The 56,266-nt window shown below is 40.3% G+C and carries 61 protein-coding genes, 1 pseudogene and 2 other annotated features; of the genes and pseudogenes, 52 read left to right on the top strand and 10 right to left on the bottom strand.

The genetic code is table 11. The features are described from left to right. Positions 1–11: 11 nt before the first annotated feature. Together HMPREF9180_RS08050 and HMPREF9180_RS08045 are read left to right on the top strand one after the other, a co-directional pair. Positions 12–740 (top strand): ABC transporter ATP-binding protein, encoded by a 729-nt coding sequence (locus HMPREF9180_RS08050; protein WP_025168739.1) that lies wholly within the window; start codon positions 12–14, stop codon positions 738–740. Continuing rightward, positions 733–2,250, top strand: a complete 1,518-nt coding sequence (locus HMPREF9180_RS08045) for an ABC transporter permease/substrate-binding protein (RefSeq protein ID WP_006146033.1) — start codon at positions 733–735, stop codon at positions 2,248–2,250. Before HMPREF9180_RS08050 ends, HMPREF9180_RS08045 begins: the two co-directional genes overlap by 8 nt. Positions 2,251–2,324: 74 nt before the next feature. On the opposite strand, the gene HMPREF9180_RS08040 is transcribed toward HMPREF9180_RS08045, so the two are convergent. Then, entirely contained in the window at positions 2,325–2,657 is a 333-nt protein-coding gene (locus tag HMPREF9180_RS08040) for a hypothetical protein (protein WP_006146032.1), read from the bottom strand. Positions 2,658–2,695: 38 nt separating this feature from the next. Beyond that, a complete protein-coding gene (locus HMPREF9180_RS08035; protein WP_029745414.1) occupies positions 2,696–3,232 on the bottom strand; it encodes a TetR/AcrR family transcriptional regulator C-terminal domain-containing protein in 537 nt (178 codons plus the stop codon). Positions 3,233–3,366: 134 nt separating this feature from the next. On the opposite strand from HMPREF9180_RS08035, the gene HMPREF9180_RS08030 reads away from it, so the two are divergent. The 3 genes from HMPREF9180_RS08030 to HMPREF9180_RS08020 all read left to right on the top strand — a co-directional run bounded on the left by HMPREF9180_RS08030 (position 3,367) and on the right by HMPREF9180_RS08020 (position 8,156). Then, positions 3,367–4,266, top strand: a complete 900-nt coding sequence (locus HMPREF9180_RS08030; RefSeq protein ID WP_025168738.1) for a cation diffusion facilitator family transporter — start codon at positions 3,367–3,369, stop codon at positions 4,264–4,266. Between the two features lie 96 nt (positions 4,267–4,362). Further along, positions 4,363–6,888 (top strand): ABC transporter ATP-binding protein/permease, encoded by a 2,526-nt coding sequence (locus HMPREF9180_RS08025; protein WP_006146029.1) that lies wholly within the window; start codon positions 4,363–4,365, stop codon positions 6,886–6,888. 230 nt (positions 6,889–7,118) lie between these two features. Further along, the gene (locus HMPREF9180_RS08020) at positions 7,119–8,156 is read left to right on the top strand and encodes a zinc-binding dehydrogenase (protein ID WP_006146028.1); all 1,038 of its coding nucleotides are present in this window, start codon (positions 7,119–7,121) and stop codon (positions 8,154–8,156) included. Between the two features lie 213 nt (positions 8,157–8,369). On the opposite strand, the gene HMPREF9180_RS08015 is transcribed toward HMPREF9180_RS08020, so the two are convergent. Beyond that, positions 8,370–9,371 carry a LacI family DNA-binding transcriptional regulator gene (locus HMPREF9180_RS08015; protein ID WP_006146027.1) on the bottom strand — a complete coding sequence of 334 codons (1,002 nt, stop codon included), beginning with the start codon at positions 9,369–9,371 and terminating at the stop codon, positions 8,370–8,372. A 168-nt stretch (positions 9,372–9,539) separates the two neighbouring features. Here HMPREF9180_RS08015 and HMPREF9180_RS08010 point away from each other — a divergent pair, with 168 nt between their 5' ends. From HMPREF9180_RS08010 to HMPREF9180_RS07980, 7 genes are all read left to right on the top strand, one after another. Continuing rightward, a complete protein-coding gene (locus HMPREF9180_RS08010) occupies positions 9,540–10,718 on the top strand; it encodes a galactokinase (RefSeq protein ID WP_006146026.1) in 1,179 nt (392 codons plus the stop codon). A 19-nt stretch (positions 10,719–10,737) separates the two neighbouring features. Continuing rightward, positions 10,738–12,219: a UDP-glucose--hexose-1-phosphate uridylyltransferase gene (locus HMPREF9180_RS08005; protein ID WP_006146025.1), complete on the top strand. Its 1,482-nt coding sequence runs from the start codon at positions 10,738–10,740 to the stop codon at positions 12,217–12,219. A 69-nt stretch (positions 12,220–12,288) separates the two neighbouring features. After that, positions 12,289–12,693, top strand: a complete 405-nt coding sequence (locus HMPREF9180_RS08000; RefSeq protein ID WP_006146024.1) for a PaaI family thioesterase — start codon at positions 12,289–12,291, stop codon at positions 12,691–12,693. A 123-nt stretch (positions 12,694–12,816) separates the two neighbouring features. Continuing rightward, a complete protein-coding gene (locus HMPREF9180_RS07995; RefSeq protein WP_006146023.1) occupies positions 12,817–13,671 on the top strand; it encodes a DNA adenine methylase in 855 nt (284 codons plus the stop codon). Between the two features lie 25 nt (positions 13,672–13,696). After that, positions 13,697–14,458 carry a DNA-methyltransferase gene (locus tag HMPREF9180_RS07990; RefSeq protein ID WP_025168737.1) on the top strand — a complete coding sequence of 254 codons (762 nt, stop codon included), beginning with the start codon at positions 13,697–13,699 and terminating at the stop codon, positions 14,456–14,458. 87 nt (positions 14,459–14,545) lie between these two features. Next, complete coding sequence (locus tag HMPREF9180_RS07985) at positions 14,546–15,079, top strand: hypothetical protein (protein WP_006146021.1); 534 nt, start codon at positions 14,546–14,548, stop codon at positions 15,077–15,079. 2 nt (positions 15,080–15,081) lie between these two features. Then, a complete protein-coding gene (locus tag HMPREF9180_RS07980) occupies positions 15,082–15,990 on the top strand; it encodes a type II restriction endonuclease (RefSeq protein ID WP_006146020.1) in 909 nt (302 codons plus the stop codon). A gap of 99 nt (positions 15,991–16,089) precedes the next feature. Here HMPREF9180_RS07980 and HMPREF9180_RS07975 read toward each other — a convergent pair whose 3' ends face one another. Continuing rightward, the gene (locus HMPREF9180_RS07975) at positions 16,090–16,476 is read right to left on the bottom strand and encodes a bleomycin resistance protein (protein ID WP_006146019.1); all 387 of its coding nucleotides are present in this window, start codon (positions 16,474–16,476) and stop codon (positions 16,090–16,092) included. Between the two features lie 11 nt (positions 16,477–16,487). After that, positions 16,488–17,315 (bottom strand): exodeoxyribonuclease III, encoded by an 828-nt coding sequence (locus HMPREF9180_RS07970; RefSeq protein ID WP_006146017.1) that lies wholly within the window; start codon positions 17,313–17,315, stop codon positions 16,488–16,490. 133 nt (positions 17,316–17,448) lie between these two features. On the opposite strand from HMPREF9180_RS07970, the gene HMPREF9180_RS07965 reads away from it, so the two are divergent. The 13 genes from HMPREF9180_RS07965 (at position 17,449) to trpA (ending at position 31,068) form a co-directional block, all read left to right on the top strand. After that, positions 17,449–17,904, top strand: coding sequence for a DUF3290 family protein (locus HMPREF9180_RS07965; protein ID WP_006146016.1), 456 nt, complete (start codon positions 17,449–17,451; stop codon positions 17,902–17,904). Further along, positions 17,901–18,536, top strand: a complete 636-nt coding sequence (locus tag HMPREF9180_RS07960) for a DUF421 domain-containing protein (protein WP_006146015.1) — start codon at positions 17,901–17,903, stop codon at positions 18,534–18,536. Before HMPREF9180_RS07965 ends, HMPREF9180_RS07960 begins: the two co-directional genes overlap by 4 nt. A 63-nt stretch (positions 18,537–18,599) precedes the next feature. Continuing rightward, positions 18,600–20,345: an ABC transporter ATP-binding protein gene (locus HMPREF9180_RS07955; protein ID WP_025168736.1), complete on the top strand. Its 1,746-nt coding sequence runs from the start codon at positions 18,600–18,602 to the stop codon at positions 20,343–20,345. Continuing rightward, the gene (locus tag HMPREF9180_RS07950) at positions 20,335–22,077 is read left to right on the top strand and encodes an ABC transporter ATP-binding protein (protein WP_006146013.1); all 1,743 of its coding nucleotides are present in this window, start codon (positions 20,335–20,337) and stop codon (positions 22,075–22,077) included. The genes HMPREF9180_RS07955 and HMPREF9180_RS07950 overlap by 11 nt, the downstream gene beginning before the upstream one ends. Positions 22,078–22,182: 105 nt before the next feature. Next, on the top strand, positions 22,183–22,875 hold the full coding sequence (locus HMPREF9180_RS07945; protein WP_006146012.1) for a sugar transferase: 693 nt from the start codon (positions 22,183–22,185) through the stop codon (positions 22,873–22,875). 40 nt (positions 22,876–22,915) lie between these two features. Beyond that, the gene (locus HMPREF9180_RS07940) at positions 22,916–24,142 is read left to right on the top strand and encodes a DegT/DnrJ/EryC1/StrS family aminotransferase (RefSeq protein ID WP_006146011.1); all 1,227 of its coding nucleotides are present in this window, start codon (positions 22,916–22,918) and stop codon (positions 24,140–24,142) included. Positions 24,143–24,185: 43 nt separating this feature from the next. Continuing rightward, positions 24,186–24,412 (top strand) — a binding site (T-box leader). 90 nt (positions 24,413–24,502) lie between these two features. Beyond that, positions 24,503–24,737, top strand: a binding site (T-box leader). A gap of 71 nt (positions 24,738–24,808) precedes the next feature. Next, positions 24,809–26,170 carry an anthranilate synthase component I gene (gene trpE / locus HMPREF9180_RS07935; RefSeq protein WP_006146010.1) on the top strand — a complete coding sequence of 454 codons (1,362 nt, stop codon included), beginning with the start codon at positions 24,809–24,811 and terminating at the stop codon, positions 26,168–26,170. Beyond that, entirely contained in the window at positions 26,167–26,733 is a 567-nt protein-coding gene (locus HMPREF9180_RS07930; RefSeq protein WP_000601917.1) for an aminodeoxychorismate/anthranilate synthase component II, read from the top strand. Before trpE ends, HMPREF9180_RS07930 begins: the two co-directional genes overlap by 4 nt. Before the next feature lie 10 nt (positions 26,734–26,743). Next, positions 26,744–27,748 carry an anthranilate phosphoribosyltransferase gene (gene trpD, locus HMPREF9180_RS07925; RefSeq protein ID WP_006146009.1) on the top strand — a complete coding sequence of 335 codons (1,005 nt, stop codon included), beginning with the start codon at positions 26,744–26,746 and terminating at the stop codon, positions 27,746–27,748. Next, positions 27,745–28,512: an indole-3-glycerol phosphate synthase TrpC gene (trpC, locus tag HMPREF9180_RS07920; RefSeq protein ID WP_006146008.1), complete on the top strand. Its 768-nt coding sequence runs from the start codon at positions 27,745–27,747 to the stop codon at positions 28,510–28,512. Before trpD ends, trpC begins: the two co-directional genes overlap by 4 nt. Further along, a complete protein-coding gene (locus tag HMPREF9180_RS07915; protein ID WP_006146007.1) occupies positions 28,499–29,098 on the top strand; it encodes a phosphoribosylanthranilate isomerase in 600 nt (199 codons plus the stop codon). Before trpC ends, HMPREF9180_RS07915 begins: the two co-directional genes overlap by 14 nt. Next, on the top strand, positions 29,076–30,299 hold the full coding sequence (gene trpB, locus HMPREF9180_RS07910; protein WP_006146006.1) for a tryptophan synthase subunit beta: 1,224 nt from the start codon (positions 29,076–29,078) through the stop codon (positions 30,297–30,299). The genes HMPREF9180_RS07915 and trpB overlap by 23 nt, the downstream gene beginning before the upstream one ends. Then, positions 30,292–31,068: a tryptophan synthase subunit alpha gene (gene trpA / locus HMPREF9180_RS07905; RefSeq protein WP_006146005.1), complete on the top strand. Its 777-nt coding sequence runs from the start codon at positions 30,292–30,294 to the stop codon at positions 31,066–31,068. Before trpB ends, trpA begins: the two co-directional genes overlap by 8 nt. An 85-nt stretch (positions 31,069–31,153) precedes the next feature. Here trpA and HMPREF9180_RS07900 read toward each other — a convergent pair whose 3' ends face one another. Continuing rightward, positions 31,154–32,332 (bottom strand): ROK family transcriptional regulator, encoded by a 1,179-nt coding sequence (locus HMPREF9180_RS07900; protein ID WP_006146004.1) that lies wholly within the window; start codon positions 32,330–32,332, stop codon positions 31,154–31,156. 263 nt (positions 32,333–32,595) lie between these two features. Between HMPREF9180_RS07900 and HMPREF9180_RS07895 the strand changes: the two genes are divergently transcribed. From HMPREF9180_RS07895 to HMPREF9180_RS07880, 4 genes are read left to right on the top strand one after another with little or no spacing between them, the layout of a single operon-like run. Continuing rightward, positions 32,596–33,492 carry a DUF7916 family protein gene (locus HMPREF9180_RS07895; protein WP_006146003.1) on the top strand — a complete coding sequence of 299 codons (897 nt, stop codon included), beginning with the start codon at positions 32,596–32,598 and terminating at the stop codon, positions 33,490–33,492. Between the two features lie 21 nt (positions 33,493–33,513). Further along, the gene (locus HMPREF9180_RS07890; protein WP_006146002.1) at positions 33,514–33,831 is read left to right on the top strand and encodes a PTS sugar transporter subunit IIB; all 318 of its coding nucleotides are present in this window, start codon (positions 33,514–33,516) and stop codon (positions 33,829–33,831) included. A gap of 16 nt (positions 33,832–33,847) precedes the next feature. Further along, positions 33,848–34,165, top strand: coding sequence for a PTS lactose/cellobiose transporter subunit IIA (locus HMPREF9180_RS07885; protein WP_006146001.1), 318 nt, complete (start codon positions 33,848–33,850; stop codon positions 34,163–34,165). 9 nt (positions 34,166–34,174) lie between these two features. Further along, a complete protein-coding gene (locus HMPREF9180_RS07880) occupies positions 34,175–35,530 on the top strand; it encodes a PTS sugar transporter subunit IIC (RefSeq protein ID WP_006146000.1) in 1,356 nt (451 codons plus the stop codon). A gap of 203 nt (positions 35,531–35,733) precedes the next feature. Here the strand turns inward: HMPREF9180_RS07880 and HMPREF9180_RS07875 are convergent, their stop codons facing one another. Continuing rightward, complete coding sequence (locus HMPREF9180_RS07875; protein WP_006145999.1) at positions 35,734–36,396, bottom strand: prepilin peptidase; 663 nt, start codon at positions 36,394–36,396, stop codon at positions 35,734–35,736. A gap of 70 nt (positions 36,397–36,466) precedes the next feature. Here HMPREF9180_RS07875 and HMPREF9180_RS10020 point away from each other — a divergent pair. The 8 genes and pseudogenes from HMPREF9180_RS10020 to HMPREF9180_RS07835 all read left to right on the top strand — a co-directional run bounded on the left by HMPREF9180_RS10020 (position 36,467) and on the right by HMPREF9180_RS07835 (position 40,376). Next, positions 36,467–36,921 (top strand): annotated as a pseudogene (locus HMPREF9180_RS10020) (GNAT family N-acetyltransferase). Positions 36,922–37,007: 86 nt separating this feature from the next. Beyond that, positions 37,008–37,757 carry a tRNA pseudouridine(38-40) synthase TruA gene (truA, locus tag HMPREF9180_RS07865; RefSeq protein WP_006145996.1) on the top strand — a complete coding sequence of 250 codons (750 nt, stop codon included), beginning with the start codon at positions 37,008–37,010 and terminating at the stop codon, positions 37,755–37,757. Beyond that, on the top strand, positions 37,747–38,520 hold the full coding sequence (locus tag HMPREF9180_RS07860) for a bifunctional hydroxymethylpyrimidine kinase/phosphomethylpyrimidine kinase (protein WP_006145995.1): 774 nt from the start codon (positions 37,747–37,749) through the stop codon (positions 38,518–38,520). The genes truA and HMPREF9180_RS07860 overlap by 11 nt, the downstream gene beginning before the upstream one ends. Further along, positions 38,498–38,965, top strand: a complete 468-nt coding sequence (locus tag HMPREF9180_RS10385; RefSeq protein ID WP_006145994.1) for an ECF transporter S component — start codon at positions 38,498–38,500, stop codon at positions 38,963–38,965. The genes HMPREF9180_RS07860 and HMPREF9180_RS10385 overlap by 23 nt, the downstream gene beginning before the upstream one ends. Before the next feature lie 51 nt (positions 38,966–39,016). Further along, complete coding sequence (locus HMPREF9180_RS10380) at positions 39,017–39,241, top strand: YqgQ family protein (protein ID WP_000646475.1); 225 nt, start codon at positions 39,017–39,019, stop codon at positions 39,239–39,241. A gap of 5 nt (positions 39,242–39,246) precedes the next feature. Beyond that, a complete protein-coding gene (locus HMPREF9180_RS07845; RefSeq protein WP_006145993.1) occupies positions 39,247–39,627 on the top strand; it encodes a rhodanese-like domain-containing protein in 381 nt (126 codons plus the stop codon). 92 nt (positions 39,628–39,719) lie between these two features. Beyond that, on the top strand, positions 39,720–39,947 hold the full coding sequence (locus HMPREF9180_RS07840; protein ID WP_006145992.1) for a hypothetical protein: 228 nt from the start codon (positions 39,720–39,722) through the stop codon (positions 39,945–39,947). Positions 39,948–40,142: 195 nt separating this feature from the next. Further along, positions 40,143–40,376, top strand: a complete 234-nt coding sequence (locus tag HMPREF9180_RS07835; protein ID WP_006145990.1) for a hypothetical protein — start codon at positions 40,143–40,145, stop codon at positions 40,374–40,376. 38 nt (positions 40,377–40,414) lie between these two features. Here the strand turns inward: HMPREF9180_RS07835 and HMPREF9180_RS07830 are convergent, their stop codons facing one another. Further along, positions 40,415–41,140 (bottom strand): 16S rRNA pseudouridine(516) synthase, encoded by a 726-nt coding sequence (locus HMPREF9180_RS07830; RefSeq protein WP_006145989.1) that lies wholly within the window; start codon positions 41,138–41,140, stop codon positions 40,415–40,417. A gap of 159 nt (positions 41,141–41,299) precedes the next feature. Between HMPREF9180_RS07830 and typA the strand changes: the two genes are divergently transcribed. Together typA and HMPREF9180_RS07820 are read left to right on the top strand one after the other, a co-directional pair. Next, positions 41,300–43,144, top strand: a complete 1,845-nt coding sequence (typA, locus tag HMPREF9180_RS07825; RefSeq protein ID WP_006145988.1) for a translational GTPase TypA — start codon at positions 41,300–41,302, stop codon at positions 43,142–43,144. 16 nt (positions 43,145–43,160) lie between these two features. Beyond that, positions 43,161–43,415: a DUF3165 family protein gene (locus HMPREF9180_RS07820; RefSeq protein ID WP_006145987.1), complete on the top strand. Its 255-nt coding sequence runs from the start codon at positions 43,161–43,163 to the stop codon at positions 43,413–43,415. A 57-nt stretch (positions 43,416–43,472) separates the two neighbouring features. Here the strand turns inward: HMPREF9180_RS07820 and HMPREF9180_RS07815 are convergent, their stop codons facing one another. Together HMPREF9180_RS07815 and sstT are read right to left on the bottom strand one after the other, a co-directional pair. Continuing rightward, entirely contained in the window at positions 43,473–44,441 is a 969-nt protein-coding gene (locus HMPREF9180_RS07815) for an aromatic acid exporter family protein (protein ID WP_006145986.1), read from the bottom strand. 60 nt (positions 44,442–44,501) lie between these two features. Further along, positions 44,502–45,704 (bottom strand): serine/threonine transporter SstT, encoded by a 1,203-nt coding sequence (sstT, locus tag HMPREF9180_RS07810; protein ID WP_006145985.1) that lies wholly within the window; start codon positions 45,702–45,704, stop codon positions 44,502–44,504. Positions 45,705–45,854: 150 nt separating this feature from the next. On the opposite strand from sstT, the gene HMPREF9180_RS07805 reads away from it, so the two are divergent. The 13 genes from HMPREF9180_RS07805 to gmk all read left to right on the top strand — a co-directional run bounded on the left by HMPREF9180_RS07805 (position 45,855) and on the right by gmk (position 56,245). After that, positions 45,855–46,421, top strand: a complete 567-nt coding sequence (locus HMPREF9180_RS07805) for a mechanosensitive ion channel family protein (protein ID WP_006145984.1) — start codon at positions 45,855–45,857, stop codon at positions 46,419–46,421. Positions 46,422–46,472: 51 nt separating this feature from the next. Then, positions 46,473–47,378: a magnesium transporter CorA family protein gene (locus HMPREF9180_RS07800; protein WP_006145983.1), complete on the top strand. Its 906-nt coding sequence runs from the start codon at positions 46,473–46,475 to the stop codon at positions 47,376–47,378. A gap of 16 nt (positions 47,379–47,394) precedes the next feature. Then, positions 47,395–47,922 (top strand): YqeG family HAD IIIA-type phosphatase, encoded by a 528-nt coding sequence (locus HMPREF9180_RS07795; protein WP_006145982.1) that lies wholly within the window; start codon positions 47,395–47,397, stop codon positions 47,920–47,922. A gap of 2 nt (positions 47,923–47,924) precedes the next feature. Further along, positions 47,925–49,031 (top strand): ribosome biogenesis GTPase YqeH, encoded by a 1,107-nt coding sequence (gene yqeH / locus HMPREF9180_RS07790; RefSeq protein WP_006145981.1) that lies wholly within the window; start codon positions 47,925–47,927, stop codon positions 49,029–49,031. 213 nt (positions 49,032–49,244) lie between these two features. After that, a complete protein-coding gene (gene yhbY / locus HMPREF9180_RS07785) occupies positions 49,245–49,556 on the top strand; it encodes a ribosome assembly RNA-binding protein YhbY (RefSeq protein WP_000060171.1) in 312 nt (103 codons plus the stop codon). A gap of 51 nt (positions 49,557–49,607) precedes the next feature. Continuing rightward, complete coding sequence (locus HMPREF9180_RS07780; protein WP_006145980.1) at positions 49,608–50,237, top strand: nicotinate-nucleotide adenylyltransferase; 630 nt, start codon at positions 49,608–49,610, stop codon at positions 50,235–50,237. Continuing rightward, positions 50,237–50,830: a bis(5'-nucleosyl)-tetraphosphatase (symmetrical) YqeK gene (gene yqeK / locus HMPREF9180_RS07775; protein ID WP_006145979.1), complete on the top strand. Its 594-nt coding sequence runs from the start codon at positions 50,237–50,239 to the stop codon at positions 50,828–50,830. The genes HMPREF9180_RS07780 and yqeK overlap by 1 nt, the downstream gene beginning before the upstream one ends. Beyond that, positions 50,831–51,331 (top strand): cysteine hydrolase family protein, encoded by a 501-nt coding sequence (locus HMPREF9180_RS07770; RefSeq protein WP_006145978.1) that lies wholly within the window; start codon positions 50,831–50,833, stop codon positions 51,329–51,331. Positions 51,332–51,343: 12 nt separating this feature from the next. Then, positions 51,344–51,697 carry a ribosome silencing factor gene (gene rsfS, locus HMPREF9180_RS07765; protein WP_006145977.1) on the top strand — a complete coding sequence of 118 codons (354 nt, stop codon included), beginning with the start codon at positions 51,344–51,346 and terminating at the stop codon, positions 51,695–51,697. A gap of 110 nt (positions 51,698–51,807) precedes the next feature. Further along, positions 51,808–52,548, top strand: a complete 741-nt coding sequence (locus tag HMPREF9180_RS07760) for a class I SAM-dependent DNA methyltransferase (RefSeq protein WP_025168734.1) — start codon at positions 51,808–51,810, stop codon at positions 52,546–52,548. A 9-nt stretch (positions 52,549–52,557) separates the two neighbouring features. Further along, positions 52,558–53,655, top strand: coding sequence for a nucleotidyltransferase (locus tag HMPREF9180_RS07755; protein ID WP_006145975.1), 1,098 nt, complete (start codon positions 52,558–52,560; stop codon positions 53,653–53,655). Between the two features lie 214 nt (positions 53,656–53,869). Further along, entirely contained in the window at positions 53,870–55,483 is a 1,614-nt protein-coding gene (locus tag HMPREF9180_RS07750; protein ID WP_006145974.1) for a ribonuclease Y, read from the top strand. 135 nt (positions 55,484–55,618) lie between these two features. Continuing rightward, positions 55,619–56,245 carry a guanylate kinase gene (gene gmk / locus HMPREF9180_RS07745; RefSeq protein WP_006145973.1) on the top strand — a complete coding sequence of 209 codons (627 nt, stop codon included), beginning with the start codon at positions 55,619–55,621 and terminating at the stop codon, positions 56,243–56,245. Positions 56,246–56,266 lie beyond the last annotated feature (21 nt).

Raw genomic sequence — 56,266 nt, 5'->3', positions numbered from 1 at the left:
TGAGGAAGAATATGATTGAATATAAACATGTAGCCTTGCGCTACACGGATAAGGATATTTTAAAAGATGTCAATCTCCATATTGAAGATGGAGAATTCATGGTGCTAGTGGGTCCTTCAGGATCAGGGAAAACCACCATGATCAAGATGATCAATCGGCTACTTGAGCCGACTGATGGCAATATCTACATGGATGGGAAACGAATCAAGGACTATGATGAACGCGAATTACGTCTGTCTACTGGTTATGTCCTTCAAGCTATTGCCTTATTTCCAAACTTGACCGTTGCCGAAAATATATCATTGATTCCTGAGATGAAGGGTTGGAGTAAGGAGCAAATCACTTCGAAAACGGAAGAACTCTTAGAAAAAGTAGGCCTTCCAGCCTCTGATTACGCCGATCGTAAACCCTACGAGCTGTCAGGTGGAGAACAACAACGTGTTGGCATTGTGCGAGCCATTATTGGAGAACCCAAAATCTTACTGATGGATGAGCCGTTTTCAGCTTTGGATGCCATTTCTCGCAAGCAGTTGCAGGATCTCACCAAAAACTTACACAAGGAGTTCGGTATGACCACCATCTTTGTAACACATGATACGGACGAGGCTATAAAATTAGGGGATCGCATTGCCGTTTTACAGGATGGAGAAATTCGCCAGGTTGCAGAACCTGAAACCATTTTACAAGCACCTGCGACAGACTTTGTAGCGAACTTGTTTGGAGGTGGCCGTCATGTCTAATTTCATTTCAACCTTTCAAGAGCGTTTTGGAGACTGGGTAACGGCCCTAGGACAGCACTTGCAATTATCTCTTTTAACCTTATTGGTAGCTATTTTTCTGACGATCCCACTTGCTGTTTATCTAAATAGTCACAAAAAAGCAGCGAACTGGGTGCTACAAGTGGCTGGTATCTTCCAGACCATTCCTTCCATGGCTCTTCTGGGACTTTTCATTCCATTGATGGGGATTGGAACTTTGCCAGCCCTTACAGCTCTTGTTATTTATGCTATTTTCCCGATTTTGGAGAATACAATCACAGCCTTGAATGGTATTGATCCAAGTCTTGAGGAAGCAGGGGTTGCTTTTGGTATGACCAAGTGGGAGCGACTCAAGAAGTTTGAAATTCCCCTTGCTATGCCTGTCATTGTATCGGGAGTTCGGACAGCGACTGTCATGATTATAGGGACAGCGACTCTAGCGGCTCTTGTTGGAGCTGGAGGATTGGGCTCCTTTATCCTTTTGGGAATTGATCGTCGGAATGCTAGTCTGATTTTAATCGGTGCAATCTCATCAGCCATTTTGGCCATTCTCTTTAATGCTGTTCTCAAATGGTTGGAAAAGGCAAAGTTGCGTACGATTGTTGCAGCCTTTGCTGTTATGTTCCTTGGTTTGGGAGCTAGTTATGCTCCAAGCATGATTCCTAATAAAGAGAAAGAAAATCTGGTTATAGCTGGGAAGTTGGGACCTGAACCAGAAATTCTTATGAATATGTATAAACTTCTCATCGAGCAAAATACCAATATGACGGTGACGGTTAAACCTAACTTTGGGAAGACTGACTTTCTTTATCAAGCTTTGAAAAAAGGTGACATTGATATTTATCCTGAGTTTTCAGGTACTATAACTGAAAGTTTATTGCAGCCCTCTCCAAAAGTTAGTCATGATCCAGAAAAGGTTTATGAAGTAGCGCGTGATGGTATCTTAAAACAGGATCAACTCGCCTTTCTTAAGCCTATGGCTTATCAAAATACTTATGCAATAGCTGTACCAAGAACGATTGCACAAGAATATGGCCTTAAAACGATTTCAGATTTGAAAAAGGTTGAGGGTCAGCTAAAAGCAGGATTTACACTCGAATTCAATGACCGTAAGGATGGAAACAAGGGCTTACAGTCTCTCTACGGACTCAATCTTAATGTAGCAACCATGGAACCAGCTCTTCGCTATCAAGCTATTCAGTCAGGAGATATTCAAATCACGGATGCCTATTCGACGGATGCGGAGATTGCTCGTTATGATCTAGTGGTCCTAGAAGATGACAAGCAACTCTTCCCTCCTTACCAAGGGGCGCCACTGATGAAAGAGGCTCTTCTTAAAAAACATCCAGAATTAGAAGGCATTCTTAATAAGTTGGCTGGGAAAATCACGGAGAGTCAGATGAGTCAGATGAACTACCAGGTTGGTGTGGAAGGCAAATCAGCTGAAGAAGTAGCACGTAAGTTTTTGGTGCAAGAAGGGATTATAAAGTAATAAATTCTCAAAGGATTATTGGATTAGTTGATACTCTTAACAGTAAATAAAAAAGGATCAGTCGATCCTTTTTATTATATCAAAGCTAATAAGAGGGTAAGCACTAGTGCAATTCCCGCTCGAATAACATGGTGGGCTGGATTGAAGTTTTCTTTGTGCTTGCCATTCCAATAGGCTCCGTAGCAAATCAAACCACAGCCGATTAGCCAAATGAATAAAGCAACAATCGGCAAAAGGAAGTAGAAAATTAGAGATATAGTCGCGAGGCTACCTCCAATGAACAGAAGCCGATTTCCCAGAGTGTTTTTGCCCTTTCTTAACTCTGAAAGGCTGATCAATAAATGAAGAAGGGCAAAGGCAAGGGCTAAGAAGGCTGTGAAGATACCAAGAAGAATGAGGAGGTTCATAAGATTTCCTTTCTGAAAAGTAAAATAATTGTTTATTGTTATTTGGATGTCATTTCCATAACGTCTAGATAAAAGCTGACAACTTCTTGCTCATTATAAGCTTTTCCTTCTCTCAGCCACCAGGTCAAGGTCTCGATGAAATTCGTAACGACAAAGTGTTGAAGATAGGATGACGGAATCTTGGGATGAACTGTTTGCAAGTATGGGACGACCATAGGGTAGACATGGTGTCTTAGTTCTTTTTGCAGTTGGCGGAGAAAGTAGTCATTTTTTGATAGGAGAAGACTGGTAACATGGTCTTGATTTTTCTTAAAATGCAAAAAGATATGTGCCAAATAATCCTCGGTTGAGAGGTGCTCTTCACGTTCAAAGAGGTGGTGGAAAAGGTACCGACAGAGTTCATCTAGGAGTAATTCCTTACTTTCATAATGACTGTAAAAGGTTGAACGACCAACGTCTGCTAAGTCGATAATTTCTTGAACGGTAATGGTTTCGTATCTTTTGGAATTTAGTAGCTGTAAGAATGCTTGATAGATAGCTTTTTTTGTCTTATTGATACGGCGATCTTTTTTCACTAGATGTACATTTGAAACAAAGTGTTCAGAATAATACAAACTGAACGAACTGCTTCTATCCTTTCTTTGAGTGGTGGGGGATAATAAGAATGAACAAGGTGTTCATAAGACTATTATACCAAAGGAGAGTAAAAATGAGTTCAAAACGTGCTGTTTGGCTGTCTTTTTTCTTAAATTTTAGTTATGCTATTGTCGAGTTTATCGCTGGTGGAGTATTTGGCTCTAGTGCTGTGCTGGCTGACTCTGTCCATGACTTAGGAGATGCGGTTGCAATTGGGGTATCAGCCGTTCTAGAAACAATCTCCAATCGTGAAGAGGATAGTCAGTATACCTTGGGTTACAAACGATTTAGTCTTCTAGGAGCTTTGATAACGGCTGTGATTTTGATGACAGGATCAGTTTTCGTCATTTTGGAAAATACAACAAAACTATTTAATCCCCAACCTGTCAATGATGAGGGTATCCTCTGGCTAGGAATCATTGCAGTTACTATAAATGTGCTAGCGAGCTTAGTGGTTCGTAAAGGAAAAACCAAGAACGAATCCATTCTCAGTCTCCATTTTTTGGAAGATACCTTGGGTTGGTTAGCCGTTATTCTGATGGCCATTATTCTCAGATTTACAGACTGGTATATCCTAGACCCGCTTTTATCACTCGCTATTTCTTTGTTTATTCTTTCAAAAGCCATCCCACGTTTTTGGTCTACGCTCAAGATTTTCTTAGATGCCGTGCCAGAAGGAGTAGATATTGAGCAAGTCAAGAGTGATTTGGAGCAATTGGACTATGTCGCTAGCGTTAATCAGCTCAATCTCTGGACCATGGATGGCTTGGAGAAAAATGCCATTATCCATGTTTGTCTCGAGCATGTCAAACATATGGAAGTTTGTAAAGAATCCATTCGGGATTTACTCAAAGATTGTGGCTTTCAAAATGTCACCATTGAAGTGGATGCAGATGTAGCAACCCACCAAGCCCATAAACGCAATATGGCAGAGTTAGAAACGAATAGAAACTATGGACATGATCATTCATAAGAAGTTGATTATCCATTTGTTGAATTGTAAATTTAACATATTTACTCCAGTATGAAATTGTGATAGACTACTTATATCACTGAAAGGATAGAGCCTATGTTACAGCTACAACACATTTCAAAAGTTTATCATACAGGAAATCAGGAGTTTCACGCGCTAAAGGACATCTCGATTCGCTTCCGTGAAAATGAGTTTGTCTCCATTCTCGGGCAATCGGGTTCAGGGAAAACCACCCTATTAAATATTATCGGTGGACTCGACCAATACACATCTGGTGATTTACTCATCCAAGGAAGATCAACCAAGCAATTTAAAGACCGCGATTGGGATAGCTACAGAAACCACACAATTGGGTTCGTCTTCCAGTCGTATAATCTCATCGGTCACCAAACGGCACTCTCAAACGTCGAGATTGCGATGACCCTCTCTGGTGTTTCCAAAGCGGAACGCAAGAAACGTGCCATCGAAGCGCTTGAACGCGTTGGATTGAAAGACCATTTATATAAGAAACCAAGTCAAATGTCTGGGGGACAAATGCAACGAATCGCGATTGCGCGTGCCCTTGTCAACAATCCAAAAGTCGTTTTAGCCGACGAACCGACTGGAGCGCTCGATTCTGAGACTTCTGTTCAAATCATGGAGTTATTAAAAGACATTGCCAAGGAACGTCTGGTTATCATGGTGACGCATAACCCAGAGCTGGCACAGGCCTACTCCACTCGTATCGTACAAGTATTAGATGGAAATATCTTAAGCGACTCGAATCCCTACGAACCAACAGAGGAAACCAAACAAGTTGATATCCGGTTCAAAAAAACGAAGATGAGCTATCTGACGGCCCTTGCCCTTTCCTTTAATAATCTATTGACGAAAAAAGGTCGTACTTTCCTGACTGCCTTTGCCGGTTCCATCGGGATTATCGGGATTGCACTTATCTTGGCACTTTCAAATGGTGTGAGTGGCTATGTAAAAAAGACACAGGAAGATACCCTTGTCTCTCTTCCGCTAACGATTAGCGAGAAGAATCAGAGCAATCTGCTAGCGACCTCTCCAGATCTAAGTGAGAAACCCTATAAAGACAATAACGAGCTTGGTATCAATACCGTTTTAACCAAATTATTGAAAAAACAAATCGGAAAAAATGACCTAGCCTCCTTCAAGTCTTATTTAGACGAACACGCTTCAGAGGTTCAAGCTCTTACCAAAGATATTCGCTACCGTTACAACTTGCAACCATATATTTATGCAACAGATACATCAAACGGTCCTAAAAGCATCCTCCCTTCAACCTTAGCGGATGAAGTAGACACAAGCAACCAAACAATCAAGGGGTACTTACAAAATATCGATTATTGGAGTGAGCTTTCTAGTGATTCAAATATGCTTGAAAGCCAATACGATGTGCTAGAAGGACGTTTCCCTCAAGATAAATCAGAAATCGTTTTGATTGTTGATGAAAATAACGAAATTAGTGATTTACTTCTCTATAGTTTACGTATCAAAGATCCTAGCGAATTAAATGATGCAAAAAAATTAGATGAACTAGGCTCTCAAATATATCAATATAGTGATTTCATCGGAAAAACATTCAAAGCCGTCGTAAATACAAATCGATTCGCAAAAGAGAACAACCGATGGATGAATAAAATCAATGATGCCTCTTATATGAAAACTCAAATCGAGAATGGTCTCGAACTTAAAATCGTCGGTGTTCTTCGTCAGAAAGAAGGTACCAGTTCTGGTGTGAACTCTCCTTCTGGCGGAGTGGCTTACACAAGCGCCCTTATCGATTATACTTCTGAGCAAATTCAAAACAGTGACATCGTAAAAGAGCAAGAAGCCAATCCAACAGTTAATGTATTTACCGGAAAAGCATTTACTAAAGATCCAAAACCGTTCAGTTCGGCTGATTTAACCCAAGAAGAAAAAATCCAATTGGCCCAAATGACGCCTGAACAACAAGCGCAATACATCCAACAATACAATGACAACTCGGCTGCCACTTACGAGGAAAACCTCGAAAAATTGGGTGTCATCGACAAATCCAAACCGGCTGCCATCGAGTTCTACACCTCTTCCTTCCAACAAAAACAAGAGTTGAAGGACTTCATTAACGCTTATAACACAGCGAAAAAAGACGCCGGCGAAGAAGACAAAGCTCTTGCCTACTCTGACGATATTCAAACTATCATGTCTTCGATTACGACAATGGTTGGCGTGATTACAACGGTACTCGTTGGTTTCGTAGCCATCTCACTCATCGTATCATCGATTATGATTGCGATTATCACCTACATCTCGGTTCTCGAACGTACAAAAGAAATCGGAATCCTACGTGCGATGGGGGCTTCGAAGAAAGACATCCGTCGTATCTTTACCGCCGAAACCGCCATCGAAGGATTTATCTCCGGGGTGCTCGGTATCGCCATTACACTCCTTGCGACGATTCCAATCAATGCCGTTGTTTCGAAAATGACCAACGTGGAAAACGTGGCGCAATTACCATGGGAAGCAGCGCTTATCCTCATCGGTATTTCGATTGTATTAACGATGTTAGCCGGTCTCATCCCTTCACGCATCGCCGCGAAGAAAGACCCAGTCGAATCGCTCCGTAGCGAATAACCACTAAACCTCAAAAGGTGGATAAAGGGGAACACTCCTATATTCACCTTTTCTATTGTCCAGAATCTAATCAAAATGGAATCTGAAAATTTCGATGAAGCGTAATTTTCAAAAAAGAATATACGATATTGCCGTTAACTAGTGCCTTATCGCTCTTAAGAAGTAGTTGATATGAGCGGAAGATTGTTAAAAAGTGTATACTTAAAGTAATAAAAATTCGAGGTGATTATATGAAAGCAGCAATCTATAAAAAAGCAGGTCAGGTTGGTCTTGGAGAGATTAAGCGTCCAAGCATTCAAGAGGCAGACGATGTCATTATCCGTGTCGTACGTGCTTGCGTTTGTGGTTCGGACCTATGGACTTATCGCAATCCAGATATTAAAGCGGGACATAAAAATAGTGGACACGAAGCGATTGGAATCGTTGAAGAAACTGGAGAAGCCATTACAACAGTCAAGCCTGGTGATTTTGTGATTGTACCTTTTACTCATGGTTGTGGGGAATGTGATGCCTGTCAAGCTGGATTTGATGGGTCCTGTGACAATCATATCGGAAATAACCTAGGAGGAAATTTTCAAGCTGAATATATCCGCTTCCACTATGCTAACTGGGCGCTTGTTAAAATTCCTGGGCAACCCTATGATTATACCGAAGGGATGCTGAAATCACTTTTAACACTTGCTGATGTCATGCCGACCGGTTACCATGCAGCACGTGTGGCTAATGTTCAGAAGGGCGACAAGGTTGTCGTTATTGGCGATGGGGCTGTTGGGCAATGTGCCGTCATTGCAGCTAAGATGCGTGGAGCTTCCCAAATTATCCTGATGAGTCGTCATGAAGACCGTCAACAAATGGCCTTGGAGTCAGGTGCGACAGCCGTTGTAGCTGAACGTGGTGAAGAAGGGATTGCCAAGGTGCGTGAAATTCTCGGAGGAGGAGCAGATGCAGCACTTGAGTGTGTTGGTACTGAGGCGGCTGTTGAGCAGGCTCTGGGTGTCCTTCATAATGGCGGTCGTTTGGGATTTGTTGGTGTGCCTCACTATAATAATCGTGCCCTTGGTTCAACATTTATGCAAAACATCTCTGTTGCAGGTGGAGCAGCTTCTGCGACAACATACGATAAGCAATTCTTGCTCAAAGCTGTTCTTGATGGTGATATCAATCCAGGTCGTGTCTTTACTTCAAGTTACAAACTGAAAGATATCGACCAAGCTTATAAAGACATGGACGAACGCAAGACTATCAAGTCTATGATTGTGATGGATTAATACTCTTCGAAAATCTCTTCAAACCACGTCAGCTTTACCTTTGATTATATATGTGACTGACTTCGTCAGTTTTATCTACAACCTCAAAGCAGTGCTTTGAGCAACCTGCGGCTAGCTTCCTAGTTTGCTCTTTGATTTTCATTAAGTATAAAAAGAAAACCTAATAGGATTTGAGAATCTCCATTAGGATTTTTTTATGTTCAAGTGTTGTGCTTAATGCAAGGTGCTTTCTCTTACAGTCAATTTGGTACCTAGCATGGTCAGGCTTGGAATTTTACGTCCATGAAGGACTTCCCTATTCAAAATATCCATTCCTGTGCGTCCCATTTCTTCGGTGTAGACGGTGATACTGGAAAGTGGTGGAAACACTTGCTTGGTTAGAATAGTATCATTAAAGGAAATAATGCTCACGCGCTCAGGTATGCTGATGCTGGCTTCTTGAAGGGCACGTAGGGCTCCAATGGCCAAACTATCACTGGCTGCAAAAAAGGCTTGTGGAAGTTGATCTCCTAATTTTTCGATAGCTTCCTTCATCAAGTCGTATCCAGATTGGGCAGTAAATTGACCTTGGAAAATAAATTTCTCGTTATAAATCCCTTTTTCTTGCGTATAGGATTTAAAGGAATCTAAACGCTTATCCGCGATGACTTCTTCCTGGTCAGTGGTTGTTTCAAGCCCAGATAAGATACCAATCCTTTTAAAATCATGATTTGTAAAGTAATCAACGACCTGTCTGACAGCATTATAAAAATCCGTAATGACACAGGTATGACCTAAACTTAGAGTATCACTATCGAGGAAGACGAGAGGTTTATGATAGCTTTCGAAGGAAGTGATTTGTGCCTTGCTAAACTTCCCAATACAGAGAATTCCAATGACCTCTTCGCTAAGTGTGAATGGTTGATCATTAAAATAGCGCAAGATATCGTAATCTAGTTCTTGAGCTCTCTTTTCAATACCAAGTCGAATCTGATAGTAGTAGAGGTCCTCTAGCTCTCCTTGCTCACTGATCCATTGGATAATAGCAATCTTTTGTTTGAGTTTATGAGATTCACCAGTTTTGAGGTGTTTGGTATAGCCTAGTTCTTCGGCAACTGTTAAAATACGATGTCGGGTTTCTTCCGTGACAGATAGACTCTGATCTCTATTGAGGACACGGGATACCGTTGCAATTGAGACAGAGGCAAGTTGAGCGATATCTTTGAGCGTAGCCATAATTCCCCTCCTTTTTAGGTTATTATATCATATTTTTCTATCTTTTTACCTGTAGTTTAGTAAAATGTCGGTAAAAATGTTGACCTAAGTAAAAGCCTTAGGTACAATAGAAGAAAACGATTACAGGGTAAACTTTTTTACCTAACAAATTGTCAAAGGAGAATTCATATGACACAACATCTTACTGCTGACACACTTCGCAAGGATTTTCTTGCTGTTTTTGGTCAAGAAGCAGACCAAACCTTCTTCTCACCTGGTCGTATCAACTTGATTGGGGAACATACTGACTATAACGGTGGCCATGTTTTCCCGGCAGCTATTTCACTAGGAACATACGGAGCTGCTCGTAAGCGCGATGACCAAGTATTACGTTTCTACTCGGCAAACTTTGAAGACAAAGGAATCATCGAAGTTCCTCTAGCTGACCTTAAGTTTGAGAAAGAGCATAACTGGGCCAACTATCCAAAAGGTGTCCTTCACTTCTTACAAGAGGCTGGGCATGTGATTGATAAAGGTTTTGATTTCTATGTTTATGGAAATATTCCAAATGGTGCTGGTTTGTCTTCTTCTGCATCCTTAGAGCTTTTGACTGGTGTCGTGGCAGAATACCTCTTTGACCTAAAATTGGATCGTCTAGATTTGGTTAAAATTGGAAAATTGACAGAAAATAACTTTATTGGTGTGAACTCTGGTATCATGGACCAATTTGCCATTGGTATGGGTGCTGACCAACGTGCTATTTACCTAAATACTAATACTCTAGAATACGACTTGGTTCCCCTTGATTTGAAGGATAATGTCGTTGTCATCATGAACACCAACAAACGTCGTGAATTGGCTGATTCGAAGTACAATGAACGCCGTGCGGAATGTGAAAAAGCAGTAGAAGAACTCCAAGTTGCCTTGGATATCCAGACTTTAGGTGAATTGGATGAGTGGGCTTTTGATGAATATAGCTACCTTATCAAAGATGAAAATCGTTTAAAACGCGCTCGCCATGCTGTTCTTGAAAATCAACGGACCCTTAAAGCACAAGCAGCACTTCAGGCAGGAGATTTGGACAAGTTTGGTCGTTTGATGAATGCCTCTCATGTGTCTCTGGAACATGATTACGAAGTGACTGGCTTGGAATTGGATACTCTTGTCCATACAGCTTGGGCTCAAGAAGGGGTCCTCGGTGCTCGTATGACAGGAGCAGGTTTTGGTGGTTGTGCGATTGCCTTAGTTCAAAAAGATGCGGTTGAGTCCTTTAAAGAGGCTGTTGGAAAACGCTACGAGGAAGTCGTTGGCTACGCTCCAAGCTTCTATATTGCTGAAGTTGCAGGTGGTAGCCGTGTACTTGAATAGTCGAAAGGAGGCTTTATAAGTGACTTTAGTCGAAAAATTTGTAACACAAGTTATTGAAGAAAGTTCTTATGAGGAGTTGGATCGTATTTATCTGACCAATCGTGTTTTGGCACTGGTTGGAGATGGCGTTTTGGAAGTCGAAACCAATGTTTCTGAGTTGATTGACCTAAAAGACCAATTAGTCGAGGAAGCCGTTCGATTAGAAGCGATTGAAGATAGTCAGACTGCACGTGAAATCCTCGGTGCAGACCTCATGGACTTGGTGACTCCGTGTCCAAGTCAGGTTAATCGTGACTTTTGGGCTACCTATGCCCAGTCACCAGAGCAGGCGATTGCAGACTTTTACCAACTTAGTCAGAAGAATGACTACATCAAACTCAAAGCCATTGCGAAAAACATTGCTTATCGTGTTCCATCTGACTACGGTGAACTTGAGATCACCATCAATCTGTCTAAGCCTGAAAAGGATCCTAAGGCGATTGCGGCAACCAAGCTAGTCAAGTCTAGTAACTATCCTCAATGTCAGCTCTGTATGGAAAATGAAGGGTATCATGGCAGAGTTAATCATCCGGCTAGGAGTAATCATCGTATTATTCGATTTTCAATGGCGGGGCATGAGTGGGGCTTTCAATATTCACCTTATGCTTACTTTAATGAGCACTGTATTTTCCTAGATAGCAAGCATCGTCCTATGGCTATTAGCCGCCAAAGTTTTGAGAGACTGCTGTCTATTGTGGAGCAGTTCCCGGGCTACTTTGCTGGTTCGAATGCGGACTTACCTATTGTGGGTGGTTCCATTCTGACGCATGATCATTATCAAGGTGGACGTCATGTTTTTCCAATGGAAATAGCGCCTTTGCAACAAAGCTTCCACTTCCAAGGTTTTGAGAATGTCAAAGCTGGAATCGTAAAGTGGCCTATGTCGGTCATTCGATTGACGTCGGATTCAAAAGACGATTTGACCAATCTTGCTGAGAAAATCTTACTTTCTTGGCGTCAGTATTCTGACCCAAGTGTACAGGTCTTTGCGGAAAGCAATGGAATACCGCATCACACTATCACACCGATTGCGCGTAAACGAGATGGGCAGTTTGAGTTGGACTTGGTTTTGCGGGACAATCAAACATCTCCAGAGCATCCAGATGGTATCTATCATCCCCACAAGGATGTCCAACATATCAAGAAGGAAAATATCGGCTTGATAGAGGTCATGGGTTTGGCTATCTTGCCACCACGCTTGAAGGTCGAACTGGAGCAAGTAGCAGCTTACCTAGTCGGAGAGGATGTTTCAGTAGCAGATTATCACCAAGAATGGGCAGATGAGTTGAAAGAATCCCATCCTGGATTGACTGACAAAGACCAAGCTCTTAATATCGTCCAAGAATCTGTTGGAAAAATCTTTGCTCGAGTTTTGGAAGATGCAGGAGTTTACAAGCAAACAGAAGAAGGACAAGCTGCCTTTATGCGCTTTGTAGAGCAGGTCGGAATTTTATCTGAATAAGTGCTTCTTCCTTGCATAGGCCTATAAAAAGTAGTATCATAGTGTCGTTTGAAATATCAGGAGGAACGTATGAAAGATTTTCACTTTGACGCTATATCTGCCTTTGAAAATTACGAAATTGAAAAAATGAGAGATGGCCACGTTGTGGTGACGACAAAAGTAGTGGACTCTTCACTCAACTACTATGGAAATGCCCATGGAGGCTATCTATTTTCCCTTTGTGACCAAATCAGTGGACTTGTGGTGATTTCGCTTGACTTAGATGGAGTGACGCTCCAGTCTTCTATCAACTATCTGAAAGCTGGAAATCTAGGGGATGTTCTCACTATCAAGGGAGAATGTGTCCATCAAGGACGTACCACTTGTGTGGTCGATGTTGATATCACCAACCAAGATGGCCGAAATGTCTGCAAGGCAACCTTCACCATGTTTGTCACAGGACAACGGTCTGAAGATAGACAGGTGAGGATATAAAAGAAAGAATGAGTAGGAAAAATTATCCTACTCATTTTATTTTATTAAATAAGTTCCAGAGAAATGTAGAAGAGTAGTGAAATACCAAGCTAATGGCTACTTATATGTGGTATAATAATAAGTATGAATATTGAACAAACGAAAAAAGTTATTCTACAACCATTTACTAAATGGACAGGTGGGAAAAGGAAATTATTACCTATCATAAAAGAACTTATGCCTGAAACGTATAATGATTATTATGAACCTTTTATCGGCGGGGGGGCATTATTTTTTGATTTAGCTCCTGAAAGGGCTGTTATTAATGATTATAATGCCGAGTTAATCAACTGTTATCAACAAATTAAGGATAATCCTCAGGAGTTAATTGACTTATTGAAGTATCATCAAGAAAATAATTCAAAAGATTATTACTTACAATTACGCTCAGCTGATCGTGATGATAGAATAAACAATATGTCCGATGTCCAAAGAGCTGCTCGAATTCTATATATGCTAAGAGTCGATTTTAATGGCTTATATCGAGTGAATTCTAAAAATCAATTTAATGTACCATACGGTAGCTATAAAAATCCTAAAATTGTTGATGAAGAGTTAATATTTGCTATTTCAAATTATCTAAATAACAATCAAATAGAGATTAGAACAGGCGATTTTGAGGATGCACTCTTAGATGTTAAAGAAGGTGATTTTATCTATTTCGATCCTCCTTATATTCCATTATCTGAGACAAGCGCCTTTACATCGTATACTCATGAAGGTTTTTCTTACGAGGACCAAGTTAGATTAAGAGATACATTTAGGAGACTAAGTGATGCAGGCGCTTATGTAATGTTGTCAAATTCATCGAGTCATTTAGTAGAGGAATTATATCGAGATTTTAATATCCATTATGTAGAGGCTACACGAACAAATGGTGCCAAGTCTTCCAGCCGAGGAAAAATTTCTGAAATTATAGTCACAAATTATGAAAATTAACGAATATAAGTATGGGGGTGTTTTAATGACAAAACCATACTATAATAAAGACAAAATGATTCTTGTTCATTCAGATACGTTTAAATTATTATCAAAAATGAAACCAGAAAGTATGGATATGATCTTTGCTGACCCACCATATTTTTTAAGTAATGGTGGGATATCTAATTCTGGGGGACAGGTTGTTTCCGTTGATAAAGGAGATTGGGATAAGATTTCTTCATTTGAGGAAAAGCATGAGTTTAACCGTAAATGGATTCGATTAGCAAAAGAAGTTTTGAAGCCTAATGGGACTATATGGATTTCGGGGAGTTTGCATAATATTTACTCAGTTGGAATGGCATTAGAGCAAGAAGGTTTTAAAATTCTAAATAATATTACTTGGCAGAAAACAAACCCTGCACCCAATTTATCCTGTCGTTATTTTACTCATTCTACTGAAACTATTTTATGGGCAAGAAAAAATGATAAAAAAGCTCGTCATTATTACAATTACGATTTGATGAAAGAGCTAAATGATGGTAAGCAAATGAAAGATGTTTGGACAGGAGCCTTGACGAAAAAAGCTGAGAAATGGGCTGGCAAGCATCCAACACAAAAACCAGAATATTTATTGGAACGTATAATTTTGGCTTCTACTAAAGAAGGGGACTATATTTTAGACCCGTTTGTAGGAAGTGGAACAACAGGAGTGGTTGCTAAACGCTTAGGTAGAAGATTTATAGGGATTGATGCTGAAAAAGAATATTTGAAAATTGCAAAGAAGAGGTTGGAATATACAGAATGAAAAAAGGTGGCATTGGAGGAGCAAACACTAAAACAGGTTTAGCTTTTGAAATACAAACGGATTTCCCTACATTTTTAGCTAGTCAAGATGGCTACAGTATTGAGAATATTGACTATGATACTAAAAGGACGGAACAAGGAGGAAAAACGAAAATCATCAAAGGAACTAAATTGCGTTCGCAACCTTTTTAGATGGAGTATAAAATTTTTAGGAGATGAAGTTGGACAGATTTTCCAAAAAACGGGTCTCTATCGCTATTTTGATGAAATTGATGGATTTGATTATACGAAAATTATATCCGCTCAATTATTACCTGATGAAGCAATTTTTGTAGTTAGTAAAAATACAGTTTATATAGTTGAGAAAAAGACCCAGAGTAAAGGTGGCAGTGTTGACGAAAAGTTACAAACATGTGATTTTAAATTAAAACAATATAAAAAGCTCTTTTCTCCGTTAAATAAAGAAGTTTGCTATTCTTATTTATTGGATAAAGATTGGTTTAAAAATCCTCGCTATAAAGATACTTTAGATTATATCATTAGTGTTGGATGTAAATATTATTTTAATTATATTCCGTTAGATGCGATTGGCTTACCACTGCCTAAACAAGAGGAGAAATAATTATGAATTTAAAAAAATATTTAACAAAATCTCCACAAGATAGATTAACAATTTTCTTAGAATCATTATCAATTACCAACAGAACTCCTGAGTATTATGTAAATTGGGAGAAAGTTAATCGTGAGACAAAGAAGTATGAACTAGAGTTGAATACTTTAAACTACTTAATTGGTAAAGATGATATTTATATAGAAGCTCTTGATTTGTTCACTAAACAACCTAATTTGTTAAAAGCAATTCCTAGCCTAATTGCAAGTCGTGATAGAGTTTTAGATATTCTTACAATAGACAATGATGATAATATGTCTTTTGAGCAATTGGATTTCAAAACGATAGACACTAGTAGAATAGATGATTACTTGAAATTTATCGAGCAATCTGGTTTATTAAATTTTTTACAACAACATGCTAATCGTTCATTAGTTGATTATGTTTATGGAGTAGAGACTGGATTAGATAGCAATGCACGAAAAAACCGAAGTGGAACAACCATGGAGGGGATTTTAGAGAGACATGTAGCAAAAATTTCTCAGGAACAAACATTGGAATGGAAATCTCAAGCTACAGCCCAATTCATTAAGGATAAGTGGGGAATTAAAGTACCTGTTGATAAATCTGAGAGAAGATTTGATGTTGCAGTTTATTCCCGAGAAAAACATAAGGTTTGGCTGATTGAAACAAATTACTATGGTGGAGGAGGAAGTAAATTAAAAGCAGTAGCTGGTGAATTTACTGAACTTAGTCAATTCGTGGTCACATCAGATGATGCTGTTGAATTTGTATGGGTTACGGATGGTCAAGGATGGAAAACTGCACACATACCATTAGCAGAAGCATTTAGTCATATCACTAATGTGTTTAACTTAGAAATGTTGAGAGAAGGATTTTTATCTGAATTGTTTCGACAATAGACTTGTTGAACTTTAAAATTAGGTAAGTGACAAAAGAAATAAGAAAAAGAGGCATATGCCTCTTTTTTATTTCTTTTTCCACTCTAATACTTTATCATTCTATTCACTAAATCTTAAAAAATAGCCATCTGGGTCTAAAACTGCAAATTCATGAGGGTAGATATATTGTTCACCAACTCGAAATTCTCTTTTGGTCAATGGACGATGAATAGGATAGTTAGACTCGATTACTTTCTGATAGAGTCGAGGAACATCCTTTATGCCAAAGGAGATATTGACTCCTCGGCCAAATGGGTAACTAAGTCCAGCTAGTTCCTCCTTACTTCCCTCCTCTAGCATTAGTTGGCAATCTTCAAGAGATAGGAAGAGAAAGTTTTCTTCTGGTCGCTCGTATTCGATTATAAAACCCAGTAAATCGCAGTAGAAGGAACGGGACTGTTCTATATTTGAGACCATAAACTCGGGAATAACTGCATTGTAGTCCATAAAGAAAATCCTTACAATTTAATCTCCAAGACAATCGGTGTATGGTCTTGGCGTGGGCCTGAGTCAATCATGTCTGACTTGGTAACCTTGTCTGCTACACGGTTACTTGTGAGCCAGTAGTCGATTCTCCAGCCTGTGTTGTTGATTTTTGAAGTTTTGCTGCGTTGTGCCCACCAAGTATAGCGTTCTGGAACATCGCCATGGACATGACGGAAGGTATCAGTAAATCCTTTGGCTAAAAGGTTTGTAAATCCTTCACGTTCTTCGTCTGTGAAACCTGGTGAACGGTGGTTGCTGGCTGGGTTGGCAAGGTCAATTTCCTTGTGGGCAACGTTGTAGTCACCTGTAGCAAGGACTGGTTTTTTCTTGTCTAATTCAGCCAAGTACTCTGCATATTTGATATCCCAGACTTGACGTTCTTCCAAGCGTTTGAGGCCATCACCAGCGTTTGGTGTGTAAACTTGAGTCACGAAAAATGTATCAAATTCTAGGGTGATGATGCGGCCTTCCGAATCCATAGTAGAAGGGGCACCGATTTCTGGAAAGCTGATAGTTGGAGTGAGTTCTTTCTTATAGAGGAACATAGTTCCAGCATAGCCTTTACGAGCAGGTTCTTGAGAGGAACGCCAAGTATTTTCATATCCAGGGAAGAGTTCTTCTAACACCTCGAGGTGTTTTTTAGTAGGCCCTGTAGCTGAAAGCTTGGTTTCTTGGATGGCGATAATATCAGCGTCTTCGGCTACCAAGGTTTGTAGGACGTCTTGTGATAATTTCGCACGCGCAGAATCACTCGTGAGTGCAGCGTTTAGGGAATCAATATTCCATGAGATCAGTTTCATAATGTTTACCTTTTCATTCAGATTATAGACAATATTATACCAGAAAAAGAAGTAATTCCCCAGCGTATAGTTTGAAAAATCAAGTTTATTGCTTTATAATAAAGAATGATTTTAGAAAAAGGAAAGAAAGTGAATGAAATTTTATTCGTATGCCTATGTTCTCAGTCAGATTAACCAGCAAAATGGAGTTATGATTGGTATTGGGATTCTCTTATTAATCGTTACTGCATTTTTTGCTTTTAAGGCTTATCGCGACAGACGGAGTACAAAATTTCGTGAGCTTGTCATTATTTCCATCCTTTCATTGATAGCAATGATTTTGATGAGTATTACGAGTTATCAGAGCAATCAAGCTTCTAACAATCGATTTCAAACATCGCTTCATTTTATAGAAATCGTTTCAAAGGACTTAGGAGTGGACAAGTCAGAGGTTTATGTCAATACATCGGCTACAACTGATGGAGCTCTGCTTAAGGTAGGGGACAACTATTACCGTGCCATGAATGGAAATAAGCCAGACAAGTATCTTCTAGAAAAAATTGAATTGCATCAAACAGATGACATTGAACTAGTGGAGGTGAACCAATGACACTGAACTATATTGAAATTTTTATCAAACTAGCTTTGGGTCTGGTTTCTCTTGTTTTTGTTATCAATGTAACCGGTAAGGGAAATCTAGCTCCCAATTCTGCTACAGACCAAATTCAAAACTATGTTCTTGGTGGGATTATTGGGGGTGTCATCTATAATAGCTCTATCTCCATTCTCCAGTATACCGTTATCTTGATTATGTGGACTATTCTTGTCTTGACGCTGAAATGGCTCAATAACAATGTCCGTTTTGTTAAACACTTGATTGATGGTAAACCAACTTTACTCATCAAAAATGGGCAAATCGATCCCGAAGCCTGTCGCTCTGTCGGACTCTCTGCAGCGGATGTTGCACTAAAACTCCGTAGCCAAGGGATTTTTCAACTCAAGCAAGTCAAGCGGGCCGTTCAGGAACAAAATGGCCAGCTAATCGTGGTGCAGATGGGTGATGAAAATCCCAAATACCCTGTGGTAACTGACGGGGTGATTCAGTTGGATGTCCTAGAGTCTATCGGTCGTAGCGAGGAGTGGCTCCTCGATAATCTTAGTAAACAAGGCTATGATACTGTTTCAAACATCTTTATCGCAGAATACGACAAAGGTGTTGTAACAGTCGTGACTTATGAATAAGAAAAACCTGGGGCAATGTGTCTCAGGTTTCAATTTGCAGATGTAGAACTAGAAAGGAAAAACATGACCATTATCCGAAAACTCTGGTGGTTTTTCAAATTAGAAAAGCGCCGTTATTTAATAGGTATTCTAGCTTTAACCCTAGTTGCAGTTCTGAATTTAATTCCGCCGATGGTCATGGGGCATGTCATTGATGCCATTACCTCTGGCCAGTTAACGCATCAGGATCTTCTTCTCAATCTCATCTATCTAGTATTTGCTGCGATTGGACTCTATTATCTTCGCTATGTCTGGCGTATGTATATCTTGGGAACTTCTTATCGCTTAGGGCAAATCATGCGGTCTCGTTTGTTTGAACACTTTACCAAGATGTCTCCCTCTTTTTACCAGACCTATCGGACAGGGGATTTAATGGCCCACGCGACCAATGATATCAATTCTCTCACCCGATTGGCGGGTGGTGGTGTAATGTCTGCGGTAGATGCGACGATTACAGCACTGGTCACCTTGCTCACTATGTTTTTCAGTATTTCATGGCAGATGACACTGGTAGCCATTATTCCATTGCCATTCATGGCGATTGCGACGAGTCGTTTAGGTCGAAAAACACACCGAGCTTTTAGCCAATCACAAGCAGCCTTTTCTGAGTTAAATAATAAGGTTCAGGAGTCTGTTTCAGGAATTAAAGTAACCAAGTCCTTCGGCTACCAGGCTGATGAGTTGGATTCATTTCAAACAGTGAATGAACGAACCTTCCAAAAGAATATGCAAACCATGAAATATGATAACCTATTTGATCCCATGGTCTTACTTTTTGTTGGTTTTTCCTATGTTCTCACCCTTTTAGTCGGTTCACTCATGATTCAGGCAGGAAGTGTGACGGTTGGGAATTTAGTCACCTTTATTAGTTATTTGGATATGTTAGTCTGGCCTTTAATGGCGATTGGTTTCTTGTTTAACATCACCCAGAGAGGAAACGTGTCTTATCAACGTATTGAAAATCTCTTGACGCATGAGTCTGAAGTTAAAGATCCAGAACATCCACTCCCTAGTATTCAGAATGGTCGTCTGGAGTATGCCATTGATCATTTTGCCTTTGAAGATGAAGATACGCTACATGAAATTCATTTTACCTTAGAAAAAGGTCAGACCTTAGGGTTGGTTGGTCAAACAGGTTCCGGAAAGACTTCTCTTTTAAAATTGCTTTTACGAGAGTATGATGTCAACCAAGGAGCTATCTACTTAAATGGGCATGACATACGAGAATATCGCTTGACCGATCTTCGTGGTTTGATTGGCTATGTTCCTCAAGACCAGTTTCTTTTTGCGACTTCTATCCTCGAGAATGTTCGTTTTGGAAATCCAAGTTTAACAGTTCCACAAGTGGTAGAAGCGACGAAGCTTGCTCAAGTCTATCAAGATATTACAGAGATGCCTCAGGGATTTGACACCATTATCGGTGAAAAAGGGGTCAGCTTATCGGGTGGGCAAAAACAACGTTTGGCCATGAGTCGTGCCATGATTTTAGATCCAGATATCTTGATTTTGGATGATTCTCTTTCAGCGGTGGATGCTAAGACAGAGTACGCCATCATAGACAATCTTAAGGCTACTCGCAAGGATAAGACAACCATTATTACCGCTCACCGTCTTAGTGCAGTTGTCCATGCAGACTTAATTTTGGTTCTACAGGATGGCCGGATTATTGAACGCGGGAAACACGATGATTTGTTGGCTTTGGGTGGCTGGTATGCCCAAACCTATGAATCACAACAGTTAGAAATGAAAGGAGAAGAAGATGCAGAATAAGCACCAACAGTGGATGGTATTGAAACGCCTCATTCGTTATCTCAAGCCCTATACCTGGCTTACGATTTGTGCGCTTGCCTTTCTCCTATTTACAACGATTATTAAGAGTGTTATCCCTCTTGTTGCTTCTCAATTCATTGACCATTATCTCCATGATCTCAATCATGTGGCTATTTTGATGTTGCTTGGTTATTATTGCCTTTATATCTTGCAAATGCTTGTGCAATACGTGGGAAATCTCCTCTTTGCGCGCGTGTCCTATAGTATCGTCAGAGATATTCGACGAGATGCCTTTGCTAATATGGAAAAACTGGGGATGTCCTTCTTTGATAAGACACCTGCAGGTTCCATCGTGTCTCGTTTGACCAATGATACTGAGACCATTAGTGATATGTTTTCAGGAATTCTCTCAAGCTTTATCTCAGCAGTCTTTATCTTTGTGACGACCCTTTACACCATGATGATCTTGGATTATCGCTTAACAGGACTAATCATTTTATTTCTACCCTTGATTTTCCTTTTGGTTAATCTTTATCGAAAAAAATCGGTCCATATCATCGAAAAAACGAGGAGCCTCTTATCAGATATCAATAGCAAACTTGCAGAGAGTATCGAAGGAATTCGAATTATTCAGGCTTTCAATCAAGAAAAACGGTTACAGGAAGAATTTGACAAAATCAATGAAGAACATTTTGTTTATGCCAACCGTTCCATTTCAGTTGACTCTCTATTTTTGAGACCTGCGATGAGTCTACTCAAGCTCCTTGGTTATGCTGTCTTGATGGCTTATTTTGGCTATCGGGGTCTTTATATGGGAATCACTGCAGGGACTATGTATGCATTTATCCAGTATATCAATCGTCTCTTTGATCCCTTGATCGATGTATCACAGAATTTTTCGACCCTTCAAACTTCTATGGTTTCAGCAAGTCGTGTCTTTGCTATGATTGATCAAAGGGAGTACGAACCAGAACAGCAGTCTAAGGATGTACAGCTAACTGAGGGAAATGTCCGCTTTGAACATGTCTCTTTCTCCTATGATGGGAAACATCAGATTTTGGATGATATTTCCTTTACGGTCAATAAGGGAGAAACTATCGCCTTTGTCGGTCATACTGGTTCTGGGAAATCTTCTATCATCAATGTTCTCATGCGTTTTTATGAATTTCAGTCAGGTCGTGTCTATATAGATGATGTCGATATCCGAGACTATAGTCAGAAAGAATTGAGAAATAATATTGGGCTAGTCTTACAGGAACCCTTTCTTTATCATGGTACGATTAAGTCGAATATTGCCATGTATCAGGATCTCAGTGAAGAGGAAATTGAAAAAGCAGCGGTTTTTGTGGATGCCGATCCCTTCATTCAGAAATTGCCGGATGGCTATGATGCTCCTGTTTCTGAGCGTGGTTCAAGCTTTTCAACGGGACAACGTCAACTTCTGGCTTTTGCTCGTACGGTAGCCAGTCAACCCAAAATTCTGATTTTGGATGAAGCAACTGCTAATATTGATTCTGAAACAGAAACACTCGTTCAAAATTCCTTAGCGAAAATGAGAAAAGGACGGACAACCATTGCGATTGCTCACCGCCTATCTACTATTCAAGATGCCAACTGTATCTATGTCCTAGACAAGGGACGAATCATCGAGAGTGGAACACACGAGGAACTTTTAGCCTTGGGAGGTACTTACTACAAAATGTATAGTCTTCAGGCTGGGGCACTATCCTAAGGAAGAATTCCTTTAAAATACAGATTTCTTGCACAGGCTCTTTCATTTTGTGGTATAATGTAGAATGTTTAAAGATTCCATTTTAAAAAACAGAGGAGGATGTGCATGCTGAGATGGGATGAACTACCTCAAGAGATGCAATTGAGCGAGGTAAAACCATATTACCAGCTCGTCTCTAGAAGAAAAGGTTCACTGGCCCTCAAGCGTTGTCTAGATTTCTTACTAGCCTTAGTCTTGTTAATCTTGACTTCACCCGTGTTTTTGGTTCTAAGCATTTGGATCAAGCTAGATAGCAAAGGACCAGTCATTTACAAGCAGGTGCGGGTAACCCAGTACAACCGTCATTTCAAGATATGGAAATTCCGTACCATGGTAACCGACGCTGATAAGAAAGGAAGCCTAGTGACTTCTGCAAATGATAGCCGTATTACCAAAGTTGGAAATTTCATTCGTCGTGTTCGTTTGGATGAACTGCCGCAATTGGTCAATGTTCTCAAAGGAGAGATGTCCTTTGTAGGCACTCGTCCTGAAGTACCACGCTACACAGAGCAATATAGTCCTGAGATGATGGCCACTTTGCTATTGCCAGCAGGGATTACATCGTTTGCAAGTATTAACTATAAGGACGAGGACGCCATCATCAGTCAAATGACTGCAAAAGGTATGACCGTTGATCAGGCTTATGTGGAAAGGGTCCTTCCAGAGAAGATGCACTTTAATCTAGCCTACTTACGTGATTTTAATTTCTTCGGAGATATTAAAATCATGTTCCAGACTGTAATTGAAGTTTTAAAATAAAGTAGTTCTAAGACTTAAAACCGATAAAAGGAGTAAAACAATGCCAAAGTATAATATTCCATTTTCACCACCTGATATTACTGAAGCTGAAATTGCCGAAGTAGCAGATACCCTTCGTTCTGGTTGGATCACAACAGGTCCAAAGACAAAAGAATTGGAACGTCGTCTATCTCTCTTCACTAAGACACCTAAAACAGTCTGCCTCAACTCTGCCACAGCAGCCCTTGAATTGATTTTGCGCGTGCTTGAAGTGGGGCCTGGTGATGAAGTTATCGTTCCAGCTATGACTTATACAGCTTCATGTAGTGTCATCACTCACGTAGGTGCGACACCAGTTATGGTTGATATCCAAGGTGATACTTTCGAAATGGATTATGACAAGCTTGAACAAGCGATTACTGAGAAGACTAAGGTTATCATCCCAGTGGAACTTGCGGGAATTATCTGTGACTATGATCGTTTGTTTCAAGTTGTTGAGAAGAAACGTGACTTATTTACAGCTACTAGCAAGTGGCAAAAGGTCTTTAATCGTATTGTTATAGTATCTGATAGTGCCCATGCTTTAGGTTCAACCTACAAAGGGCAACCAGCTGGGGCCATTGCAGACTTTACGTCATTCTCTTTCCACGCAGTCAAGAACTTTACAACTGCTGAAGGGGGAAGTGCAACTTGGAAAGCTAATCCAGCTATTGATGATGAAGAAATGTACAAGGAATTCCAGATTCTTTCTCTTCATGGTCAAACCAAAGATGCGCTTGCTAAGATGCAACTAGGTTCATGGGAATATGATATTGTAAAACCTGCCTATAAGTGTAACATGACAGATATTATGGCTTCGATTGGTTTGGTACAATTGGACCGTTATCCTGGCTTGCTTCACCGTCGTAAAGAGATCGTGTCTCGTTATGACCGTGGATTTGCAGGAACTCGGATTCATCCCTTAACTCATCAGACAGATACTGTTGAATCTTGTCGTCACCTTTACGTTACCCATGTAGAAGGTGCTAGTCTCGAAGAGCGAAATCAGATTATCCAAGAATTGGCTAAGGCAGGAATCGCAAGTAACGTTCATTACAAGCCCCTTCCACTTTTGACAGCTTATAAGAATCTTGGCTTTGATATGGCAAACTATCCTAAGGCTTATGCCTACTTTGTAAACGAGATTACACTACCACTTCACACGAAATTAACGGATGAAGAAGTGGATTATATCATTGAGACTTTTGTTAGAGTTTCAGAAGAGGTTCTTGGTTCTTCAAAAAAATAACAAAAAGGTCTTGACAAAGAAAAAGCAAAATTTTATAATAATCTAAACAAATCAGAAAAGTAATTATTTTTTAATCTTCAGGGAGCCTGTGGTTACTGTGAACAGGTGATTGAGAGTAATGAAATTGGGCTGGTTTGGAAATATGAATTTGAAACAATGAAAATTCGGTGCGCACACCTTACAGTGCAACTTGTTGATAGACAAGGCAGAGATGTAAAGGGGATAGTCTCTTTACAATTGAGGTGGCACCGCGTCCCGAACGCCCTCACACAGATTTTTCTGTGTGAGGGCTTTTTGTTTATCCTCGAATTGGTAGTTCTAAAAAATGGGCCAAGGAAAGATAAAAATAGCATCAAGTTTTAAATTTTTAAAAAGATGGGAAAGATACAGAGATTTCTCTCACAGAGAGCTTGTGGTTGCTGAAAACAAGCAGAGAAAACTGTAAGGTTGGGTCCATCTGAAAATGAGAGAAGAAAACATGATTCTCAAGGGAGTGCCCTTTATCGCACAGCCTGTTACAAGAAGGTTCTGAGACAGGAATGAGAGATAGGAGAAATCCTATAATTGAGGTGGCACCGCGAATTTCGTCCTCACGCAAGTTATTTTGCGTGGGGATTTTTTGTAGAATCAACACGGGATCTAAGAAGAACTGAAAGGGGAATTACAATGGAACGAATCATTCATGGAGATGTTTTATCACCAATCTTGGCTTATATGCGCTTAAACGGAAAACACAAGGTCATACTTGAAAGTATCCCAAGAGAAAAAGAAAATGCTCGATTTTCTATCTTAGCCTATAACCCAGTTTTTGAGATTAAGTTTGAAAATGGAGTTCTTTATCAGAATGGTCAGGTAATTGATCGAGATCCTTTGGATTTCCTCTATGAGGTGACTCATAAGAGCCAGCACCATTCAGACCTACCTTTTGGTGGTGGAGCTATCGGATTTGTTGGCTATGATATGATTTCTCTCTATGAAGAAATTGGCCAGCTTCCTGAGGATACGATTGGGACGCCAGATATGCATTTCTTTGTTTACGAGAGTTATATGGTATTTGACCACAAGAAAGAAAAAATTCATATCATCGAGGATGCTCTCTACAGTAATCGAAGCAATGAAGAACTAGAAGTGGCTTTAGATCAGGTTTTAGAAGAGTTGAAAATCCCTGCTCCAAATGAATTTGAAGATTTGGACGTTTCTCCACTTCAGTTTAGACCACATATCTCTCCACAGAAATTTGAAGAAATGGTAGAAACAGCTCGCGACTTGATTCGCAACGGAGATATGTTCCAATGTGTGCTTAGCCAGCGCTTCTCCGCAGAGGTAACTGGAAATCCTTTTGACTTCTACAGAAATCTCCGAGTGACCAATCCATCAAATTACCTCTACTTTTATGATTTTGGAGATTATCAAATTATCGGTGCCAGTCCTGAGAGCTTGGTTTCCGTCAAGAATGGTATCGTGACAACCAATCCAATTGCAGGTACGCGACCTAGAGGCACTAATGACGAGGAAGATGCAGCACTTGCAAGTGATCTACTTTCTGATGAAAAGGAAACGGCAGAACACCGAATGTTGGTGGATTTGGGACGAAATGATATCGGTAGAATTGCTGAAACAGCCAGTGTCCAAGTAACTAAGTATATGGAAGTGGAACTTTTCCGTTATGTCATGCATTTGACCAGCGTGGTTAAAGGACATTTATTACCAGAACTGACTGCCATGGATGCCTTGAAGGCGACACTGCCGGCAGGAACAGTATCGGGAGCACCAAAGATTCGGGCCATGAAACGCATCTATGAACTAGAAACAGAGAAGCGAGGCGTATACGCAGGAGCTATCGGTTACTTATCAGCAACTGGAGACATGGATTTCGCTATTGCTATCCGAACTATGATTCTTAAAAATAAAACAGCCTACGTACAGGCTGGTGCAGGAATTGTTTATGATTCCATCGCTCAGAACGAATACCAAGAAACCATTAACAAAGCTAAATCTATGACTAGAATGGGAGAACTAAGACCATGATTTTACTGATTGATAATTATGATTCATTTACCTATAACCTAGCCCAATACATCGGGAATTTCGCAGAAGTTCAGGTTTTAAGAAATGATGATCCAACCCTTTATGAAGAAGCTACAAAGGCAGATGGACTGGTCTTTTCTCCTGGTCCAGGTTGGCCAGCTGATGCTGGGAAAATGGAAGAAATGATTCGTGATTTTGCAGGTAAGAAACCTATTCTAGGGATTTGTTTGGGGCACCAAGCCATCGCAGAAGTCTTTGGTGGTAAGTTGGGCTTGGCTCCTAAAGTTATGCACGGTAAACAAAGCCAGATTCGATTTGAGACTCCATCCGTTCTTTATCAAGGGATTGAGGACAATCGTCCAGTCATGCGTTACCACAGTATTTTAATTGAAGAGATGCCAGAAGAGTTTGAAGTGACCGCTCGTTCGACAGATGACCAAGCTATTATGGGGATTCAACACAAAACCTTGCCGATTTATGGCTTACAGTATCATCCAGAAAGTATTGGAACGCCAGATGGCCTATCTTCTATTCAGAATTTTATCGAGAAAGTTGTAAAGTGAGGAACACAAAATGAAAGAAATTATTGAAAAATTAGCAAACTTTGAAGATCTATCAAGTGTTGAAATGACAGATGTGATCGAACGTATCGTGACAGGGCGAGTGACAGAAGCACAAATCGCTTCACTACTGTTAGCGCTCAAGATGAAGGGAGAAACTCCTGAGGAAAGAACAGCCCTCGCTCAAGTCATGAGAGGACATGCTCAACACATTCCAACAAATATTCAAGATGCTATGGATAACTGTGGTACAGGTGGAGATAAGTCATTTAGCTTTAACATCTCAACGACTGCAGCCTTTGTCTTAGCAGGTGGAGGAATCCATATGGCCAAACATGGGAATCGATCTATTTCTTCTAAATCTGGTTCAGCAGATGTCTTGCAAGCTTTGGGAATCAATATTGACCTCAAGCCAGCACAATTGGGTAAAGTGTTTGACCAAACAGGAATCGTCTTTCTCTTTGCAAAAAACATGCACCCAGCTATGAAATACATCATGCCAGCACGCTTGGAATTGGGAATTCCAACCATTATGAATTTGACAGGTCCACTGATTCACCCAATGGTCTTGGAAACACAGCTTCTAGGAATCAGTCGTCCAGAACTTCTGGAAAGTACTGCTCAGGTTTTGAAAAACATGGGCCGCAAACGTGCTATTGTAGTAGCTGGTCCAGAAGGATTGGATGAAGCTGGTCTGAATGGTACTACCAGCATTGCCCTTCTTGAAAATGGTGAAATTACTTTATCAACCTTTACTCCAGAAGATTTGGGAATGGAACGCATTGCTATTGAAGACATTCGTGGGGGAAATGCTCATGAAAATGCAGCCATTCTTGTCAGCGTTCTTAATAACGAACCAAGTCCATTCTTGGAAACAACAGTCTTAAATGCAGGTCTCGGATTCTACGCCAATGGTAAAGCAGACAGTATCAAGGACGGAGTTGAATTGGCACGTCAAGTGATTGCCAGTGGTAAGGCCCTTGAAAAACTCAGACTATTACAGGAGTATCAAAGATGAGTCAGGAATTTTTATCACGTATCCTAGAGCAAAAGGCGCGTGAAGTTGAAAAGATGGAGCGAGAGGAGCTTCAATCCTTGCGTCAAACTTATCGATTGAGTGAATATTTAAAAAATAACCAAGACCGTTTGCAAATCATTGCGGAGGTCAAAAAGGCTAGCCCAAGTCTAGGTGATATCAACCTTGATGTGGATATCGTACAACAGGCCCAGACTTACGAGGCTAACGGCGCGGTTATGATTTCTGTTCTGACAGATGAGGTTTTCTTTAAAGGTCATTTGGATTATCTGCGAGAGATTTCTAGTCAGGTACAGATCCCGACACTGAATAAGGACTTTATCATCGATGAAAAGCAAATCATCCGTGCTCGCAATGCAGGTGCGACCGTCATCTTGCTCATCGTAGCGGCCTTATCTGAAAAACGACTGAAGAAGCTTTACGACTACGCGACAGATCTTGGTCTAGAAGTTTTGGTGGAAACTCATAATCTGGCTGAACTGGAAGTGGCTCATAGACTTGGAGTTCAAATTATTGGTGTCAACAATCGCAATTTAACAACCTTTGAAGTCGACTTGCAGACCAGCGTTGACTTGGCCAAATACTTCAGGGACGATTGCTTCTACATTTCCGAATCTGCTATTTTTACAGAGAAGGATGCAAAACGAGTAGCACCCTACTTTAACGGAATTTTGGTGGGAACGGCCCTCATGAAGGCAGAAGATGTAGCCCAGAGAATCAAGGAGTTGCAGATTGACAAAGGTTAAGATTTGTGGACTATCGACCAAAGAAGCTGTAAAAACAGCTGTGTCGGTTGGAGCAGACTACATTGGTTTTGTTTTTGCTCCTAGCAAAAGACAGGTGACCTTGGAACAAGCAGCAGAGCTAACTAAGATCATTCCTACAAATGTGAAAAAAGTTGGGGTATTTGTTTCACCTAGTCATGAAGAATTACTAGAAGCGATTGAAAAGGTCGATTTAGATTTGGTACAGATTCATGGTCAGGTGGCAGATGATTTGTTTGATGATTTACCTTGTGGCAGCATTCAGGCTATTCAGGTCGATGAAGGGGGGCATGTACCAAGTTCTCAGGCAGATTATCTCCTCTTTGATGCTCCTGTGGCAGGGAGTGGTCAAACCTTTGACTGGGGGAAATTGGATACAGCAGGACTAGCCCAGCCTTTCTTCATCGCAGGTGGGCTAAATGAAGACAATGTAGCAAGAGCAATTCAGCATTTCTCTCCCTATGCAGTAGATGTATCAAGTGGAGTAGAAACAGACGGACAAAAAGATCATGAAAAGATTAGAAGATTTATAGAGAGGGTAAAGCATGGTATATCAAGAACCAAATAAAGATGGATTTTACGGAAAATTCGGTGGACGTTTTGTCCCAGAAACATTGATGACAGCAGTATTGGAATTAGAAGAGGCTTATCGTGAAAGTCAGGCAGATCCAAGTTTTCAAGAGGAATTAAACCAACTTTTGCGCCAGTATGTAGGTCGTGAAACTCCCCTTTACTACGCAAAAAACTTGACCCAGCATATCGGCGGAGCCAAGATTTACCTCAAACGTGAAGACCTCAACCATACAGGGGCACACAAGATTAATAATGCCTTAGGACAAGTTCTTCTTGCTAAACGCATGGGCAAAAAGAAAATTATCGCTGAAACAGGAGCTGGTCAGCACGGTGTGGCAACTGCAACAGCCGCAGCCCTCTTCAACATGGAATGTACTATCTACATGGGTGAGGAAGATGTCAAACGTCAAGCCCTCAATGTTTTCCGTATGGAACTTTTGGGAGCCAAGGTGGAGGCTGTAACAGATGGTTCGCGCGTGCTCAAAGACGCGGTCAATGCAGCCCTTCGTTCTTGGGTGGCAAATATCGATGATACCCACTATATCCTTGGTTCAGCCTTGGGGCCTCATCCTTTCCCAGAAATTGTTCGTGATTTCCAAAGTGTTATCGGACGAGAAGCCAAACAACAGTACCGTGAATTGACAGGTGAAAATTTACCAGATGCCTTAGTAGCCTGTGTTGGTGGTGGTTCGAATGCCATCGGTCTCTTCCATCCATTTGTGGAAGATGAATCTGTAGCTATGTATGGAGCTGAAGCGGCAGGACTTGGTGTGGATACAGAGCATCACGCAGCTACCTTGACCAAGGGTTGTCCGGGTGTCCTTCACGGTTCTCTCATGGATGTGCTCCAAGATGCTCATGGTCAAATTCTTGAGGCTTTCTCTATTTCAGCAGGTTTGGACTATCCTGGTATCGGTCCAGAACATTCTCACTACCACGATATCAAACGTGCCAGTTATGTTCCTGTGACAGACGAGGAAGCCTTGGAAGGATTCCAACTCTTGTCTCGTGTGGAAGGGATTATTCCAGCCTTGGAATCAAGCCATGCCATCGCTTTTGCAGTGAAATTAGCCAAAGAACTTGGGCCAGATAAGTCTATGATTGTCTGTCTATCAGGTCGTGGGGACAAGGATGTGGTTCAAGTCAAGGACCGCTTGGAAGCAGATGCAGCAAAGAAGGGAGAAGCTCATGCCTAAGACACTAACAGAAAAATTGAACGCTATCAAAGCAGCTGGAAAGGGGATTTTCGTTCCCTATATCATGGCTGGAGACCATGAGAAAGGTTTGGATGGTCTCGGTGAAACAATCCACTTTTTAGAAGATTTAGGCGTTTCAGCCATTGAAGTGGGAATTCCCTTTTCTGACCCTGTTGCAGATGGACCTGTTATCGAAGAAGCTGGTTTGCGCAGTCTAGCTCATGGAACTTCTACCCAGGCTTTGGTTGAAACCTTGAAAACCATTGAAACAGAAGTTCCACTGGTCATCATGACCTACTTCAACCCTCTCTTTCAGTACGGTGTGGAGAACTTTGTAAAAGATTTGGCAGATACAGGGGTTAAGGGCTTGATTATCCCAGACCTGCCTCATGAGCATGCCAACTTTGTAGAGCCCTTTTTGGTAGATACAGACATGGCCTTGATTCCCCTAGTAAGCTTGACGACAGGAATTGAGCGCCAAAAAGAGTTGATTAAAGGAGCGGAAGGCTTTGTCTATGCCGTTGCTATCAATGGGGTGACAGGGAAATCTGGAAATTACCGTGCAGACTTGGACAAGCACTTGGCACAATTGCATCAAGTGGCCGATATCCCAGTCTTGACAGGTTTTGGCGTATCTAGTCAAGCAGATGTAGAACGCTTCAATGCGGTATCGGATGGCGTTATCGTCGGTTCGAAAATTGTAAAAGCTCTTCACCAAGGAGAGCCGATTGAGGACTTTATCAAACAAGCAGTAACTTACCAAAAATAAATAAGTAAAAAGGAAAGGCGCAAACCTTTCCTTTTTGGCTAGATAAAAATGGGAACGCCCTCCTGTGTCTAAAAAGAATTGCCTATTACAAATGTAAAATCGTATGATACAGGCAAAGTCCAATAGCTGAGCGAGCTGCTGTAAAGTCATTGTAGGGTTCCACAATCACTTCAGGGAGACGGTTGTAGGGAAGTTTAGGAGTGTAGTTCAATTCCTTGTAGAGTTTTTGAATAATGGTATCATTCGCTAGTAAGGGACTGTGAAGGTAGATTTTTTGAGAATCAATCATCATACTGATATTTAAAATCGTTTGACTAAGATAGAGCAAGGCTTGGTGGATAAGCGTGATGATTCCAGTATCACCCAATTGATAGGCGTTTAAAATAGTCTGGATATCAATCTCATCAGGATTTTCTACTAGGCTAGGAAGTATAGAATGAGGAGATACTTGGTACAGAATCTTTGCTTTTTTGATTAACCAAGCTTCTCCAGCAAACGTCTGTAAGCATCCTTTACGGCCACAGCCACAATTTTCTCCCTCAGAGGAAACAACCGTATGCCCAATTTCTCCAATCATGAGATTGCCTTTTCCGTAAATTTTTCCGTTGTAAATATAGGAACAGTGCATGCCTCTAGCAAAGTGGAAGTAGGCAAAGTTAGGGTCGGTCTGTGAACGGCTAAAGAGCCGTTTGCCAATAGCCATACAGTTTACATTGTTTGAAAAAAATACAGGAAGGTCTACCTGTGACTTAAGAAGATCTAGATTAATCTTTTTCCATAAAGGATTATTTGTTGTGATTTTATAATCATCTAGATAGCGTCCAGGTAGGGCGATACCGATTGCTTCGATAGGGTAATCGCTACATTTTTCTATAAATGTCTGAAGGGATTGAATGATGAGATTAGTCCCTTCCTCTTGAATCAGATCTTTTGTCACAAGCTTCTTGTCTTCTTTAAAGATATTTCCTAGATTGTCACCAAGAGAAAATGTAAAGTGCTTCTCAGATAATTCACAACCGATATAGTAAAAGCGTTGCGCTTGAATGTCTAGTAAGATTTTTTTTCGCCCGACACTAGTATCATGCTCATCTTCACCAAGTTCAAGGAGGATATTTTCTTTAATGAGATCGTTGGTGATACTACTGGTTGTCGCTGGAGTGATACCTGTTTTGGTAGCAATATCAATCCGCGAAATAGGCCCCCTTGTATAAATAGTATCTAATATCTTAGCTCTTAATTGTAATTGTTTTTTAGATAAGGCCATCTGTAGCCCCCCTCTAATAGTAGATTCTATCTTTATTATATATTGATAATAAAAATAATCAAATATTTCGAAAAATAGTTGACAATGCTCATAGATAGTTGTAGAATATAAATAACAAAAGATAATTAAAGCGTAAAGATTTTTCCTAAAATTGAGATAATTGATAACTTTTAGTAATGAAAGAAGTCGAGTATCAGGAAATGCTACGAAAAGTTCAAGACGCTGTAGCCGTAAAAAACGTTTAAATCATTGGAGGCTTGAAGATGAAACGTTTAATTAGTGCAAATCCGTCTGAAATATTACAGATGGATGCCAAAGAGCTAAAACAAAGTATTTTAGCAAGCGAAGGACGAGTGGTTTTATCTGAGAATGTAGTCACTCGTGAAACCTTTGTTGGTGATATTACAAACTCAGAAATTGCTAGGGCTTTCGGAGCGGACATGATTCTGTTGAATTGCTTCGATGTTTTTGATCCTAAGATTTATGCTTTGGACCGAACAGGAGATCAAGTGATTCAACGCTTGCATGAATTGGTCGGTTGTCCTATTGGGGTAAACTTGGAACCTGTAGATCATTCAGCTAAGATGTTAGAGCAAATGCAAGAAATTGCTGCAGGTCGTATTGCCAGTGTTGAAACCTTCAAGCGAATAGAAGAGTTAGGCTTTGACTTTGTCTGTTTGACTGGAAATCCCGGAACAGGAGTCAGCAATCGAGAAATCATCAAGGCTGTTCAAACTGCTAAAGAAAACTTTTCTGGTTTGATTATTGCAGGTAAGATGCACGGGGCAGGAGTGAATGAGCCCGTGGCAGAACTTTCTGTCGCAGAGCAATTGTTGGAAGCAGGTGCGGATGTGATACTTGTTCCTGCAGTTGGAACTGTACCAGCCTTTCATGACCAAGAATTACGTGAAGTCGTTGATCTCGTTCATAGTAAGGGTGGTCTCGTATTGAGTGCCATTGGTACTAGCCAAGAAACATCTGATACGGATACTATCAAAGAAATTGCCCTTAGAAATAAGATTTGTGGAGTCGATATTCAACATATCGGTGATGCAGGATATGGAGGTTTGGCAACGATTGATAATATTTATGCTTTGAGTAAGGCTATTAGAGGCGTGAGACATACGGTATCCCGTTTGGCTCGATCAGTAAATCGTTAATAAAAATATAAAGGAGAAAACATGGCTAAGTCAACAATTATGTTAGCCTGCGCGGCAGGTATGAGCACTAGCTTACTAGTGACCAAGATGCAAAATGCAGCAACTGAGAGAGGGTTGGACGTAGAAATCTTTGCGGTCCCAGCTCCAGAAGTTGAAGAAATCATCGGAACAAAAGAAGTAGATGTACTACTTTTAGGACCACAGGTTCGATACCTACTAGGAGATTTCCAAGAAAAGCTAAAAGAAAAGAATATTCCTGTTTCAGTTATTCCAATGACAGATTATGGAATGATGAATGGAGCTAAGGTGTTGGATCTAGCTGAAAGCTTGTTGCCATAGGAACGGAGGTTTCAGTATGGATGAGAGTAACTTAGAATCTGTTATGGGATTGATTATGTACGGTGGAGAAGCCAAAAGCAATGCAATGGAGGCTATTCGAGCAGCAAAATCAAGCGATTTTGAACTTGCTAGTCAAAAATTAGCAGATGCTAATAGTGCTTTACTACAGGCACATAAAACTCAGACCGAAATGTTAACAAAAGAGGCAAATGGAGAGAGTGCTCCGTTAAGTCTATTGATGGTACATGCGCAAGACCACTTGATGACTAGCATCACTTTTGTAGATTTAGCAAAAGAAGTGGTTGAGCTATATGAAAAATTTGAAAATCTTTAGGAGTTTGCTATGAATAAAGCTTTGGATAAAATGCAAGAAAAACTTTCTCCAATTGCAATGAAAGTGGGGAATCAACGGTTTTTAGTTGCTTTACGTGATTCGTTTGTTGGTACAATGCCCGTCATCATGACAGGTTCAGTTGCTCTGTTATTGAACGCCTTTCTAGTAGATTTGCCACAACAATTTCACCTAGAAGGGATTACAAAAGCTTTTCAATGGTTAGTAGATATCAATAACTTGGTATTTAAGGGAAGTATTCCAATTGTTTCTCTCTTGTTCATTTACTGTCTAGGTGTCAATGTTGCGAAGATTTATAAGGTTGATACAGTTTCAGCAGGTCTTGTTTCTCTTGCATCATTTGTCATTTCTATTGGTGGTAAAGTAACTCAAAGTTTTCCTTTACCAAAAGCAGCTAATATGAACTTAGACCAAATTATACAAGGGGTTGATAACCTAAAATTTGATGGTCAAAATCTATTGGTAACTGTCGGAAATGTTCTTCCTGGTAACCATGTGAATGCCAGAGGTTATTTTACAGCTATGATAATTGGATTTTTGGCTTCTATCATCTTCTGTAAAGTGATGAACAAGAATTGGGTTATCAAATTGCCTGATTCAGTTCCACCAGCAATTGCTAAACCTTTTATTTCTATAATTCCTGGTTTTATGGCCATGTATGTAGTAGCTATCTTGACTTATGTTTTCCAATTGTTAAGCAGTGATTTGTTGATTGACTGGATTTATAAGGTATTACAAACTCCATTACTTGGTTTGTCTCAAAGCTTCTTTGCAGTTATCCTTATGATCTTTTTGAATAAACTATTCTGGTTCTTTGGTCTACACGGTGGTAACGTTCTTGCTCCAATCATGGAAGGACTCTTTGGTGTCGCTATGTTGGCCAACTTGGATGCATTCCAAAAAGGTGAAGCTATTCCTTATATCTGGACAAGTGGTTCCTTTGGTGCCTTCGTATGGTTTGAAGGTTTAGGGCTTGTTATCGCTATTCTTCTCTTCTCAAGAAACAATCATTACCGTGAAGTTGCAAAACTTGGTCTAGCACCTGTTATGTTTAACATCGGTGAACCAGTCAATTACGGTTTACCAGTAGTTTTGAATCCATTGCTCTTTATCCCATTCGTGGTTAGCCCAATTCTCATGGGTACAGTTGCTTACTTGGCAACAGACCTAGGTCTTGTTGCTCCAGTTACACAAAACGTCACTTGGGTTATGCCACCAATCTTGTATGGTTTCTTTTCTACAGCTTTTGACTGGCGCTCTATCATATTGTCTGTTATTTGTTTGTTGATTAGTATTGTTTGCTACTTCCCATTTGTTAGAATGGCAGATAAGACTGAATTGCAATAATTCTTGTAAATGACAGAATTGATAGATTCTCACTTTGATAGTGTGATAATTGATAATAAAGAAAAGCACAGTAAGAAAGATTATCTTACTGTGCTTTTAAGTTAGATTGAGAGCCAACAATATTAGATGATTAGTCTTGCATATGAACCGAGACTGACTAGCGCCGATTTTGATAAATGAAAGTGAGAGAAAAGTTTTTTTCTTTATCTAAGAAGCAGTAGCTTACCAAAAATAATCACACAAGCAGCCAGCAAGAGGAAAGGCACAAAAGGAAGTCTTTCCTTTTTCTTTAGTAGGAGAAAGGCTAGGATGCCAGTTGTGGAAGCAAATTGAATTAAAATCAGAATTTCTGTAAGTGTAAAAACGAGTGCACAAGAAGCCAGAAATAGAAAATCACCTGCTCCTATACGGATGTCGATAACATGAGCAATGATTCCAAGAATCAAGAAGAAAGCCATGATTAGATTCCAACTAGAGCAAACCATGAGGATTAAGTGAAAAGTCAGCCAGACCAGTAATGGATACTCCTGATGACGAAAGTCGTAGATGCCCAAGGTTAAACCAGCGGTGATCAGGATGATTTGCCCCAAAGTTAAAAAATCGTAAGAAAAAGCCAGAAAGAGTAGCCCCAAGCATAATTCAAAGAGGGCATACCAAAAAGGATAGCGGGCCTTGCAATAGCGACAACGAAAACGATGGACCACTTGAGAGATAATCGGAATCAAATCTGGCGGATGCAAGCGTGTCTGACAAGTATCACAGTGACTAGCAGGAAAGACGATGGATTTCTCAGGGAAGCGGTCAATGACCAAACCTAGAAAGGAAGCAATAATAGCTCCAACAAGAAAAAAGTAAAGATGAATCATACTTATTAATTCGGAAAAAATAAGAGAAAGAGTATAATAGTTGGATAAAGGAGAAATTTTAGGAGCAAATATGAAAATTCACTTTGAAAAAGGACTTCAGATAGAAAATGCCCAACTCATTTGTCAGTGGTCTAACTCCCTCGGAAAAGCTTTTCAAGAACAATGGATGGGACCAAAAATTCATTTCCCCTTGACAATTCAAGTCTTGCAAGATTTGGAAGGAGTTTTTTCTATCTTTGATGGATCAGAGTTTGTAGGCATCATCCAGAAAATCAAACTAGAAGATAAAAATCTTCATATCGGTAGGTTTCTCATAGTTCCACATAAGCAGGGTAAGGATTAGGTCGAAAAGCTTTTCAAGATTTCATTCAAGAAATGTTTGAAAATGAAGGAATAGACAGCATTTCCCTAACGGTTTTTGAGACCAATCCAATAGCAAAAAAACTCTATCAAAAAGAAGGATTTGACATGGTTCAAACCATTGAAAATCCTGAGCGAAAATTCATCATGAAAAAGGTCAGATAGAACATAAATAACTTCGAGAAAGTGCCCCCAGACAATTTTGTTTTCTAAAACTTGTTGTCTGTGTCATTTCTTGATAGAATAGAGGTATGACTAGATATAAAGCAGTAATTTCCTACGATGGTTATGCTTTTGCTGGATTTCAGCGTCAGCCACATGCACGTAGTGTTCAAGAAGAAATCGAAAAAACCTTGACAAGGCTTAATAAAGGTTTAGGCGTTACGATTCATGGTGCGGGTCGGACGGACAGTGGTGTTCATGCACTTGGTCAGGTGATTCACTTTGACTTACCTTACCAGATGGAGGAGGAAAAGCTTCGTTTTGCTCTGGATACTCAAAGTCCTGAAGATATCGATGTGATTTCGGTTGAGATTGTGGCTGATGATTTTCATTGTCGTTATGCCAAGCATAGCAAAACCTATGAGTTTATCGTAGATAGAGGACGGCCAAAAAATCCTATGCGCCGTCATTATGCTACCCACTATCCCTATCCACTAGATGTGGAACGCATGCAAAAGGCTGTAAAGAAATTAGAAGGAACCCATGATTTCACCGGTTTTACAGCATCAGGAACTAGTGTGGAGGACAAGGTACGAACCATAACAGAGGCTAGTCTTAAGGTTGATGAGACGGGGCAATTTTTAACCTTTACCTTTTCTGGCAATGGCTTCCTCTATAAGCAGATTCGAAATATGGTTGGAACCTTGCTTAAGATTGGCAACAATCGGATGCCAATCGAGCAGATTGACCTCATCTTGGAGAAAAAGGACAGACAGTTGGCGGGCCCGACTGCTGCGCCAAATGGATTATATTTAAAGGAGATTCGTTATGAAGAATAATCGTATTTTAGCACTTTCAGGAAATGATATTTTTAGTGGTGGTGGACTGGCAGCAGACCTTGCAACCTATACCTTGAATGGTTTGCATGGATTTGTAGCTGTCACTTGCTTAACAGCCTTGACGGAAAATGGTTTTGAAGTTTTTTCAACAGAAGACACAATCTTCCAACAAGAGTTGGATAGCCTTGCTAAAGTTGAGTTTGGAGGAATCAAAATTGGTCTTTTGCCAACGGTGAGTGTAGCTGAGAAAGCTCTAAACTTTATTAAATCGCGTCCAGGAGTTCCAGTAGTTTTGGACCCTGTATTGGTTTGTAAGGAAACACATGATGTGGCTGTTAGTGAACTTTGCCAAGAATTGATTCGCTTTTTCCCTTATATTAGTATTTTAACACCCAATCTTCCTGAAGCTGAATTACTTGCAGATCAAAAGATTGAGACTTTAGAAGATATGAAGCAGGCAGCTCAAAAACTACTTAGTTTGGGTGCTCCAGCTGTGGTTATTAAGGGCGGAAATCGCCTCAGTCAAGATAAGGCATTAGATGTATTTTATGATGGTAAGAACTTTACAGTTTTGGAAAATCCTGTTATTGAAGGACAAAATGCAGGTGCTGGTTGTACCTTTGCCTCAAGCATTGCTAGTCAATTAGTCAAGGGAGAGGGGCTATTACCTGCGGTTGAGAGTTCTAAAGCCTTTGTTTACCGTGCCATTGCACAAGCAGATCAATATGGAGTAAGACAGTATGAAGCAAACCAAAACAAGTAAAATCGCCCTATTATCAATACTGACTGCCCTATCGGTAGTTTTAGGTTATATTGTCAAAATCCCAACCCAAACAGGAATCTTAACTCTTTTAGATGCTGGTATCTTTTTTACTGCTTTTTATTATGGAAAACGAGAAGGAGCTATTGTGGGAGGTCTAGGAGGTTTCATTATTGACCTAATCTCAGGTTATCCTCATTGGATGTTCTTCAGCTTGCTTTTCCATGGCTTGCAGGGTTACTTTGCAGGTTTTAAAGGAAAATGGCAGTGGCTTGGATTAGTTTTGGCAACTTTTCTCATGGTAGCTGGATATGCATGTGCGACTTCTTGGATGAAAGGTTGGGGCGCAGCCCTGACAGATATTCCTCACAATTTGTTGCAGAATTTTATTGGAATGATTGTTGGGTATCTTCTATATCAAAGTATCAAGAAAATTAGTAAGCAGTAAAAGGCAAGTCTTCCAAGGGACCTATTGAAAAATCTCTGAATTTTTGCTAAAATGAAAGCTATGAAAACACTCTATGATGTGCAACAATTTCTCAAGCAGTTCGGCATCATTGTCTATATGGGCAAGCGCCTCTATGATATTGAATTGATGAAGATTGAACTATCACGGATTTATGATGCAGGCTTGATGGACAAGCTAGATTATCTTGAAGCAGAAGCTGTTCTTCGCAGAGAACACAAACTAGAATTAGACTATTTAGAAAAAAATGGAGATTAAAGATTATGGTAACTTTGGTATTATGGGGACTTATAGTGGCAATGTTGGCATGGATGGGATACAACTATCTTCGTATTCGCCGTGCAGCGAAAATTGTAGACAATGCAGAGTTTGAATCTTTAATTCGGACAGGACAGTTGATTGATGTACGTGATCCAGTAGATTTTCACAGAAAGCATATCTTGGGAGCGCGTAATATTCCTTCAACGCAGATAAAGACGAGTTTAGCAGCTCTTCGTAAGGATAAGCCTGTTCTTCTGTATGAAAATCAACGTGCCCAACGTGTGACCAATGCAGCACTTTTCTTGAAAAAGCAAGGCTTCTCAGAAATCTATATCCTCTCTTACGGATTGGATTCATGGACTGGGAAGGTGAAGTCTAATTAATAATGTGAAAAAAGTTGTCACATATGTTTAATATAAAGTTCCAGTTTTTTATGGTATAATTGTTAGTATAAAATTTAAGGAGTTTTTTGAAGATGAAAGAAAAGAAAAAACCATCACTTGTTTTAGGTATCCTGTCTATCGTCCTTGGTTTGCTATCTCCAATCGTAGGTCTCGTTTTGGGGATCATTGGTCTAGTTTTGGCTAATTCACATCAAAAAGAATCTGAATTAGACTATAAAACAGAACGAATTCTTAATATCGTAGGGATTGTAGTTTCTGTGATTAACTGGGTTGCAGGACTCATCTTAATGATGCACTAATCAGGATTCTAACAAAAAAGCTTTATTTTTAAAAGCTTTTTTTGTTTTATCCACTCTTCTCTAAATAGTTTTTAATCATGTCTAATTCTTCTTGTTTCAAAAATTGGTTAACATAGTACAAAAATGCTACCAAATAAATAAATCCAATTTTTATGGTATTATTAATGAGTATCAAAATTAAGGAGTTTTTATAAAATGAATGTGCAGCAAAAGAAAAAACACTCACTCATTTCAGGTATCCTATCTATTTTCTTCGGATTGCTAAATCCATTCGTAGGCCTGTTTTTGGGTATCGTCGGTCTAGTCTTGGCTATCTCACTTCAAAAAGAACCTGAACTAGACTATAAAAAAGAACGAACTCTCAATATCGTAGGTATTGTAATTTCTGTTCTTCACTTTATTTTAGGTGTCATGCTATTCATACGCTAAAGAAGATTTTAAAAAGCTTTATTAAAGCTTTTTTTGTTTTATCCACTTTTCTCTAAGTAGTTTTTGATGATTTCCAATTCCTCTTGATTCAAGGACCGATATTGACCTTCTGCTAGCTCAGAGTCTAATGTAAAATCTCCAAATTGAATTCTTTTTAGAGAGGTTACCTTGACACCGATAGAGAGGAACATTTTTTTGACTTGGTGAAATTTTCCTTCTGCTATGGTGATGATGGCTTTACTATGACTTGAGCTTGAAGATAGAATATCAAGCTGAGCAGGTTTACAGACCGTTCCATCTAAAAAGACAATTCCATCTTTAAACTCTTGGACCTTGTCGGGAGTCAGAGGCCCATTGACTTCTACTCGGTAAGTTTTGTCGACATGATACTGAGGATGGAGAAGTTGAAAGCCTAGCGGCCCATTATCCGTTAAGAGAAGGAGCCCCGTCGTATCTCGATCCAGCCGACCGATTGCATAGAGCTCCTCAGATTGAAGGGACTGGGGGAGGAGATCCATGACTGTTGGGAGCTTCTTGTCCTTGCTTGCTGTCACGACACCATTTGGTTTGTGAAGCATGAGGTAGGTGTGTTCATATCCCTGGATTTTTCTGCCCTGAAAAATCAGCTCTTGCAATCCTGTATCAACATTCTGTGCAAGGGAAGTAGCAGGAAGTTCATCTACCAAAATTTCTTTTTTTAGAAGAGCCTGTTTGATGGCTTTTCGGCTAACTTTTTCTTGGGTCAATAATTTATCTAATCGCATACCAGCCTATCTTATCACAAGTCGGTATTTTTGAAAAGAAAAGAGAAGGGATGAAATTTCTTTTGAAAACATTTACACTTACTTGAGTTATGCCATTTGCTTAAAATTGTGGTATAATCGTTCAGTTAGAAAATAAATTTGAAATAAATAGAGGAAATCATGACAAAATTAAGAGAAGATATCCGTAACGTTGCGATTATCGCCCACGTTGACCATGGGAAAACAACCTTGGTGGACGAATTGTTAAAACAATCGCATACTTTGGATGAACGTAAAGAATTGCAAGAACGTGCAATGGACTCAAACGATCTTGAAAAAGAACGTGGGATTACTATCCTTGCGAAGAATACAGCTGTAGCATATAACGGCACTCGTATCAATATCATGGACACACCAGGACACGCGGACTTCGGTGGAGAAGTAGAACGTATCATGAAAATGGTTGATGGGGTAGTCTTGGTTGTTGATGCCTACGAAGGTACCATGCCACAAACTCGTTTCGTATTGAAAAAAGCCTTAGAACAAAATCTAGTTCCAATCGTGGTTGTCAATAAAATCGATAAACCATCTGCTCGTCCAGCAGAAGTTGTGGATGAAGTTTTGGAACTCTTCATCGAGCTAGGTGCAGATGATGATCAACTTGATTTCCCAGTTGTTTATGCTTCTGCCATTAATGGTACATCTTCACTTTCAGATGATCCAGCAGATCAAGAACATACCATGGCTCCAATCTTTGATACCATTATCGATCACATCCCGGCTCCAGTTGACAACTCAGATGAACCCCTTCAATTCCAAGTTTCACTTTTGGATTACAACGACTTTGTCGGACGTATCGGTATTGGACGTGTTTTCCGTGGTACTGTGAAAGTTGGGGACCAAGTAACTCTTTCTAAACTAGATGGTACAACCAAAAACTTCCGTGTTACGAAGCTATTTGGTTTCTTCGGTTTGGAACGTCGTGAAATCGAAGAAGCAAAAGCAGGGGACTTGATTGCTGTTTCAGGTATGGAAGATATCTTTGTTGGAGAAACGATTACCCCAACAGATGCCGTTGAGGCTCTTCCAATCCTTCATATCGATGAACCAACCCTTCAAATGACTTTCTTGGTTAACAACTCACCATTTGCGGGTAAAGAAGGGAAATGGGTAACTTCTCGTAAAGTGGAAGAACGTTTGCAAGCAGAGTTGCAAACAGACGTTTCGCTCCGTGTTGACCCAACAGATTCACCAGATAAATGGATCGTTTCAGGTCGTGGGGAATTGCACTTGTCTATCTTGATTGAAACCATGCGTCGCGAAGGCTATGAACTTCAAGTATCACGTCCAGAAGTTATCGTGAAAGAAATTGATGGCGTGCAATGCGAACCATTTGAGCGCGTACAAATCGATACACCTGAAGAATACCAAGGTTCTGTTATCCAAAGCCTTTCTGAACGTAAGGGTGAAATGTTGGATATGATTTCAACTGGGAATGGTCAAACTCGTTTGGTCTTCCTCGTTCCAGCGCGTGGCTTGATTGGTTATTCAACAGAGTTCTTATCAATGACTCGTGGTTACGGAATCATGAACCATACCTTCGACCAATACTTACCATTGATTCCAGGTGAAATTGGTGGGCGTCATCGTGGTGCCCTTGTTTCCATTGATGCTGGTAAGGCTACGACCTACTCTATCATGTCTATCGAAGAACGTGGAACCATCTTTGTCAATCCTGGTACAGAAGTGTATGAAGGAATGATTATCGGAGAGAATTCTCGTGACAATGACTTGACCGTTAATATCACCAAGGCCAAACAAATGACCAACGTTCGTTCAGCAACAAAAGACCAAACAGCTGTCATCAAAACTCCTCGTATCTTGACTCTTGAAGAATCTCTTGAGTTCTTGAATGACGATGAGTATATGGAAGTAACACCTGAATCTATTCGTTTGCGTAAGCAAATCCTTAATAAGAATGAACGTGCTAAAGCTGCCAAAAAGAAAAAATCTGCTGAAGAATAGCTAGAAAGAGAAAACAGTGATTTATTTAATCATCGGGATTTTATTACTCTTGCTCTACATATTTGCAACACCTCAAAGTATCAAGGGGACGGTCAATGTTGTAACGCTTGTTTTCGGACTCGTTGCCCTCTTGATTTTGTTGATGTTGTCTGCACTCCAGATTTTCCAACTTCCAGCAGAGGTTTTTATTACACTGGCGATGCTGGCTCTTGCCTACTTTAGTTTAAGGGATATCAGTCTCATGTCGATTCGAAAGAAACGCGAAAATTAAATCTATTATAGAATAAGAAAAAACTTCTATTAGCAACTGAGTTGCCGATAGAAGTTTTTATTTGTCGCTATTATTGTCAGAATAACGTTGGTAGAAATCTACTTTTATCTGGATGAAGTGTTCTAATTCACGAAAGAGTTGTAGAAGTGTAGCACGTGTTTCAAACTCTTCTCTGGTTTTAGGGAGACTACGATTACGAAATATCTGCAGGTAACTATCAATATCATTTAATAAGTCGTAGGCTGGATTGGTCTGGCTCAGTTGATTGGCTGTCTTTGAAAAGAGTTGTGCGACAATTAGGCTTTCACTCGCTGCTAGTTGGCAGGTGTTAATTTGTTGAGCCATATTTCTCAAGATACGAGTTTGTCTTTGCCTCATCTCAAAGTAGTGAATATGATAATCTGTTTGATGAAAGAGATGATCAGAATGATCAAGGTAAACCAACTTGAGAGCATCATTGAGTAGCTGTTCAAGTTCATTTACAAGTTGGGCTTGATTACGACCATCCCCTCTTTTTAGATAGTAGGATAGTCGTAGAAGGACATCTTTGAGTTTATCTTCAACCAGAATATGATAACGTTGAATTTCTTTTTCACGTGAAGGCATATAGAGATTGACCAGAAGCGCAAAGCCAGTACCGATTAGGAAGAGTAAGAGCTCATTCAGTAAAAGTGCTGGTGCTGTTGATTGTTGGATTAAGAGATGGCTAACCAGAACGCTACTAGGAGTGATTCCAATTTCCCAACCCAGTTTATAGGCAAGGGGAACATAGAATGCTAAGTAGAGTCCAAAGCTCCAGATATGATAACCAGTTAGTTGAAAGGCAATAACACCGATCATTAACGCTAGCAAGGTTGAAAAAAGTCTATTGCGAGCCAGTTTGATAGTGCTTCTTCGAGTATCAGATAAACTTAAGATAGCAATAATGCCAGCTGATACAGCTGATGACAAATCAAAAAAGTAGGCTAGTAAACAAGCAAAACAAGTTGCTAGGACTAGTTTTAAAGTACGTTGTGTGATAGACATAGAATACTTTCCAAATGAATAATAGTTATACTACATATTATAAAAGGAATTTTAAATAGGTCAAGGCTTCTGGTTTGCATATTCTGCGACTGCAGTAAAGAGAACATTTGTAGAAGAGTTTAAGGCAGTTTCACATGAGTCTTGAACTACACCAATCACAAAACCGACAGCAACAACTTGGATAGCGAGATCGTTAGAAATACCAAATAGACTGCAAGCGATAGGGATGAGTAGGAGAGAACCACCAGCAATACCAGAAGCTCCACAAGCAGAAATAGCAGCGATAATACTTAATACAAATGCAGATGCGAAATCAACCGTAATCCCTAGAGAGTTGACAGCTGCTAAGGTTAAAATATTGATGGTGATAGCAGCGCCAGACATATTGATGGTTGAACCTAGTGGGATAGAGACTGAATAAGTATCTGGATTAAGGCCGAGTTCTTCGCAGAGTTTCATGTTAACAGGGATATTTGCAGCAGAACTCCGGGTGAAAAAGGCGGTGACACCACTGACACGTAGACATTTCAAAACCAGTGGATAGGGATTTCTCCTCATAAAGAGAAAGGCAATCAGTGGATTGATGACTAAGGCTACTAACAGCATGGTTCCAAGCAATAGTACTAGTAAAATACCATAGTTTGCAAGACTGGCAATACCTTGATTCGAAATGGTTTGAAAAACTAGGCCAAGGATACCGAAAGGAGCTAGGTTGATAATCCAACCAACAATTTTAGAGACGACATCTGACATGGTTTTCAAAAGGTCTTTACTATGGCTACTTGCTTCTCTCATGGCAATTCCAAAGACGATAGCCCAAGACAGGATACCGATATAATTAGCTTGGATAATCGCATTTAGAGGATTGTCGACCAGATTCAGCAAGAGATTGCTGACAACTTGACCGATTCCATCTGGTGAACTTACTTCTGTGTTGGTATTACTAAGGGTAATCTGAATCGGGAAGAGGAAACTCATAAAAACATCAACCAGAGCAGCAGCGAAAGTTCCAAGCAAATAGAGTAAGATCACTGTTTTTATATTTGTAGTTTTTCCTTTTTGGTGCTGAGACAGAGCATTAGCTACAAGGAAAAAAACTAGAATAGGTGCAATGGCTTTGAGGCCACCAACAAAAAGATCGCCTAGGAGTCCAATTCCTGAAAACTGAGGGGAAAATATTCCAAATAGAGCCCCAAGAAGTATTCCAATCAGAATTCGTTTGATAAGGCTTGCCTTGTTCCAGGCACGAATGATTCTTCTCATACACGTTCTCCTTTTTTGAGTAATAGTAACGATTATAGTATAAATATACTTCAAAAGCAAGTAGGATATAAAAATTATAGAAATATAATGCATATTTATAAAAAGTCCGACCTTATTATTTTATGGTATAATAGTTGAAAGGAGTTTTACATGCAAGAATTTTTAAAAAGTTATTTAAATAAACTAGATCTTACAACGATATTAGAGAATCTCTTGACCAAAGTGATTTCTCTTTTGATTTTGTTTGTGCTATTTTACATAGCTAAAAAGCTTCTCCATGGGACTGTCAAGAAAATTGTAAAACCATCTCTAAAATTTTCAAATCGTGATGCAGGAAGACAAAAGACTATTTCTCGTATGCTTGAAAATGTCTTTAATTACATTCTCTATTTCTTTTTAGTCTACTGTATCTTGTCTATCTTAGGACTACCTGTATCAAGCCTATTAGCAGGTGCTGGGATTGCCGGAGTTGCAATTGGTATGGGGGCACAAGGTTTTCTAACCGATGTCATCAATGGTTTCTTTATTCTCTTCGAACGCCAGTTAGATGTAGGGGATGAGGTGGTCATTACCAATGGGCCGATTACTGTGTCTGGCAAGGTTGTTAGTGTCGGAATTCGAACTACTCAACTAAGAGGTGAAGATCAAGCTCTCCACTTTGTTCCTAACCGTAATATCACTGTGGTTAGCAATTTTTCAAGGAAAGAAGAGAACTGAAATTTTACCTCTTTTATGGTACAATAGAAAGAGTTTGGTAAAGGAGAAACGATGATTTTAGAAAAGCAGTTGGGCAATGGTTGTACCTGGATAGACCTTGATGTGGATAAGATTAAAAATATGGAAGATCTTTCTGACATCTATGGATTGGACAAGGAAACCATTGAGTATGCTCTGGATAGAAATGAACGAGCTCATATGGATTATAACCGTGAAACGGAGACGGTAACCTTTATTTATAATGTTCTTGATTTAGAAAAAGACAAAGAATATTATGAAGCGATTCCGATGACCTTTATCGTTGAAAAACAACGAATGATTACCATCAGCAACCATAAGAATGCTTATGTCATTGATCAGATGTCAGCTTATCTGGATAGCCATGAGTCGCTTTCTATTTACAAGTTTCTCTTTTCTGGTTTAGAGATTATCAGTAACGCTTATTATCCTGTCATTGAAGAGATGGATAAAAGTAAGGACGAAATTAGTGCCTTGCTACGTCAAACTACAACAAAGAAAAATCTCTTCGCCCTCTCTGACTTGGAGACAGGTATGGTTTACTTGACAGCAGCGGCAAAACAAAATCGACTCCTCTTGGAACATATCCAGGGCCATGCTCTTTATCGGAGATTTAATGATGTCGAACGAGAGCAGTTTGATGATGCCATGATTGAAGCCCATCAGTTGGTGTCTATGACAGACTTGATTTCTCAAGTCTTGCAACAACTCTCAGCTTCTTACAACAACATCCTAAACAATAACTTGAATGATAGTTTGTCAATTTTGACTATTATCTCCGTCTTACTAGCAGTACTTGCGGTTATTACAGGTTTCTTCGGAATGAATGTTCCTCTACCATTTACAGAAGAGCCAAATGCTTGGATTTATATCTTAATGGCTAGCTTGATTTTATGGGCAGCCTTATCTCAATGGCTGAAGAAAATTACTAGAAAATAAAAGAAAAGGAGCCAAAATGGTGATTGAAAACTACATGCCAGACTTTGCTGTAGAAGCAGTTTATGATTTGACAGTAGAAAGCCTGCAAAAACAGGGAATAAAAGCTGTTTTGGTGGATTTAGATAATACTCTCATTGCGTGGAATAACCCTGATGGGACTCCAGAAATGAAGCAGTGGTTACATGACCTTCGTGATGCTGGTATTCGTATCATCGTAGTGTCTAATAACTCTAAGAAACGAGTTCAACGTGCAGTCGAAAAATTTGGGATTGACTATGTTTATTGGGCTTTGAAGCCCTTTACTTTCGGGATTAATCGTGCCATGAAGGAATTCCGCTATGAGAAAAACGAAGTGGTCATGGTTGGGGATCAGCTTATGACGGACATTCGCGCGGCTCATCGTGCGGGGATTCGCTCGATTTTGGTCAAACCCTTGGTCCAACATGACTCTATCAAAACGAAGTTTAACCGCGCTCGTGAGCGCCGTGTCATGAAACAAATCACTGAAAAGTACGGGCCTATCACATATAAAAAAGGAATCTAACTATGGAAGAAATTCTCTGTATTGGCTGTGGAGCAACCATTCAGACGACAGATAAGACCGGTCTAGGCTTTACCCCTCAGTCAGCACTCGAAAAAGGTTTGGAAATAGGTGAAGTTTATTGCCAACGTTGTTTCCGTCTCCGTCACTACAATGAAATTACAGATGTCCAGTTGACGGATGATGATTTCCTCAAACTCTTGCACGAGGTAGGAGATAGTGATGCCTTGGTGGTCAATGTTATTGATATTTTTGACTTTAATGGCTCTGTTATCCCTGGTTTGCCACGCTTTGTGTCAGGTAATGATGTACTATTGGTTGGAAATAAAAAAGACATCCTTCCTAAATCTGTTAAGCATGGTAAGATTAGCCAATGGCTTATGGAACGTGCTCATGAAGAAGGTTTGCGTCCTGTTGATGTCGTCTTGACTTCAGCGCAAAACAAGCAAGCTATTAGAGAAGTGATAGACAAGATTGAGTACTACCGTAAGGGGCGCGATGTCTATGTGGTTGGGGTAACCAATGTCGGGAAATCAACTCTTATCAATGCCATTATCCAAGAAATCACGGGTGACCAAAATGTCATCACAACTTCACGTTTCCCAGGAACAACCTTGGATAAGATTGAAATTCCACTTGACGATGGTTCTTATATCTACGATACACCAGGAATTATCCATCGCCACCAAATGGCCCACTACTTGACGGCTAAAAATCTCAAGTATGTCAGTCCTAAAAAGGAGATAAAACCGAAAACCTACCAGCTCAATCCTGAGCAAACCCTCTTTTTAGGTGGCTTGGGACGTTTTGATTTCATCGCAGGAGAAAAGCAAGGTTTTACAGCCTTCTTTGATAATGAACTCAAACTTCATCGTACCAAGCTTGAAGGAGCAAATGACTTTTACGACAAGCACCTGGGAACCCTCCTCACACCACCAAATAGCAAGGAAAAAGAAGATTTTCCAAAACTTGTAGAGTATGTCTTTAATATCAAGGATAAGACCGATCTGGTCATCTCAGGACTCGGTTGGATCCGTGTAACAGGAACTGCCAAAGTAGCCGTCTGGGCCCCAGAAGGCGTCGCCGTCGTCACACGAAAAGCCATTATTTAAACATAGAAAGGAAAGGGTTATCTTTATAAAGGCGAGCACTGCGAGCCCATAGAAGATACTTTTCACCGTGGTGTTAGTTGGTACAAGTGATTGTACCAACTGCGGAAAATTTGAGACCTTAGGCTCAAATTTTAGTCATGAAAGTCCAGAGGACTTTGCTGACGTCCGTCACCACTTCAGAAAAGTATAAAAAGAAACTCTTTTAAATGAATTATGTCATTAACATCGAAACAACGTGCCTTCCTCAACAGCCAGGCACACACCCTCAAACCCATCATCCAAATCGGGAAAAATGGTCTCAACGACCAAATCAAAACCAGCGTACGTCAAGCACTAGACGCTCGTGAATTGATCAAGGTTACTCTCTTGCAAAACACAGATGAGAATATCCACGAAGTAGCTGAAATATTGGAAGAAGAAATCGGTGTGGACACAGTTCAAAAAATCGGACGCATCTTGATTTTGTATAAACAATCAAGCAAGAAAGAAAATCGCAAGATTTCTAAAAAAGTTAAAGAAATCTAAGAATGACACTCCCAAAAACTGTTTTTACAGAAGAGTAAAGGAGATTAACCTATGGCAATCGAATTATTAACTCCCTTTACGAAAGTGGAGTTAGAGCCAGAAATCAAGGATAAAAAACGGAAACAAGTCGGTATCTTGGGTGGAAATTTTAACCCTGTTCACAATGCCCATCTGATTGTTGCAGATCAAGTGCGCCAACAGTTGGGATTGGATCAGGTTCTGCTCATGCCCGAATACCAACCACCTCACGTAGATAAAAAGGAAACCATTCCTGAACACCATCGCCTCAAGATGTTAGAATTGGCGATTGATGGAATCGAAGGTATAGCTATTGAGACCATAGAGCTAGAGCGTAAGGGGATTTCCTACACCTACGACACCATGAAGCTTCTAACAGAGAAGAATCCAGACACAGATTACTATTTCATTATCGGTGCCGATATGGTAGACTATTTGCCTAAGTGGTACCGAATTGATGAGTTGGTGGAACTAGTTCAGTTTGTAGGGGTTCAACGTCCGCGTTACAAGGCAGGGACTTCTTATCCAGTTATCTGGGTGGATGTACCTCTCATGGATATTTCATCTAGCATGGTGCGTGATTTCATTGCCCAAGGACGCACACCTAACTTTCTCCTACCTAAGCCTGTATTAGACTATATCGAGAAAGAAGGACTTTACTAATGGCATACCAGGACTATATCAACTGTTCCCGTGAGGAATTATTGAAAAAAATGGCAGAGCTTCTACCTGAGAAGCGTTTGACCCATTGTTTGGGTGTAGAGCGCGCAGCCATTGAACTTGCAGAACGATTCGGAGTGGATGCCGAGAAAGCAGGTCTAGCAGGTCTCCTTCATGACTATGCTAAAAAGTTGTCAGACCAGGAATTTCTAGACTTGATTGACCGTTATCAACTTGACTCTGATCTTAAAAACTGGGGCAATAATGTCTGGCATGGCATGGTCGGTATCTACAAGATTCAGGAAGATTTAGATTTACAAGATTCTGAAATCCTACGAGCTATTGAAATTCATACAGTTGGAGCTGGTCAGATGACGGACCTTGATAAGGTCATCTACGTCGCAGATTACATCGAGCATAATCGTGCCTTTCCAGGGGTGGACCAGGCGCGTGAGATTGCTGAACTATCGCTAAATAAGGCGGTGGCCTACGAGACAGCTCACACAGTAGAGCATTTAGCTCACCAGGGATTTCCCATCTATCCCCAAACCCTTGAAACCTATAACGCCTATGTGCACTATTTGAAAGAGGACTAAATGAAGACAGCTTTTATCATCATTGATGTTCAGAATATTTTAGTGGAAACCGGTTTTCAGACAAATAGTCTATTGGAAAAAATTTCTTATTTACAAAACCAGGCTAGAAGCAAGAATATCGAAATTATCTATGTTCAACATATTGAGAACTCTGAAGCTCAAACATCAAAAGATTGGCAGTTATCTGCGCTTTTAAATCGAAAACCTGATGAAAAGGTCTTTCAAAAGAAGTATAACAGTATTTTCAAAGAAACTGGCTTAAAAGAATACTTGGATAAACAGGGGATTGAAAAATTAGTTTTATGTGGTATGCAGACAGAATATTGTGTGGATACCTCTGTCAAGGTTGCATTTGAATATGGCTATCAGCTTATTATTCCAGAAGGAACTTGCACAACGTTTGATGGAGATGATATTCCAGCAGAAACGATAAATGAATTTTATGAGGACATTTGGGAGGAGCGCTTTGCAGATGTCCTAGATTACAAACATATTTTCTAAAAAGAGGACTAAATGAAGGAAAAAGAATTACTAGAACTAGTCGTGAAAGCGGCTGATGAGAAACGTGCCGAGGATATCCTCGCACTTGATGTACAAGAATTGACGAGTGTGACTGACTATTTTGTTATCACCAGTTCTATGAATAGCCGTCAGTTGGATGCTATCGCTGATAATATTCGTGAAAAAGTAGCTGAAGCAGGCCTTAAAGGCAGCCATGTCGAAGGCGATGCAGCCGGTGGCTGGGTCTTGTTAGACCTCGGTGGTGTCGTAGTGCATATCTTCTCAGAAGAAATGCGTGCCCATTATAATCTAGAAAAACTATGGCATGAGGCTAATTCTGTAGACATTTCAGAAGCCTTAGCATAGGAGATGAACTCAGTTGTAATCAACTGGGTTTTATTTGCTTAATTTAGAAGAAAATCGTTAGAAAGGTGAGAGCGAGTGGTATTTCCAGAGGTGCTCTTGGTATCATGATTATGGCAACATACGAAACCTTTGCGGCTGTTTACGATGCTGTGATGGATGATAGTTTATACGATAAATGGATGGATTTTTCCCTCCGTCATTTGCCCAAAACTAAGGAGAGAAAGAAACTCTTGGAATTAGCTTGTGGGACAGGTATCCAGTCCGTTCGCTTTTCTCAAGCAGGCTTTGATGTGACTGGGCTTGATTTAAGCGCGGATATGTTGAAGATTGCCGAAAAGAGAGCAGTATCAGCCAAGCAAAAGATTGATTTTATGGAAGGCAATATGCTGGATTTATCCAAGGCAGGTCGATACGACTTTGTGACCTGCTATTCCGATTCTATCTGCTATATGCAGGACGAAGTAGAAGTCGGAGACGTCTTTAAGGAAGTGTATAATGTCCTCAACGAAGACGGAGTTTTCATCTTTGATGTGCATTCAACCTACCAAACAGATGAAGTCTTTCCAGGCTATTCCTATCATGAAAATGTGGAAGATTTTGCTATGCTTTGGGATACCTACGAGGACGAAGCTCCACATTCTATCGTGCATGAGCTAACCTTCTTTGTTAAGGAAGCGAACGGTTCCTTTAGTCGTCATGATGAAGTCCATGAAGAGCGTACTTATGAAGTCTTGACCTATGATATCTTGTTGGAACAGGCTGGTTTCAAGTCCTTCAAACTCTTTGCGGACTTTGAGGACAAGGAGCCAACAGAAACTAGCACCCGTTGGTTTTTTGTGGCACAGAAGTAGGAGATTATCATGACCATTACAGGTATTATCGCAGAGTTCAATCCTTTTCATAACGGGCATAAATACCTTCTGGATCAGGCTGAGGGACTGAAAATCGTAGCCATGTCTGGGAATTTCATGCAGCGTGGGGAGCCTACTATCGTGGATAAGTGGACACGGGCCCAGATGGCGCTGGGAAATGGGGCGGACTTAGTAGTAGAATTGCCCTTTTTAGTCAGTGTCCAAGCAGCAGATTTTTTCGGTCAGGGTGCAGTGGCTATCTTGGCTCGTTTGGGGATTAACACCCTTGCTTTCGGGACAGAGGAAGTTCTGGATTATCAGAAAATTGCAGACCTATACTCAGAACGTGGTCAAGAGATGGAGAAATTTGTGGATAATTTACCTGATTCACTCTCCTACCCTCAGAAAACCCAAGCCATGTGGAAGGAATTTGCAGGTCTTGATTTTTCTGATGATACGCCTAATCATGTCCTTGCTCTAGCCTATGCCAAAGCAGTTGCTGGACGAAATATCAAGCTTCATCCAATCAAACGTCAGGGGGCAGGCTACCATTCGGTGGACAAGGATGTTGACTTTGTATCTGCAACAGCCCTCCGTCAGCACCAATCAGACCGAGATTTCTTAGAACGCTTTATGCCTTCTGTCACTCTTTTTGAACAGACGTGTAAGGTGAGTTGGGATAACTATTTTCCCTTGCTCCACTACCAAATCTTGTCAAATCCAGACTTAACCACTATCTATCAGGTCAATCAGGAAATGGCAGTGCGCATCAAGGAGGCTATTAAGACAGCCCAATCTGTAGAGGAATTAGTCGAAACAGTTGCGACCAAACGGTACACCAAGGCGCGTGTACGACGACTCTTGACTTATATCTTGGTACAGGCTAGAGAAAGCGACTTGCCAGAAGGCATCCATATCCTTGGATTTACCGAAAAAGGCAGACAACACCTCAAATCTCTGAAAGAGCAAATCCGTCTAGTTAGTCGAATCGGTAAAGAACCCTGGGATACGATGACTCAAAAGGCAGACCAGATTTACCAGCTAGGGAACCAAGGTATAAGAGAGCAGAATTTTGGCAGAGTGCCAATTAAAATTGAATCAAATTAACTCTACTAAGTGGTAGGCTTTTTACTTATTTTTTTGTAAAAAATTCTTTAAAAATTTAGTTAGGGGGAATAGCTTATTTTACTAGGGAAACTGAAGAAAACAACTCTCAAAATGACCAAAACAACTTTTATTTTGGTTTGTGAAAAAGATTTTTTTGTGGTAGAATATAAAAGAATGTATTTCATTCGATAAACAAATATAATGAGGTAAAAACATGGAAATCATGACGATTGGGATTGTTGTTTTTGCCGTCATCATTGGTTTAGTCATTGGATATGTCAGCATCTCAGCCAAGATGAAATCATCTCAAGAAGCTGCAGAGTTGATGCTTTTAAATGCTGAACAAGAAGCAACTAATTTACGTGGACAAGCTGAACGTGAAGCGGATTTGCTAGTAAATGAAGCCGAACGTGAAAGTAAGTCTCTTAAAAAAGAAGCACTATTGGAGGCCAAAGAGGAAGCCAGAAAATACCGTGAAGAAGTGGACGCTGAATTTAAGTCAGAGCGTCAAGAACTCAAGCAAATCGAAAATCGTTTGACAGAACGTGCTAGCAGTCTTGATCGCAAAGATGACAATTTGACGAACAAGGAAAAAACACTTGAACAAAAAGAACAAAGTATTTCTGATAGAGCAAAAAACCTTGATGCACGTGAAGAGCAATTAGAGGAAGTCGAAAGACAAAAAGAAGCTGAACTAGAACGCATTGGTTCCCTTTCTCAGACAGAAGCGAGAGATATTATCCTCGCTCAAACTGAGGAAAACTTAACCAAGGAGATTGCTAGTCGCATTCGTGAAGCAGAGCAGGAAGTTAAGGAACGCTCAGACAAATTAGCAAAGGATATTTTATCCCAAGCTATGCAGAGAATTGCTGGTGATTATGTAGCTGAGTCTACAAACTCAACAGTCCAACTTCCTGATGATACGATGAAAGGTCGCATTATCGGACGTGAAGGTCGAAATATTCGTACCTTTGAAAGTTTGACGGGTGTTGATGTGATTATTGATGATACACCTGATGTCGTAACCTTGTCAGGTTTTGATCCGATTCGTCGCGAGATTGCCCGTATGACGATGGAAACCTTGCTCAAAGATGGTCGAATTCATCCAGCTCGTATCGAAGAGTTGGTTGAGAAAAATCGTCTAGAGATTGACAATAAAATTCGTGAATACGGGGAAGCAGCAGCCTATGAGATTGGCGCACCAAATCTTCATCCTGACTTGATGAAGATTATGGGACGTTTGCAATTCCGTACATCTTACGGACAAAATGTTTTGCGTCACTCCATCGAAGTTGCCAAGCTATCTGGTATTATGGCTAGTGAGCTTGGTGAAAATGCAGCTCTTGCCCGCCGTGCAGGATTCCTCCACGATATTGGAAAAGCTATTGACCGTGAAGTCGAAGGTAGCCACGTTGAAATTGGTACGGAGTTAGCTCGCAAGTATAAAGAACATCCGGTTGTTGTCAATACTATTGCAAGTCACCACGGAGATGTAGAGCCTGAAAGTGTAATCGCTGTTCTCGTTGCTGCGGCGGATGCTTTAAGTGCAGCCCGTCCAGGAGCTCGTAGCGAATCACTTGAAAGCTACATTAAACGTCTCCATGATTTAGAGGAAATCGCGAATAGCTTTGAAGGTGTTCAAAATAGCTTTGCCCTTCAAGCCGGTCGTGAAATCCGTATCATGGTGAACCCAGGTCAAATCAAGGACGACAAGGTCACAATCTTGGCTCACAAAGTTCGTGAGAAAATCGAAAGCAACCTCGATTACCCAGGAAATATCAAGGTAACCGTGATTCGTGAACTTCGTGCAGTTGATTATGCAAAATAAATAAGAAAGAGCAGTTGAAAAATTACTGCTTTTTTGTTACACTAGATAGAAAGATTGTAGTAAGCAGAAATGGCTTTACATAGTGAATTCAGATGAATTTTCGAGTCATTTCACAAACTATCCAAAGGAGACATCATGGCAGACCGTGGCTTACTAATCGTTTTTTCAGGTCCTTCTGGAGTTGGGAAAGGAACGGTTAGACGAGAAATTTTTGAGAGTTCTGAAAATCAATTCCAATATTCTGTATCTATGACAACGCGGGCGCAACGTCCAGGTGAAGTAGACGGAGTTGACTATTTCTTCCGTACGCGTGAAGAATTTGAAGAATTAATCCGTCAAGGACAGATGTTAGAGTATGCAGAGTATGTGGGTAACTACTATGGAACTCCTCTGACTTATGTTAATGAAACCCTTGATAAAGGAATCGATGTCTTTCTTGAAATTGAAGTGCAGGGAGCTCTTCAGGTTAAGAAAAAAGTTCCAGATGCTGTCTTTATCTTTTTGACACCACCAGATTTGGAAGAATTGCAAGACCGTCTCGTAGGTCGTGGTACCGATAGCGCAGAAGTGATTGCCCAACGTATCGAAAAAGCCAAAGAAGAAATTGCTTTGATGCGTGAGTACGACTATGCCATTGTCAATGATCAGGTTCCTCTTGCTGCAGAACGTGTCAAACGTGTGATTGAAGCTGAACATTTCCGTGTCGATCGTGTCATCGGTCATTATCAGGATATGCTGCCAAAATCTCCAACAATTCGATAAAAATTAGAAAACAGGTACAAA

Source organism: Streptococcus peroris ATCC 700780 (assembly GCF_000187585.1).
GTDB classification, from domain to species: Bacteria; Bacillota; Bacilli; order Lactobacillales; family Streptococcaceae; genus Streptococcus; species Streptococcus peroris.
This window is presented reverse-complemented; position numbering and strand designations above follow the sequence as displayed.

Coding starts and splice junctions, on each gene's coding strand:
- HMPREF9180_RS08050 (WP_025168739.1), top strand. CDS start 12: ATGATTGAATATAAACATGTAGCCTTGCGCTACACGGATAAGGATATT.
- HMPREF9180_RS08045 (WP_006146033.1), top strand. CDS start 733: ATGTCTAATTTCATTTCAACCTTTCAAGAGCGTTTTGGAGACTGGGTA.
- HMPREF9180_RS08040 (WP_006146032.1), bottom strand. CDS start 2,657: ATGAACCTCCTCATTCTTCTTGGTATCTTCACAGCCTTCTTAGCCCTT.
- HMPREF9180_RS08030 (WP_025168738.1), top strand. CDS start 3,367: ATGAGTTCAAAACGTGCTGTTTGGCTGTCTTTTTTCTTAAATTTTAGT.
- HMPREF9180_RS08025 (WP_006146029.1), top strand. CDS start 4,363: ATGTTACAGCTACAACACATTTCAAAAGTTTATCATACAGGAAATCAG.
- HMPREF9180_RS08020 (WP_006146028.1), top strand. CDS start 7,119: ATGAAAGCAGCAATCTATAAAAAAGCAGGTCAGGTTGGTCTTGGAGAG.
- HMPREF9180_RS08015 (WP_006146027.1), bottom strand. CDS start 9,371: ATGGCTACGCTCAAAGATATCGCTCAACTTGCCTCTGTCTCAATTGCA.
- HMPREF9180_RS08010 (WP_006146026.1), top strand. CDS start 9,540: ATGACACAACATCTTACTGCTGACACACTTCGCAAGGATTTTCTTGCT.
- HMPREF9180_RS08000 (WP_006146024.1), top strand. CDS start 12,289: ATGAAAGATTTTCACTTTGACGCTATATCTGCCTTTGAAAATTACGAA.
- HMPREF9180_RS07995 (WP_006146023.1), top strand. CDS start 12,817: ATGAATATTGAACAAACGAAAAAAGTTATTCTACAACCATTTACTAAA.
- HMPREF9180_RS07990 (WP_025168737.1), top strand. CDS start 13,697: ATGACAAAACCATACTATAATAAAGACAAAATGATTCTTGTTCATTCA.
- HMPREF9180_RS07985 (WP_006146021.1), top strand. CDS start 14,546: ATGGCTACAGTATTGAGAATATTGACTATGATACTAAAAGGACGGAAC.
- HMPREF9180_RS07980 (WP_006146020.1), top strand. CDS start 15,082: ATGAATTTAAAAAAATATTTAACAAAATCTCCACAAGATAGATTAACA.
- HMPREF9180_RS07975 (WP_006146019.1), bottom strand. CDS start 16,476: ATGGACTACAATGCAGTTATTCCCGAGTTTATGGTCTCAAATATAGAA.
- HMPREF9180_RS07970 (WP_006146017.1), bottom strand. CDS start 17,315: ATGAAACTGATCTCATGGAATATTGATTCCCTAAACGCTGCACTCACG.
- HMPREF9180_RS07965 (WP_006146016.1), top strand. CDS start 17,449: ATGAAATTTTATTCGTATGCCTATGTTCTCAGTCAGATTAACCAGCAA.
- HMPREF9180_RS07960 (WP_006146015.1), top strand. CDS start 17,901: ATGACACTGAACTATATTGAAATTTTTATCAAACTAGCTTTGGGTCTG.
- HMPREF9180_RS07955 (WP_025168736.1), top strand. CDS start 18,600: ATGACCATTATCCGAAAACTCTGGTGGTTTTTCAAATTAGAAAAGCGC.
- HMPREF9180_RS07950 (WP_006146013.1), top strand. CDS start 20,335: ATGCAGAATAAGCACCAACAGTGGATGGTATTGAAACGCCTCATTCGT.
- HMPREF9180_RS07945 (WP_006146012.1), top strand. CDS start 22,183: ATGCTGAGATGGGATGAACTACCTCAAGAGATGCAATTGAGCGAGGTA.
- HMPREF9180_RS07940 (WP_006146011.1), top strand. CDS start 22,916: ATGCCAAAGTATAATATTCCATTTTCACCACCTGATATTACTGAAGCT.
- trpE (WP_006146010.1), top strand. CDS start 24,809: ATGGAACGAATCATTCATGGAGATGTTTTATCACCAATCTTGGCTTAT.
- HMPREF9180_RS07930 (WP_000601917.1), top strand. CDS start 26,167: ATGATTTTACTGATTGATAATTATGATTCATTTACCTATAACCTAGCC.
- trpD (WP_006146009.1), top strand. CDS start 26,744: ATGAAAGAAATTATTGAAAAATTAGCAAACTTTGAAGATCTATCAAGT.
- trpC (WP_006146008.1), top strand. CDS start 27,745: ATGAGTCAGGAATTTTTATCACGTATCCTAGAGCAAAAGGCGCGTGAA.
- trpB (WP_006146006.1), top strand. CDS start 29,076: ATGGTATATCAAGAACCAAATAAAGATGGATTTTACGGAAAATTCGGT.
- trpA (WP_006146005.1), top strand. CDS start 30,292: ATGCCTAAGACACTAACAGAAAAATTGAACGCTATCAAAGCAGCTGGA.
- HMPREF9180_RS07900 (WP_006146004.1), bottom strand. CDS start 32,332: ATGGCCTTATCTAAAAAACAATTACAATTAAGAGCTAAGATATTAGAT.
- HMPREF9180_RS07895 (WP_006146003.1), top strand. CDS start 32,596: ATGAAACGTTTAATTAGTGCAAATCCGTCTGAAATATTACAGATGGAT.
- HMPREF9180_RS07890 (WP_006146002.1), top strand. CDS start 33,514: ATGGCTAAGTCAACAATTATGTTAGCCTGCGCGGCAGGTATGAGCACT.
- HMPREF9180_RS07885 (WP_006146001.1), top strand. CDS start 33,848: ATGGATGAGAGTAACTTAGAATCTGTTATGGGATTGATTATGTACGGT.
- HMPREF9180_RS07880 (WP_006146000.1), top strand. CDS start 34,175: ATGAATAAAGCTTTGGATAAAATGCAAGAAAAACTTTCTCCAATTGCA.
- HMPREF9180_RS07875 (WP_006145999.1), bottom strand. CDS start 36,396: ATGATTCATCTTTACTTTTTTCTTGTTGGAGCTATTATTGCTTCCTTT.
- truA (WP_006145996.1), top strand. CDS start 37,008: ATGACTAGATATAAAGCAGTAATTTCCTACGATGGTTATGCTTTTGCT.
- HMPREF9180_RS07860 (WP_006145995.1), top strand. CDS start 37,747: ATGAAGAATAATCGTATTTTAGCACTTTCAGGAAATGATATTTTTAGT.
- HMPREF9180_RS10385 (WP_006145994.1), top strand. CDS start 38,498: ATGAAGCAAACCAAAACAAGTAAAATCGCCCTATTATCAATACTGACT.
- HMPREF9180_RS10380 (WP_000646475.1), top strand. CDS start 39,017: ATGAAAGCTATGAAAACACTCTATGATGTGCAACAATTTCTCAAGCAG.
- HMPREF9180_RS07845 (WP_006145993.1), top strand. CDS start 39,247: ATGGTAACTTTGGTATTATGGGGACTTATAGTGGCAATGTTGGCATGG.
- HMPREF9180_RS07840 (WP_006145992.1), top strand. CDS start 39,720: ATGAAAGAAAAGAAAAAACCATCACTTGTTTTAGGTATCCTGTCTATC.
- HMPREF9180_RS07835 (WP_006145990.1), top strand. CDS start 40,143: ATGAATGTGCAGCAAAAGAAAAAACACTCACTCATTTCAGGTATCCTA.
- HMPREF9180_RS07830 (WP_006145989.1), bottom strand. CDS start 41,140: ATGCGATTAGATAAATTATTGACCCAAGAAAAAGTTAGCCGAAAAGCC.
- typA (WP_006145988.1), top strand. CDS start 41,300: ATGACAAAATTAAGAGAAGATATCCGTAACGTTGCGATTATCGCCCAC.
- HMPREF9180_RS07815 (WP_006145986.1), bottom strand. CDS start 44,441: ATGTCTATCACACAACGTACTTTAAAACTAGTCCTAGCAACTTGTTTT.
- sstT (WP_006145985.1), bottom strand. CDS start 45,704: ATGAGAAGAATCATTCGTGCCTGGAACAAGGCAAGCCTTATCAAACGA.
- HMPREF9180_RS07805 (WP_006145984.1), top strand. CDS start 45,855: ATGCAAGAATTTTTAAAAAGTTATTTAAATAAACTAGATCTTACAACG.
- HMPREF9180_RS07800 (WP_006145983.1), top strand. CDS start 46,473: ATGATTTTAGAAAAGCAGTTGGGCAATGGTTGTACCTGGATAGACCTT.
- HMPREF9180_RS07795 (WP_006145982.1), top strand. CDS start 47,395: ATGGTGATTGAAAACTACATGCCAGACTTTGCTGTAGAAGCAGTTTAT.
- yqeH (WP_006145981.1), top strand. CDS start 47,925: ATGGAAGAAATTCTCTGTATTGGCTGTGGAGCAACCATTCAGACGACA.
- yhbY (WP_000060171.1), top strand. CDS start 49,245: ATGTCATTAACATCGAAACAACGTGCCTTCCTCAACAGCCAGGCACAC.
- HMPREF9180_RS07780 (WP_006145980.1), top strand. CDS start 49,608: ATGGCAATCGAATTATTAACTCCCTTTACGAAAGTGGAGTTAGAGCCA.
- yqeK (WP_006145979.1), top strand. CDS start 50,237: ATGGCATACCAGGACTATATCAACTGTTCCCGTGAGGAATTATTGAAA.
- HMPREF9180_RS07770 (WP_006145978.1), top strand. CDS start 50,831: ATGAAGACAGCTTTTATCATCATTGATGTTCAGAATATTTTAGTGGAA.
- rsfS (WP_006145977.1), top strand. CDS start 51,344: ATGAAGGAAAAAGAATTACTAGAACTAGTCGTGAAAGCGGCTGATGAG.
- HMPREF9180_RS07760 (WP_025168734.1), top strand. CDS start 51,808: ATGGCAACATACGAAACCTTTGCGGCTGTTTACGATGCTGTGATGGAT.
- HMPREF9180_RS07755 (WP_006145975.1), top strand. CDS start 52,558: ATGACCATTACAGGTATTATCGCAGAGTTCAATCCTTTTCATAACGGG.
- HMPREF9180_RS07750 (WP_006145974.1), top strand. CDS start 53,870: ATGGAAATCATGACGATTGGGATTGTTGTTTTTGCCGTCATCATTGGT.
- gmk (WP_006145973.1), top strand. CDS start 55,619: ATGGCAGACCGTGGCTTACTAATCGTTTTTTCAGGTCCTTCTGGAGTT.